Here is a 57,531-nt window from a genome sequence, read left to right as displayed (position 1 = left end):
CCCGCAGTTGAGGAGACCTCCAGGTGAGCGCGTCAACCGACCGTGACCACGACCTGGCCGACATCGCCGAGCAGCTCGACCGGTACGCCCGCACCGCCCCGCCGGCGGGCGCACAACTGCTGCGGTCGCTCGCGCGCGGCCTGGCCGACGGCGGCGCGGGCCTGGCCGGCACCGACCTGGCCGCCGCCTACCCGCCCGACTCCCTGATGCCCGACGCCTCCCCGCCGCGCTGGACGCACCTGCTGCTGTGGCTGCTGCGCGGAGTCCGCGACGTCCTCATCTTCCTCCCCGTGTTCTGGACCTGGTACCAGCTCATGCAGGTGCTGTCCGCCTTCGGCGAGGCCCCCCAGGGCGCCAACTTCCTGTACGGCTGGCAGCAGGGCGGCTTCACCGGAACCGCCCAGTTCGAGCCGCTCAGCACCACCGCGTCCTGGGTCTGCGTCTTCCTGCTCGGCGTCATCGGCGCGACCCTGCTCGTCCACGTCCTGGAGGGAGCGGTCGAGGCGTTCAGCGACCGCAGCCGCCAGCGCGAGGAGATCGTCCAGCTGCTGGCCCTGGCCACCTACCTGATCCCCGACCGCCCCGACTCGGTGCGCGCGGAGGTCCGCGGCGCCAACGAGACCCTCCAGGGGGTCCGCAGGGCGATGGCCGGCATGGAGAACGCCCTGGGCGCCGCCACCGACAGCATGCACCGGGCCGCCGCCGACATGCGCCAGGCCGCCGCCGACATCGCCGAGGCGTTCACCGGCGACCCCCGGCAGCAGCTCGTCGACGCGCTGGACGCCTGGCAGACCCGGATGGGGCAGCTCGCCGACGCCGTCCGGGAGGCCCGCACCCCCGCCGAACTCCTCGACAGCCTCACCGCCCTCACCCGCAGCACCGTCGAGGGCCAGGACCGGCTCAGCGAGCAGACCCGCCACACCCTGGACCTGCTCCGGCAGCAGAACGACCTCGTCGAGCAGCGCACCGCCGAGTCGGCGCGGTTCGCCGTCGACACCATGGACCGCATCGCCGCCGCCCTGGAGAAACTGGAGAAGGTCTCCGAGGAGCTGGCCGCGGCCCAGGACCGGCTCGGCGCCTTCACCGAGCAGTCCAGCAGCACTCTGCGGCAGGCGCTCGACGAGTTCACCGACCTCGCCGACGACCTCGGCTTCCTCGTCAAGGGAGTGCAGCGCGACGTGGCGAACCGCCGGGACGGGGAGGCGGACGGCGGCCGCGAGGAGGACCCGTGGTCCTGACCGGACGCCGCCGCAGGCCCGCCAACGGGCGGGCACCAGCCGTCCACCTGGCGGGATGGCTCTTCGCGGACCTGCTGCTGGTGCTGTTCCTCGTCTCGCTCAGCGCCCAGAACGCCCCAGAAGCGCCCGAACCCCCGCCGCCTCCCCCGCCGAAGCTGCTGAGCCCCGACTCCTGCGAGTTCACCGTCCGCCTGGGCAACGGGTTCGACGTGGACCCCGACAGGGTCGTGGCCGAACTCGGCCGCATCCTGTCCGACCCGGACGACAGCGACTTCAACACCGACGACGGCCACGGCGAACCCAGCGACAAGTGCCGCGAGCACCTGACCGAGCAGCGGGAGATCGGCTTCGTCATCGCCTTCGGCAGCGGCAGCAACCAGCAGATCGGGGCGGCCAAGGAGTTCGCCGCCGAGGTCGTCGAGATCGCTGTCGCGGAGATCCCCCAGTTCGAGGGGGCCAAGTACCGGGAGTTGTGGACCGGCGGCAGTCCCGGAGCCGTCGAGCTGTCGGTGTTCTTCCTGGAGTGAGCGCCGCTCCGCCGCGGCCGTCGACCGCGGCGGAGCCCGGGTCACTCCGCTGCGGCCGCCTCGGCGAACCGCCGCGCCGTGTCCGCGGCGACCGAGGCGATGACCACCCAGGCCAGTCCCCGGTCCGTGTTGGGGTCGGCCCGCAGCACCGCCTCCTGCTGACTGGCCCACCACCGGGTGGGGCACCGCAGCGCCAGCACCTCCTCGCGGTGCCGGTCGAGTTCGCTGCTGCGCCGCCGCACCAGCAGCGCCGTCGCGTGGACCCGGTCGGTCAGCTCCCGGTCCGGGGGCAGCAGGATCCTCGGGTGCCCCAGCGCGTCGTGCTCGGCCCAGATCTGGTGGCGCAGTTCCCGCAGCGGCTCCCGGGTGTGCGCCACGACCGCGGCGACCTCGGAGCGGAGCCGCCGCAGGATCCGGCAGCCCCGGCCGAGGTACTTGCCCACGCACAGGCCGTGCCGGCACAGGTGCCGGGCCGCGTACCGTTCGACGATCAGGCTGCGCTCGCCCAGCAGGCGGCGCAGCAGCGCCTGCTCGGCGGCCCCGCCGCAGGCCAGCGCCACGAGCCCGTCCTCGTCGACGGGGTGGCCCCGGTAGCGGGGGCGTTCGTGCGGGGCGAGCCGGACGGCGAGGACGGCGAGGGCCTCCTCCACCGCGGCGGAGGAGAGCCCCTCCTCCGGCAGGTTGTGCAGCAGGTCGAGCAGCGCCCGGTCCGCGACCCCCAGCCGCCGCGCCTCGCCGACCAGGCGCTCCCGGTTGCGGCGCAGCCAGGGAAGCGGATCGTCGTGGTGCCGCTGCATCTCCAGGACCAGCAGGGTCGCCGTGTCGCCCGCGGACCGTCCGCTCCGGGGCGGCGCGGACCGCGCCGGGGCCTCGGCGGAGCCGAGGGCCTCCACCAGCTGGTGCGCGGTGGGACGCGCCCCGGCGTCCCGGGCCATCGCCCGCACCGCCAGGTCCGCCAGCGGACCGGTGAACCCGTGCAGGTCGGGCTGCCCGTGCAGCACCCGGTGCATGACCTCCTCGGGGGAGGACCCGGAGAAGGGCTGCCGTCCGGTCGCGGCGAACACCACCAGGCAGCCCCAGGCGAAGACGTCCGCCGGCGGGGCGGACACGCCCCGGTACCGTTCCGGACTGATCGTGCCCGCCGTGCCGACCGGCGGCGCGCCGGTCCCGGTGAGCCCCGTGTCGGCCAGCGACCTCGCGATGCCGAAGTCCAGCACCACGGGCACCCCGTCGGGGCGGATCATGACGTTGGAGGGTTTGAGGTCGCGGTGCACGACGCCCGCCCGGTGGATGGCGTGCAGCGCGCGGGCCACCCCCCGGGCCAGCAGGAGCAGGCGCGGGCCGGACAGCCTCCCGCACCGCTGCAGGTTCTGCCCCGGGACGTAGGCGGTGGCCAGCCAGGGACGCCCTCCGGACACGCCGGCGTCCAGCAGCGGGACGATGTGCTCGTCGCGGACCCGCCGCAGCGTCCGCACCTCGGAGTGGAACCGCCGGCGCCGCTGTCCGATGTCCGGGGACATCTCCGCGCGCATGAGCTTCAACGCCACGGGCTGCCTCCGGGCGTCCAGCGCGGCGTAGACGACGCCCATGCCCCCTTCACCCAGACGGCCGACGATCCGGTACCCGGGGATGCGGATCCCGTGGTCGTCGGGGTGAAGGGGGGACAGGTCGGGCGGGAAACCGTGGGGCATCGACGTTCCTGCGGTCGGGGGTTCTCCGTCGATTATCGGCTCCCGGGCCGGGATTGTCCGGTGATTGCCGGGAAGTCCCCCGCGGGAACGCGAGGCCGCGTTTCCCTGCTCAGCCCGCGGGCGGGTACAGCTCCGTGGCCCCCGTGATCACCGGGAGGCCGGTCTCGGGGTCGGGGTCGCCGAAGGTCACCTCGGCGATGACCACGTCTCCCCAGCTCAGGTAGTTGGCCAGGTCGCGTCCGGTGACCGCGTAGGTTCCCCGGCCCTCCGCGTCGACGTACACCTGGTCGGGGTTGAGGCAGAAGTGCGCGCACATCACCTCGGCGTCGGAGGCGATCAGCGCCTCCAGCGGCTGACCCACGCCCTCGACCGGGGCCCACGCCTCGCTCCACTCCTGCGGGGTGAGCGCGGCGCCGTCGAGTCCCGCGAACGCGTCGTCCCCGGAGGCGGGTTCGACCGGGGTGTAGGGCCACGGGCCGGACAGCAGGCTGACCTCGCTGGAGCTGTCGAGACGCACCACGAGGGTCCCGGTGTCCCACTCGGGCACCGGGTCGGCCTGCACGGTCTCCTCGTCCGCGGTGTCGGACGCCGCGGTGTCCTCCCCCGGTTCGGGGGAGTCGCCGCCGAGCAGCGAGACCGCCCCCCAGACGAGGCCGCCCACCAGGAGCAGGGCCGCACCTGCGCCGCCCGCCAGCAGCAGGAGCCGCCGGTTCGGCCCGCCCGTGCCCGCACCGCCGGAAGGCTGCGTGGCCGGGGCCGCGGGAGGCGGCGGGGCGGGAGCGGAGGACGACGGGGGAGGCGGCGGTTCGGCGACCGCGGTGGAAGCCGCGACGGTGGCGGTGGCCGCGGCGGTCTCGGACCCGGCCGCGGCCGGCGCCGCGGCACCGTCCCGCTGCTCGGCCGCACCGTCCGCGGCGGCCTCCTCCCGGGGCGCCGCCGCGCCGTCCTGCTCGGCGGCCGGGGCCGCGGTCGAGGCAGCCGGCGGCGGAGCCGACCGCTGCGGGGACGGGAGCACGGGCACGGGCATGGTCAGGGACAGGCGTCCGCTCTTGCGGCCCTTGGCGCGGCCGTCCACGTGGACGACCCGGGGCAGCAGGGCCGGCTCCACGATCCCCTGCCACTCCCGGTTCAGCACGCGGGTGACCCCGGAGCCGGGACCGGCCTCGCTGCCGACCGACCCCAGGCTGCTCTCCCACAGGTCGATGGCGGAGCGCACCAGGTCGCGGGTGTCCGGCCGCTGTTCGGGGTCGGCGGACAGCGCCGACTCCAGCAGCGGCCGGATCTCGTCGGCGAGGCCGTCGAGGTCGGGCTGCTGCGACTCGATCCGCTCGGCGATCTCCTCGGGGGTCCCGGTGCCGAAGGGAGGACGCCCGGTGCCGGCGAAGGCGAGGACCGCACCCCAGGCGAACACGTCGCAGGCCGGGGTGGGCTCCCCGCCCCGCAGCCGTTCGGGGCTGAGCCAGGACGCCGCCCCGGGCGGTGCCGCGGCCTCACCGGACAGCGCGCAGTCCAGGAGCCGGGGACCGGCGGAACTGAGCAGGACGCTGCCGGGGGTGAGGCCGCCGTGCGCCAGGTCCAGGGAGTGCAGCGCGGACAGCCCCTCGGCCAGACCGGCGGCCAGGGCGGTGAGCCGTCCCAGGCTCATGGGGCCGCGCTGGTCCGTGTACTGCTCCAGCGGGGTGCCGGGGGAGTAGCGCATGGCCAGCCAGGCGGGCGTCCCGTGGACGTCGAACGCCACGGGCGGCACGTAGCAGCGCCCGTCCACGGCGCCCAGCGCGCGCAACCGCTGTTCCAGTCGGGCACGGGCGGCCTCGTCCGCGACCCGGGAGGGCGGTACGACCTTGACCGCCAGCAGTACCTCCGGCTCCACGTCCGGGTGCACCGCGGCGTACACGTGGCCCGCCTCCGTCGCACCGAGCCGACCCACCAGCACGTACGGGCCGATGGAACGGGGGTCCTCCGGAGCGGTGGGAGCCAGGTCGGGCGGGACCAGAACGGAAATCGTCCGTTCGGAACGTCGACTCATTGTGGTCCTGTCTCAAAAAGTCCGAGGTGAAGTGCTGAAACGCGCAGCAGTAGCCAGTCGGTGGTTTCCGTCATTATCGGGAGAACTCGGTCATCTTGTCAGACTGAGACGTTTTTATCCTCCACTCTGGGGACGCCCGAGCAAATACGCCACTCCGTGTGGCGAGTTCTTTACCGAAGGTGCCTGGCCTGCGGCGTCGCCGCCGGGTGCGGGACGCGGGAAGGACGGGGCGGCGGGACGCGGCGCGGGAAGCGCCGCGCCGCGTCCCGTGGTGGACAGGAAATCCGCGATAGTGTCAGACCCAATCCGGTTCTTCCTGAGGCGGCGGCCCGACCTCCCGGGCCGTACGGCCGCCGATCGGAGGCCGTCCTCGCCGACCCCGGGTCGGTCCGCTTCCAACCCCAACGACCTCAAGCGCTAGCGGAGTCCGCATGCTCACCGGAGGAGAACTCGCGGCCCTGGTCGCGGCCGTGGTCTGGGCCGTGGTGGCCGTGTTCCTGTGCGTGGCCCTGATCAGGCTCGCCCGCCTGCTGGCCGAGGCCACCAGGGCCGTGTCCGAGTTCCGGGAACACACCGCCCCACTGCTCGACGACCTCGCGGCCACGGTCGAGCGGGCCAACGGGTCCCTCGACCGGGTCGAGGAGATCACCGCCAACCTCGCCAGCAGCAGCGAGGACGTGTCCACGGTCACCGCCCTCACCCGCTCGGCGGTGACCGGGCCGCTCGTCAAGGTGGCGTCGCTGTCCTACGGGATGCGCCGGGTCCTGGGCCGGCGCAGGACCCTGGCACTGATCCGCACCCGCCGCAGGAGGGAGCGCACGTGATCGGCAGGACCGTCTCCTTCGTGGCCGGCGCCCTGGTCGGCGGCTACGTGGTGTACCGCGCCACCCGCGCGGCCCGCGCCTGGAGCCCCGGCGGCATCGCCGACCGCGTCGAGCGGCGGGTCGCCTCCTACCGGGAGGCGCTGCGCGAACTCAACGAGGACGTCGCCGAGGCCGCGCGCGCCCACGAGGAGGAGCTGCTGCGCCGCTACGCCGCCGACCCGTACCCGGAACTGCCCCGGCGTTGACCTTGACGGGAAGGGGCGCCTCCCCGCGCGAAGCAGCCCTCTCCCGTCAAGATCGTCAAAGGGATCGGAGGCGAGCCCTCAGCCCCGTGGGGGCGCGCCGTTGAGGATGCCGGTGATGGTGGCGGCGAGCCGGACGGCGGGGGTGTTCTCGGGGATCTCGTCGCCCGCGTCCAGGGACCACTCGGCGCTGCGGTCCTCGCGCATGTCGAGCTCCACGGTGTAGCCGGTGCGGGGGTGGCAGACCCGCAGCGAGGCCGGGTCCTCGGCGGAGTGGTGCACGGTCAGACCGGCCGCCTCCCGCAGGGCGGCCACGGTGGCGGTGTAGCGCTCGAACTGCTCCTCGCAGAGCAGCCGCGGGGTCTCGGTGTCGATGGAGGTGTCGACCTCCTGCCACGCCTGGGAGACAATCGGCGTGGGGAGTGCGTGGACATCGGTCATGCGGTGTTCTCCTCCCTGCGGCACCGCCCGGAGTGGTTGAGGGTTCCAAGCTCAAGAATCACTTCGGGCGGTGTTCTATTTGTCTGTTTTGCGGGCCTCTGGCCTGCGCTGAGTAATTCTTCGTGAGCTCTCCTTCACGTACTGCTAGAGTGATCCACGGGCAAGGGTAAGTCAAGTTTTAGGTCAAATTTTCCAAACTTCTCTCAAGGGGTAGCGGATGTCCAAACGGCGGCCGACGCTGCGGGCGCAGTGGCTGGGCAAGATGCTCAAGGAACTTCGGGAACAGAACGGGCTCAAGCTGACCGACAGTGCCGAGTACCTCCAGCGCAGCTTCTCCGCGATCAGCAAGTTCGAGTCCGGGGCACTGCCCATCCGGGAACCGGAGGTGCGCGCCCTGATGGACCTCTACGGAGTGGAGGGGGAGCGCCAGCGCGCCGCGCTGATCCAGTTGTCCCGCGAGGTCAGCAAGACCGGCTGGTGGGAGAAGTACTCCGACGACATCACCGACTGGTTCGTCGACTACGTGTGGTTGGAGAGCCGGGCCAGGCATATCCGCGCCTACGAGGTGACACCGGTCAACGGGCTGTTGCAGACGAGGGAGTACGCGGAAGCATGGATGCGTGCGGTGAATCCCCATGACTCCGCTGCTCAGATCGAGCGGGGCGTCGAGTTGAGAATGGCACGCCAGAAGATTCTGCGTGGTGAGAAGGCGGTCGAGTTGGAGGTTCTCCTGGACGAGGCAGCTTTGCGCAGGATCGTTGGTGGCCGGGACGTGATGAGAGAGCAACTCCAACACCTGCTGGTCTGTGGGAAACAGTCCAACATCGAGATTCGAGTCCTTCCTTATTCGGCTGGAGCCCACGCAAGTCCGGACGGAGGTTTCACCCTGCTCCACTTGGAAGACCCGTTCCCCTTGGTCGCCTACACCGTGGGAGTCGCTGGAGGGGTTTACTTGGAATCACACGAAGCAGAGAGAGTCGACGTCCTGTACAACCGTCTTCGAGAGAGCAGTCTGAGTCCAGAGGAGTCGGCCAAGTTGATCGTGGAACTCCAGAAGGAGATGAGATGAACCAGGACGACACTTTGGTTCTCGACTGGAGAATCAGCAGCTACAGTCCAAGCGGCGGCAAGAGCTGCGTCGAAGTCGGCTGGCACATCAGCAGCTACAGCGCCAACGGCGGTGGCAGGTGCGTCGAAGCGGGTCCTCTCCTCGACACCCCCGCCCGGGTCGCGGTCCGCGACTCCACGCAGCGCGGTCTCGGGTTCCTCACCTTCCCCGCCGCCGAGTGGCACGCCTTCCTCCGCGCGGCCACGAGCGGCGCGCTGTAGGGCACTCGGCGTTCCGACCGAAGCGGGCATGCGCCGCTCCACTCCTCCGGGCGGGACTCTCCCGCACCGCTTTCTCGCCCCAGCAGACGGAGTCAAGGCTCCGGTCAGCGGATCAGCAGGCATGCGTCCCAGTCGGACGCGGGAGGCTCGGGACGTGCGGCGGTGCGGAGCGCGAGAGCGAGCCCCGCGTCCCCGTCCAGGAACCCGGCCTCCCCGCCTCGCCGGGAAGCGCCGCACGTGATGAGGTGTTCGGCGAGGCGCGGCAGGCAGTCCGCGAGCACCGGGGTGTGCGAGTCGCGGGCGGTGCGCCAGACGGTCTGGAACACCCCGGCCCAACCGTGGCACAGGCCGGGGCCGATGATCTGGCCGAGTTGGGCCGGATCGTTCAGACAATCGGCGAGAACCTGCTCGGCCCTGCGCTGCCTGACGAGGTCTCCGGTGGCGAGGGCGGCGAGCTGCTGGGCCCGCGCGATCGCCGGAGTGCCGTAGCACCAGGAGGGGCGCAGCGGCCCCGGCTGTGTGCAGCGGCGGGCGCGGTGCTCGTCCCGGGTGATCCAGCGGGGCCACCAAGCCCCAGCGGGAGCGTCCTGCTGCCAGGAGTCCAGCCAGGCGCAGATGCGGACGATCGCCCCGACCTGCCCCGTGACGATGGCTCCTTGCTGGAGTGCCAGGGAGAGCAGAGCCAGGGGGCCGGTGATGCCGTGTGCCATGCCGAGGTTGGCGTGCCCACCGGCGAAGCCGGTCCGGTCGCCCTGATGAGGAGCGTGGCCCACCCACCACCCCGGCAGCGGGCAGCCGTCGACACGGACCGGTTCGGTCAGTCGGACCAGGTAGGACAGCACCCGTTCCAGAGCAGAGGAAGCCGGGTCCGTGCGCAGCAGTACGGCGCCGATGCCGGTCAGGCCGCTGAGGAGGTCGTACTCGCCGAAGACGGGGAGAGCGCCCCGGTCCATGCGGGCAAATGCCGCATCGAGGCGACGGTGGGCCACGGCACGGACATGGTGCGTCATCGTGCTGCGGGCCGTGGCGTAGCGTCCGCTTTCGTCGTCGGCGCAGACCAGGACAGCCGCCAGCGCGGGAGCACCGTGGAAGAGGCGGGCCCGGTCGGTGGCGTCCACGCCGTCGCGGGCCGCAGCCTGCAACCAGGCATGGGCACTGCGCCATGCTGCCTCGTCGCCGCCGCGGGCGCGTTCGATGTGCACGAGCGCGATTCCGAGCGCTCCCGCCGCCAGGGACTGGGGAGGAGCACCTAGGGGCACGGCGGCGGGCTCGGTCAGGCGCGCGGCCGCGGCGGCCGCGGCGCGTCCGGCACGGATCGGCATCAGGGTTTCCCGGCTGTTCGGGTGTGTCTGCGGGTGAGGGCGACCGCGCGGGCCAAAGCCTGCACTCGCTGTTCGTCATCGCGGTCGGGTCCGCGGACACGGTTGTGGTGCATGTGGAACAGGGAGGGCAGCACTTGGCGCGGACGGGGGAGGCAGGCCAGGTAGGCGGTGAGGGCCTGGTCGCGGTCCGCCCAGGCGGCTGCCAACGGTGGGGAGAAGCTGCCGGGCCGGGTGAGGATGCGCGCGGCCAGGGCACGGGCCGCACGGTCCACAGGATCGGCTGGGCGGGGCAGATGGTCGAGCAGCCAGGTAGTGCCGGTATCAGCAGCGGCGGCCAGGCGTAAAAGGGAGGCCGCGGCCAGGGCACGGGTGCGAGTGGGGTCATGGTCGGCCGAGGCCAGTTGGGTCTGGGCGGCGCGGCTGTCGGCGACGAAGAAAGCCTCGGCGGCGGCCAGCGCGGGACCGTGGCCGTAACGGGCGGTCTCGGGCCGATAGGTGTGCAGGCTCAGAGAGTGCAGCAGGCCGCAGGCGTGCAGAGACCGTGCCCAGGTGCCCACGGCAGCGGTCGGTTCCGCGGGGCTGGTTTCGGTGCGCAGCCGCAGCCGCAGATGCGGGCCGTCATGGTCGCGGTAGCGCACAAACCAGAAATCGACAGGCCCTCCCAGAAGATCCCACAGTTCGGGAAGGCGGTCCAGGATCAGCAAGCACAGGTCAGGGCCGGTATACAGGTGGACGGACAGCCAGGGGCCGGTGCCGGGCGGGTCCGCCACCGGCGGCGACTGCGGACGGGCGGATACGGCGGTAACGGCCGAGAGCTGAGGAGCCGGGACAGGGGCTGCGGTGCGGCGCAGCGGAACCACGAGTTCGTGGGGGCGGCCGCCGCACCAGCCGAACGCCTCCTCATCCGGAGCTTCGGTGAGGACCGCGGTGCCGTACCGTGCCAGGTGGGTCTCCAGCAGGTGACGGTGGGCGGACCGGGACAGGTCAAGGGGCAGACAGCGTTCGCCCTCAACGAGCTGGACCCGCTGCGGCAGCGGCGGGTGGGAGCGGACGGTGGACAGGTCCTCGGCGGTGACGCGCCACTGGGCCGGGGCCGCGACGGTGCGGCCGCTGCGCAGCCGCGGCAGGAAAACGCAGTCACTGGCGGCGGACGGCCAGGTGAACCCCAGAGAGGGCAGGGTACGGGCGCGGGGGAGTTCGGTGACGAACCGGGCCAGGGGGTGGGTGTAGTGGTGCGGTTCCAGCGCCGAGGCCAGGAACGGTTCGATCACGCGTTCGGTGGGCAGGTGCAGCAGCCGCAGGTGGTCGGCGTCGACGCGCACGCCCACCTCCCGCGGGTTGATGACTTCGATTCCGGGAGCCGGCGGCGGGTGTTCGTCGATGACCAGTACGTGAGCAGCCACCACGGGGGAACGGGCCACATGGGCCGCGGTGTCGGCCATCGGCGGAGCCAGGACCTGAACGGTTACAGCCCTCTCGGTGAGTGTGGGCAGAGCCCGGTCCAGATCAGCGGGAACCATGCCGTCCAGGTGGGCGAACCGGCCGGTGAGCGTGCCCACCCCTCGGGAAACTGCGGTGATCCACAGACGGAAATCGCCCGCGTCCACCGCTTCGGGGGTGGCAGCGTGCAGTTGGGCGCGGAGTTCCACGTGTACCGGCGGGTGAACCGTCTGCTCACCGCTCAGGTGCTGCCAGGCCGGGTCTTGCAGGTCGATCTCGAACAGGCCCTGGAGGGCGGCGGTGTGCAGGGCGGCGACCAGAATCCGGGAGCGTTCGAGGTTTCCCCGGTCCGGGGCGGGTTCGGACAGACGTGAGCCCCGGTAGCCGTGTGGGAATCCCAGCCCGGCAGGGCCGGTGAGGTCGAGCAGTCCCACAACCGTCCCCTGGCCGTAGGTCTCCAGGCAACGGGTGTGGTAGTCGATCCAGGCGGGGTGGCCGGTGGGGTGTGGGGCCAGCGTAGCCAGAACCCCGGCTGCGCGGGCTGTCTCATGGGCGACCTGGTGGGGCAGGACGAGGTCCACGTCCAGGCGGGTGTCCACCGCCAGCCGCGGCAGCGTCTCGGTGTCGGTGTCCGGTAGCCGCCGCAGGATCTGGCCGCGCAGGCCGGGGCGTTCCCCGGCGGGAGTACCGGGATCGTTGTGGCACTCCAGGAGTTCACTGGCCGCTTTCAGTCCGGGATCGTGGTCGGCCAGGTGGGCCAGTGGCCGTGGATGCCAGACGGGAGGCCGCTGGGAGCCGATGAGGATGCGGTGCTCCAGGAGGGAGTCCACCAGCGCGGCGGCCTCTCGCGGATCGGCGTCGGGATAGGAGTCGCCGAGCATGCGGAGAAGCTCCGCGAGCGGCACAGGGGTTCGGGCGTTCTCCACCACCAGGGCGACGGCAGGAGTGAGACGTACCGACACCTCGGCCGCCTGGCGCGGATCGTCTGCCCCGGGCTTGTGGGACAGGACCAGCCGATCGCCCCGGACACGAGCGGTGGAGGCCGCCACCACAGTGGTGAAGGAGCCCGGGACTGGGTGGTGACGGGCGCGGACGGCCAGCCAGGCCGAAGCCGGCTGGGCTGTCTCCCGGTGGTGCTCGCCCCACCGGACGCGGGTTCGACCACCCGAAGTCAGCGGAGCAACCCCCGCGAACAGCCCGTAAGGAGTGGGGCGGCCACCGTAGCGGAGCAGATAGCGCATGAGGGGAGACAGCAGCCCGGCGGACCTTCTTCGCCGCGACGGCATCGGCGCCGACGATGGCGTCCAACTGCCGGACTAGGGAAGGGCTGGCCACGGCCGGGGCCTCGATCAGGGCGTGGTCACGGGTGTGGAGGTCGTGAATCCAACCGCGCAGCTCCTCGATGGGGGCGGTGCCCGGATCAGGCCAGGGGGTTTCCGTGTCGGGGGTGCGGGTGGTGGCGCGCAGGGTCAGGCCCACCGATTCCAGGGGGGCGTACACCGGGAATCCTTTCTCCGGACAGGAACTTCCTGGGCGCCCCGAGGAAGGCGCCCAGGAGTCGGTGGAGGAACTCAGCCGTTGTCGGTGCAGCTGGGGGTGCAGGCCGTCTCGCAGGTCTTGCCGCATCCGTCGTTGGTCATCGACCACAGCGGCTCGCCCTGCTGCGGCACGTGGACACGCAGGTCCAGGTCGAACAGGTCGCCGGCGGGGTGGCGGTCCCGGCTCACCGGGACCATGCCGTCGGGGGTGTCGGAGACCGTGAGTGTGCTCACTGGTTGTTCCTTCCTTTCTCTCTCTAAGGGGTGATGGTCCAGGTCAGGACCGTGCGGGTGTGGCGTTTGTCCACCACGCGCCCCCCGGGCAGGCGGTCGTCGGGGGTGGTGGCGGGAAACAGGGTGATGCGGGGGCCGGGGCCGCGGCGGTGGTCGCGGTCCCACTCACCGATCAGATGGGCCAGGTGTTCGGCGGTTGCGCGGGCATGCGGGCCGTGGCCGACCGCGCCGAACTCCCACCGGTCCGCGCGCCCGGGGCAGCGGCGCAGGGTCCGGTAGGCGAAGCCGGTGCCCTCGGCACTGATCAGGGCCGGGGTGCCCAGGCGGGAGATCGGGCTGACGAGTCCGGCTTTGATCGCACCGCGCTCGGCGGTCAACTGCGCCCACCGGTCGGCGACCGAGGCCAGGTACAGGTCCTGGGAGTCGGTGGGCTCTTCCGCGCCCACCTCGACGTTCGACCAGACAGTGACCGGCTCGCAGGCCAGGGCCTCACGCAGGGCCTTCTCCTCCACTTCGGGGCCGTCCTCCAGACGCAGCGCGACCTGGCAGCCGTCCTCGTCGTGGAGGCAGGGCATGGCCTCCCAGTGCTCGTCCCGGCCCCGCATCCGCACGAACCCGCACATGTCCACCGCCACCGCCTCCCAGCACCCCTCTTCGGGAGCGCGGCGCAGGGTCAGGCAGCGGGTCAGGCCCCGAATCCGCATGGGCACCACCAGAACCCCGTCCTCGGCGAGTTGCTGCTCCCAGGCGGGCGGCAGGTCCCAGGCTCCTGCGGTCACAATGATCCGGTCAAAGGGCGCCCGGGCGGCGAACCCGTGGGCGCCGTCGCCGACCGCCAGGTGCACGTCGTCGACGCCGATGCTCTTCAGGCACCGCTCGGCACGGGTCACAACCTCGGGGTCGATGTCGATGGAGACCACCTGGCCGTCCACGCCGACCAGACGGCGAATCAGAGCGGCGTTGTAGCCACCGGAACCGACCTCCAGCACCCGATGCCCGGGACGCAGGTCGGCACGTTCCAACATGGTGGCGACGATGGTGGGCGCCGACACCGAACTGAGCGCCACGCCCCGCTCCTCGTCGCGCCTGGTCACCACCGCCTGGTGCGGGTCGTAGGCCTCGGTCAGCGGCAGTCCGGGCAGGAACGCCTCGCGGGGAACGGCACGCAGGGCTTCCTCCACGGCTCGTGGCAGCGGCTGTGCGCCGAGTCGTGCGCGCTCGGCCGCCATGGCGTCAACCATGGCCATGCGCGCCTGTTCAGGAGTGGGCGGGAGTGGTGAGGACACGGACTCTTCCCAACGTCGGTTGTCGTGGCTGAGTAGGAGTGCGGCGTGTTCGTCCGATCGCGATAGGGGATACGAGCGAGCACGGATTGGCGGAGTGACCGGATACTCCGGTCAGCCACAGAAAGAATGGCTTCGGGTGCCGAGAGTAGTGGCGCGGTGTCTTCCGGAGTACCAGGAAAGTGACAGCCCCTCGCGTCGGAGAGGTGCGTAGGCTGTCCTCGCCATGGCCAGTACGCGAAGGAGAGCTCATGGACGCATCCGCCCCTCGGCCGGAGACGCTGGGGCAGCGTATCGCCCGTGCCGCGGAGCCGTAGCGGGACACCCCGGGCGGTCCCAGGGGCAAGGGGGCAGACCTCCACAGGCACGACCAGAGAGACACCAATGTCCAACACTCCACCGACGATCAGTGATGAGCACTACCGCCTGGCCGAGCGGATCTGGGACTACCACCGGATGGGCCATGAGCTGCGGCCGGTGGACGTGGCGGTCGTGCTGGGCTGCCACGACCTGGGCGTGGCGGCGTGCGCGGCGAAGCTGTACCAGGCCGGATTCTTTGCCCGCATGGTGCTCACCGGCGGCAACAGCCCCTCCACCGCCGAGGTGTTTCCCCGGGGCGAGGCCGTGCACTACCGGGAGCACGTCCTGGACCTGGGGGTGCCCGACGAGGCCGTCCTGGTGGAGCCCCGGGCGGCCAACACCGGGCAGAACATCACCCTGTCCCGACAACTGCTGGCCGAGGCGGGCCTGGCCCCGGCCACGGTGATGCTGGTGACCATGCCCTACATGCAGCGACGCGCCTACGCCACCACCCGCCGGGTCTGGCCCGAGGTCACCGTGGTGTGCGCCTCCGAACCGGTGGGCTTCCGCGACTACCTCGCGGGCATCGGCGACGACCGGCTCGTCATCGACACCATGGTCGGCGACCTGCAACGGGTCATCGAGTACCCCGACCGCGGCTTCGCCGTCGAACAGCACGTGCCCGACGACGTCCACGCCGCCTACCAGGCACTCGTCGACGCCGGATTCACCAGCCGCCTCATCGGAGCCTGACCCGTACCCTCGCGCCGGGGAAGGGCCCTGGGGGCAGAAACGGCGTCGGGTCTGGCCCTGGGGCCAAGATCACGAGTGGGTTACTCCCGGACGAGGGCCGCTAAGATCCTGAACCGCCACGATCCCCCGGTTTCGGGCGTGTCTTATTCTGCTGTGCGTCGCGCACCCGGAGAGTAGCCTTGGACGTGGACGGTGCGTGACCGCATTCTCCCCGTTTCGGAGGGGTTGCCGCGGGACAGTGCACCGACCGGGCGTCAGTAGGGTGTCTCCAGCACGGAGCCGCCGGGACGGCGTGGAACAGGAAACCTCCACAGGCCGTTCCCACCTACCATAGGCGCCTGATATCCGCTCACGCGCCGAGTCTCGACCGGGGCACCTCAGTCCACCCGTACCGGTCGACTGGAGTCCTATTCACCAGGAGGGCATCACATGGAGACGGCAGAGATCGCTCGCCGCTTCCTCGCATTCTTCGAGAAGAACGGACACACCGTGGTGCCCTCGGCAAGCCTCGTCGCTGAGGACCCCACCCTGCTGCTGGTCAACGCCGGCATGGTGCCGTTCAAGCCGTACTTCCTCGGACAGCGCACCCCGCCGTACACGCGCGCCACCAGCGCGCAGAAGTGCGTGCGCACCATCGACATCGACGAGGTCGGCAAGACCTCGCGGCACGCCTCCTTCTTCCAGATGCTGGGCAACTTCTCCTTCGGCGACTACTTCAAGGAGAAGGCCATCCCGTTCGCCTGGGAGCTGCTCACCAGCTCCGTCGCCGACGGCGGGTTCGGCTTCGACCCCGAGCGCCTGTGGGTGACCGTCTACCTCGACGACGACGAGGCCGAGGCCATCTGGCGGGAGAAGGTGGGACTGCCCGCCGAGCGCATCCAGCGGCGCGGCAAGGCCGACAACTTCTGGTCCATGGGCGTGCCCGGCCCGTGCGGACCGTGCTCGGAGATCTACTTCGACCGCGGCCCCGACTACGGCGCCGAGGGCGGCCCCGTCGCCGACGAGAACCGCTACCTCGAAGTGTGGAACCTCGTGTTCATGCAGTTCGAGCGGGGCGAGGGCAGCGGCAAGGAGGACTACCCGATCCTCGGCGAGCTGCCCAGCAAGAACATCGACACCGGCATGGGCCTGGAGCGCATGGCCGCCATCCTCCAGGGCGTCGACAACATCTACGAGACCGACACCCTCGGCCGCATCCTGCGCCGCGCCGCGGAGCTCACCGGAGTCACCTACGGCGAGAACGAGCGGTCCGACGTGAGCCTGCGGGTCGTCGCCGACCACGTGCGCACCGCCACCATGCTGGTCGCCGACGGCGTCAAGCCCGGCAACGAGAAGCGGGGCTACGTGCTGCGCCGCATCCTGCGCCGCTCCATCCGCAACCTGCGCCTGCTCTCCGGCGACGAGTCGTTCCACCTGCACGACCTCACCGGCGTGGCGATCGACGCGATGGGCGACCAGTACCCCGAGCTGCGCGCCGACGCCGACCAGATCCACAGCGTCATCGACGCCGAGGAGAAGAACTTCGCCGACACGCTGCGCGCCGGCACCACGCTGTTCAACCGGGTGGTCGAACGGACCAGGAAGAGCGGCGGCACCGAGTTCTCCGGCGCCGACGCCTTCCAGCTGCACGACACCTACGGCTTCCCCATCGACCTGACCCTGGAGATGGCCTCCGAACAGGGCCTCAAGGTCGACGAGGACACCTTCCACCGGCTCATGCAGCGCCAGCGGGAGGCCGCCAAGCGCGACGCCAAGGCCAAGAAGCTCGGCAACGCCGACGTCAGCGTCTACGCCCGCCTGCTGGAGGCCGGCGGTCCCACCGACTTCCTCGGCTACACCGACACCGAGGGCGAGGCCCGCGTGCTCGGCGTCATCGTCGACGGCGAGGCCACGGGCGCGGCCCGCAAGGGCGACCGGGTGGAGCTGGTCCTCGACCGCACCCCGTTCTACGCCGAGAGCGGCGGCCAGCTCGCCGACAAGGGCACCATCGCCGTGGACGGCCGCGGCGTGGTCGACGTCGAGGACGTGCAGAAGCCCATCAAGGGCCTGTTCGTGCACCGCGGCACCGTGCGCGACGGCGAGGTCGTCGTCGACGACACCGTGCACGCCGCCATCGACACCGACCGGCGCGCCTCGGTGTCCCGGTCGCACTCGGCCACCCACCTCATCCACTCCGCGCTGCGCAACGCGCTCGGCCCCTCCGCGGGCCAGGCGGGCTCGGAGAACCAGCCGGGACGGCTGCGGTTCGACTTCACCGCCAACAAGCCGCTCGACGCGGCCGAGATCGCCCACGTCGAGGAGGAGGTCAACGAGGTCCTCGCCCGCAACATCGAGGTCCAGTACATGGAGACCACCCTCGACAAGGCGCTGCAGATGGGCGCGCTGGCCATGTTCGGCGAGAAGTACGGCGACCGGGTGCGCGTGGTCGACATGACCGACTACTCCCGCGAACTGTGCGGCGGCACCCACGTCGGCGCGACCGGGCAGCTCGGCCTGGTCAAGGTGCTGGGCGAGTCCTCGGTCGGCTCCGGCGTGCGCCGGGTCGAGGCGCTGGTCGGCCTCGACGCGCTGCGCCGGGTCTCCACCGAGTCCGCGCTCGTGGGACAGCTCTCCGAACAGCTCAAGGCGCCGCGCGAGGAACTCCCGCAGCGCATCGACGCCGTGATCAGCCGGCTGCGCGCCGCGGAGAAGGAGATCGAGCGGCTGCGCGCCGCCCAGGTGCTCCAGGCCGCCGGGGAACTGGCCGCCGGCGCCCGCGACCTCGGCGGCACCCGCGTGGTCACCCACCGCGTCGCCGACGGCACCACCGCCGACGACATGCGCAAGCTCGCGCTGGACGTGCGCGGACGGCTCGGTGAGGACGCGCCCGCGGTCGTGGTGGTCGCCGGCGTCCCCGGCGACCGGCCCGTCGTGGTGGTGGCGGCCAACAAGGAGGCCCAGGGCCGGGGCCTGAAGGCCGGGGAACTGGTGGGCGTGGCGGCCCGCGCGCTCGGCGGTGGCGGCGGCGGACGGCCGGACATCGCCCAGGGCGGCGGAAGCGACGCCGGCGCGGTCGAGACGGCGCTGCGCGCCGTGGAACAGAGAGTGGCGGGGTCGTGAGCGCGGGGCGGCGTCCGTCGCCCCGGTTCCCGACGGTGGCGGGAGCGGCGGACGCCGGTGTCCGCCCGGTCCGGGGGGCGCCCCGGTGAGAACGGGCGTGCGGCTCGCGGTGGACCCTGGTACGGCCCGTATCGGGGTGGCCCGCAGTGATCCCAGCGGCATCCTGGCCACCCCGGTGGAGACGATCCGCCGGGGGCCGGGGGATCTCGACAGAATTGCCGCTCTTGTGCTTGAGTACGAGGCCCGGGAGGTCATCGTCGGCTATCCGGCGTCGCTGTCCGGAGCCGAGGGGCGTGCCGCGCGTGCGGCACGCGCCTTCGCCCGGACGCTGGCCCGCAAGCTCGCCCCGGTTCCGGTGCGGCTGGTGGACGAACGGCTGACCACGGTGACCGCGCAGCAGCAGTTGCAGACAGGTGCCAGCTACGGCAGGCGGGGGGCCCGCGGCGGCAGGGCCCGCCGGTCGGTCATCGACCAGGCCGCCGCCACCGTCCTGCTGCAGAACGCCCTCGACACCGAGCGGCGTACCCAACTGCCTCCCGGTGAACTCGTCGAGGGGACGCCATGAACGGCAACGACCGGTATGACGACTATCCGCGCCGAGCGCGTCGGCCCGACCCGCTGACCGATCCCTGGCCGCTCCACCGGGAGGCCGAGGCGCCCCGCACCGGGGCCTCGGCCGTCGACTACGGCGGGCGCGGCTACCGGGACGAGCGCGGCGTGGGGCGCCGGCGGCGCGTGGACACCCCCCGGGCGGACAGCACCGCGTGGCCGTCCCCCCGAGCGGCGCAGACCGCAGCCCCCGTCTCCGGCACGGAGACGGACCGGCCCGCGGAGGCCGAGCGTCCCCGGGGGCGCCGCAGACGGCCGGGTCCCGCTGACACCGGCTCTTTCACTCTTCCCCCCACGGAGGCCGAGGCGCTGCTCGAACGGCCCCGCGGCCGGCGGCGCAAACCCGACAGCGAGGAGTGGCCGTCCACCCCCCGCCCGACCCCGGACCGGGCGGCGTCCGGTCCGGGAGCGGAGACGGTCGAGGCGTGGGGGACGGCGGGACACGGCCGTCCCACGGTCGCCCCGGACACCTCCGTCAGCCGGGGACGCCGTGCCGGTCCCGAGGACGGCGCAGCGCATCCGGCGGACCGGGGCGCCCCCCGCCTCCGGGACGGCCTCCGCCACCAGGAGGCGTGGTCGGATGATCCGCTCCGTGTCCCCCGGGAACACCGCCCCCCGGCGGACGCGGAGGACGGGGCCGGCAGAGCCGGCTCCCGCAGGCGCGTCCTCGACGAGGGGGACTGGGACGCACCCCCCAGAGGCCGCCGGGCGCGTCCTCCCGCCCCCGACGACGAGGACGCGGCGCCCCGGTCGAGACGCCGGGCGCACGCCGCCGCCCCCCCGGCGGTGGACGAGGAACCCCCCAGGAGAGAACGGCGGACGCGCGCCACCACCCCCGACGAGGAGGACCCCGACTCCTTCGCGCTGCCGTTCGACGAGGACGACGACGAGGAACCCCCCCAGCGTTCCCGCAGCGGCCGGCGCGGCGGCAGACGAGCCTCCGGCCGCCGGGCCAGCAGCAGACGCAAACGCAAGAAGAGCAAGGCCGCCCTGGTCAGCGCCGTGCTCGTGCTGACGCTGTTCGTGGTGTCCGTCGGCGCCGGCGGTTACCTGCTGCTGCGCACCTACGTCATCCCCCCGGACTACTCCGGCGAGGGCACCGGCGAGGTCAGCATCGTCATCGAGGAGGGCGACACCGGGACCGCCATCGCCGAGAAGCTCCACGAGGCCGGGGTGATCGCCAGCGTGCGCGCGTTCACCAACGAGATCCGGTTCTCCGAGGCCAACTTCGTTCCCGGCACCTACCAGCTGCGGATGCAGATGAGCGCGGAGGCGGCCATCGCGCTGCTGCTCGACCCCGGCAGCCGCATCGCGCTCAACGTGACGATCCCCGAGGGGCTGCGGTCCGGGCAGATCCTGGAGAGGCTCGCCGAGCAGACCGGCATCCCGCTGGAGGAGTTCCAGGCCGCCTACGAGGACCACGGCGCCCTGGGGCTGCCCGAGTACGCCACGCAGGGACCGGAGGGGTACCTCTTCCCGGAGACCTACGAGTTCGACAGCAACGCCTCGGCAGCCGAGATCCTCCGCAAGATGGTGGCCCAGTACCGGAAGGTGGCCACCGAGGTGGAACTGGAGCGCCGGGCCGAGGAGGCCGGGTTCGACCCGAACGAGATCATGGCGATCGCCGCGATCGTGCAGGCCGAGTCCGGAAAGGTGGAGGACATGGGCAAGATCGCCCGGGTCGTCTACAACCGCCTGGCCGACGGCATGTACCTCAAGATGGACAGCACCTGCTTCTACGCCCTCGGCGAGTACGGCATCGCGATCAACCTGGAGCAGCAGGACCGGTGCCGCGGCGACGAGACCGGCTACGACACCTACTTCCACGAGGGTCTCCCGGTCGGTCCCATCGTCAGCCCCGGCAAGGACGCCATCGAGGCCGCGCTCGCCCCGGAGGAGGGGCCGTGGCTGTTCTTCGTGGCCACCGACCCCGAGAACGGCGTCACCAAGTTCACCGACAGCGAGGCCGAGTTCTGGGAACTGGTCGAGGAGTTCAACCAGAGCCAGGCCAACTGAGCGACCACCCCGTGGCCGGGCCGCGGCCACGGCAGGCGACCCCGCAGGAGGAACCCGTGAAACGTGCGGCCGTGCTCGGCTCGCCGATCGCCCACTCCCTCTCGCCGGTGCTGCACACGGCGGGCTACACCGCGCTCGGCATCGCGGACCGGTGGCACTACGGCCGCCACGAGTGCGACGAACGGGGCCTGGCCGCGTTCCTCGACGGGTGCGACGACTCCTGGGCCGGCCTGTCGCTGACCATGCCGCTCAAGAAGGTCGCGTTGACGCTGGCGGACGAGGTCGAGGAGACCGCGGTCGAGGTCGGCGGGGCGAACACCATCGTCTTCCGGGACGGGCGGCGGCACGCCTACAACACCGACGTGGCCGGGATCACCGAGGCGCTGCGCGAGGCGGGGGTGCGGCGGCTGGACACCGTGACCATCCTGGGCGCGGGCGCGACCGCCGCGTCCGCGCTCGCGGCCGTGCGCCGGCTGGGCGCCACCGAACCCGGTGCGGTCACCGTGCTGGCCCGGGACCTCGCCCGCACCGGCGACCTCGCCGCGGCGGCCGAACGCATGTCGGCCGAGGTGGCGCTGGCCCCGCTCGCCGACATCGACGAGCACCTGCGGGTGGACCTGGTGGTCTCCACGGTTCCCGCCGGAGCGGCCGACCGGTGGGCCCCGGCGGTGGCCGCCTCCTCGGCGGCGGTCTTCGACGTCGTCTACGCGCCGTGGCCCACCGTGCTGGGGGCCGCGGCGGCCGGGGCGGGGTCCACCGTGATCGGAGGGTTCCCCATGCTGCTGCACCAGGCGGCGGCCCAGCTGACCCTGATGACCGGCCGGCCCGCCCCGGTCGAGGCGATGCGTGTCGCCGGTGAGGCCGAGTTGGCGCGCCGGGCGGCCGGGAATAACGTGGAGCCGTGAGCGTTGTCTCCCTAGTGAGGGGAATCCGGTGGCGGTACGTCCGGGGCGACAGGGCGTTCCCGGCAGTCCGGTTTTCTTGGTAGAGTGAGCAACGACCTGATCCGGTGCATGTACGCGCGCCGGACCGCAAGCGGAGGAACGAGCCTCCCACCTGTAGTGCCCACGGGTACTGCGGGTCCCGGATAGAAACCGTATGAGGGAAACCGTTGCGGCGTCCCGTCCGTACGGTGGTTCGACCCCGCTTGCACCAGCTGGCGGGGTTTCGTTGTTCCGGCGCACAGCCACTCAGGAGACCCCCGCACCGAACGAGAACCCGACGAATTTTAGGGAGGGGTCCCATCAGCGCTGAGCCCCGCATCAACGACCGTATCCGGGTGCCCGAGGTCCGTCTTGTCGGCCCCAACGGGGAACAGGTCGGAATAGTTCCCGTGGCCGACGCTCTGCGCCTGGCCCAGGAGGCCGATCTCGACCTCGTGGAAGTCGCGCCGACCGCCCGCCCGCCGGTCGCCAAGCTGATGGACTACGGCAAGTTCAAGTACGAGTCCGCGGTCAAGGCCCGTGAGGCGCGCAAGAACCAGACGAACACGATCATCAAGGAGATCAAGCTCCGCCCGAAGATCGACCAGCACGACTACGAGACCAAGAAGGGTCACGTCGAGCGGTTCCTCCGGAGCGGGGACAAGGTCAAGGTGACGATCATGTTCCGCGGTCGCGAGCAGTCCCGACCGGAGCTGGGGTTCCGCCTCCTGCGGAAGCTGGCCGAAGACGTCCAGGAGCTGGGTCAGGTCGAGTCCCAGGCCAAGCAGGACGGCCGCAACATGGTCATGGTGCTCGGCCCGCACAAGCGCCGCGCCGAGCACAAGGCCGAGGCGCGCGCCGCCGCGCAGGCCTCCAGAAGCCGCGGCGGGCACGGGCAGGGTCCCGAAGGCTCGGCCTGACAGGGCCGAAGGCATCCGCCTGACGTATTGAGACGAGCGCGGTCGCGCGACCCCGCACGGGTCGCGCACCCCGCTCTCTTCGTGCGCGGCGGGAGTGGTCACGCCGCCCAGTGGCGGCGGCACACCGACTGAGAAGCGAAAAGGAGCGACGGCGGCATGCCGAAGAACAAATCCCACAGTGGGGCCAGCAAGCGTTTCCGCGTCACCGGCACCGGCAAGATCATGCGTCGCCGCACCAACAAGAACCACCTGCTGGAGCACAAGCCGAGCAAGCGCACCCGGCGCCTCAGCGCGGACGCGCAGCTGCCCCCGGCCGACGCCAAGAGGATCAAGAAGCTGCTCGGCTAGACCGGGCCCCCGGCATCCGGGGAGGCGGTCGTCGGCTGTCGGGCCCCGCCGCGCACGGGCGCGCGGTGGAGACCGCACCGGTCCAGGAGTCTTCACCGAACCTCCTGGCGGTCATCGCCGGACGGTGTGTCCGGAACGTCAGTCTCAATCGAGGAGTTGCAAGTGGCACGCGTGAAGCGGTCTCTCAACGCAAAGAAGAAGCGCCGGGTCGTTCTCGAACGCGCCAGCGGCTACCGCGGCCAGCGGTCGCGCCTCTACCGCAAGGCCAAGGAGCAGATGCTCCACTCGATGACGTACGCCTACCGCGACCGCAAGGACCGCAAGGGCCAGTTCCGTCGTCTGTGGATCCAGCGCATCAACGCGGCCGCCCGCGCCAACGGTCTGACCTACAACCGTTTCATGCAGGGACTCAAAGCCGCCGGCATCGAGGTGGACCGCCGCATGCTCGCCGAACTGGCGGTCAACGACGCGCCCACCTTCGCCGCGCTGGTCGAGACCGCCAAGAAGGCCATTCCGGCGCCCACCAGCTCCGCGGCCTGAACGACGGTGTGATCGACGATGGCGAGCCACGAGTTCACGAGTATTCGGTCCCCCAGGATCAAGGGGGCTCGTCGGCTCGCCAAACGCGCTTTCCGGCAGCGTGAGCGGCGCTTCCTCGCGGAGGGGCCGCAGGCCGTGCGCGAGGCGCTCGCCCTCCCCGAGGTGGCGCGCGAACTGTACGCCACCGCCGAGGCGATGCAGCGGCACGGCTCCCTGGTCCGCACCGCGGAACAGGCGGGGATCCCGGTCCACCGGGTCACCCTGGACGTGATGGGCGAACTGGCGCAGACGGTCACCCCGCAGGGCCTGCTCGCGGTCTGCTCCTTCGTCGACGTCCCGCTGTCCGCGCTGGACAGGCCCCGGCTCGTCGTGGTCCTGTCGCACGTCCGCGACCCCGGCAACGCGGGGACCGTGCTGCGCACCGCGGACGCGGCCGGAGCCGACGCCGTCGTCTTCACCGACGCCTCGGTCGACCCGTACAACGGCAAGTGCGTCCGGGCCTCCGCCGGAAGCCTCTTCCACCTCCCGGTCGTCGTGGGCGTGCGGATCGACGAGGTCGCCCGCTTCCTGCGGCAGGCCGGGCTCACGCTCCTGGCCGCGGACGGCCGGGGAGAGCGCAGCCTGGACGACGCCTCCGACTCCGGAATGCTCGCCGGCCCCGTGGCCTGGGTCTTCGGCAACGAGGCGTGGGGCCTGCCGGAGGAGACCATCGCCCTCACCGACGGGGCGGTCAGCGTCCCCATCTACGGCAGCGCCGAGAGCCTCAACCTCGCCACCGCCGCCGCGGTCTGCCTCTACGCCACCGCCAGGGAGCAGCGCCGCAGCTCGACCCTCCCGGTCTGAAGCCCCGCAGCGGCACCCCCTCGGCCCCCCGTTATGCGCCGTACGCGTCACGATCCCGGATACGGGTAGCACGCGCCCTCGACCACCTCCTCCCCGGTGAACCGCTCCGCCGCCGCGGATGCTCCCCCCGTCCCACCGCCTCCGGAAGGCGCACGGCGAGGTCGTCGGCTTGCCCGCGCACCGGGGGGTGCCGCTACGCTCGTCATCTCGGAGCCCCACGGTGCAGGCCGGGGACTCCGCCGCGTCCTCCGCGGCTCGCGCACGGCCGTCACGACCGGCGGGTGACGACCTTTCCGGGGCGGCGTCCGGCAGCAGGCCCCCGGACGCTGGAGGATGCACAACACGGGCTGTGCCGTTTCCGGGGAACGGCGAGAAGGTTCGCATATGGCTTGGGAGGCGGTCGTGGGTGGCGACCAGTCGGCAGTCGGTGACCACGGGTGTGACGCCCTGCTGTCAGCCGAGGACCTTCCCGACGGGGTACTGGTCGCGGACCGCCACGGCAGAGTGGTCACGTTCAACCGGATGGCCGCCCGCCTCACCGGCGTGCCGGCGGACACCGCCGTCGGCCGGGACTTCCGCGACGTGCTCCCGCTCCACGACCCCGAGGGCCGCGACTGGTGGAAGTGCACCGACCCCTACGGGGGGCTGCGCACCCGCACCCGCCAGCCGGAGCGGCGACTGCTGCTGGCCGACGGGCGCGAGGTCATGATGGCCGCCCGCTACGTACGGGAGGAACCCTGCGGCGACGTGGTCCGCCTCGTGGTGACCCTGCGCGACGCGGCCCGCCGGGCCTGCCTGGAACGCTCCAGCGCCGACCTGGTCTCGACCGTCGCCCACGAACTGCGCTCCCCGCTGACCAGCGTCAAGGGCTTCACCGCGACGATGCTGGCCAAGTGGGGCAGGCTCACCGACACGCAGAAGATCTTCATGCTGGAGACCGTCAACGCCGACGCGGACCGGGTCACCCGGCTCATCACCGAACTCCTCGACGTCTCCCGCATCCAGTCGGGCCGGCTCGAAGTGCGGCGACAGCTCGTCGACCTGGGAGACCGCGCCCGCCGGGTCATCGCCGGATGGGTCGCCTCCGGCGAGTCGGAGGACCGGTTCCGCCTGGACGTGCGCGGTCCGCTGCCCGAAATGTGGCTCGACATCGACAAGATCGACCAGATCATCGCCAACTTGGTGGAAAATGGACTGCGGCACGGCGCTGGTACTGTCACGATAGTGATCGAGCCGTGCGAGGGAGGAGCAGCCGTGTCGGTGCGCGACGAGGGCGAGGGCGTCAGGCCCGAGGCCGCCACGCGCGTCTTCCGCCAGTTCTGGCGCGGCAAGCGCCACGGAGGCACCGGTCTGGGGCTGTTCATCGTCAAGGGCCTGGTCGAGGCCCACGGTGGCACGATCACGGTCGGCCGCGCGCCCAGCGGCGGCGCCGAGTTCCGATTTATCCTGCCCGCCGGCACGCCCGAGTTCGTCTGACGGGCTCGGCGGCGGCGGGCTTCGCGGAGACTTCCCAGTCGGTTTGTGCCCACCCGCCGCACGGCGGTGGGCCGTGACATTCCGTCCCGTGGACCGCGCGGGACGGCGAGGCAACCACCATATGTCTGCACCCAACAACTCCTACGACCCGGTCGAGGTGAACGCGCTTCACCCGGACGAGGTCGCACGCATGCGCAACGAGGCGCTCGACGCCATCGCCAAGGCCTCCAGCCTGGAAGAACTCAAAGAGGTCCGGATCGCGCACGCCGGGGACCGCTCGCCGCTGGCACTGGCCAACCGGGAGATCGGCGCGCTGCCGCCCGCGGCGCGGGCCGACGCGGGCAAGCGCGTGGGCGGCGCCCGCCGAGAGGTCGCCGAGGCGCTCAAGGCCCGCCAGGCCCAGCTGGAGGAGGAGCGCGACGCCCGGGTCCTCGTCGAGGAGGCCGTCGACGTCACCCTGCCCTACGACCGGGTCCCCCGCGGGGCCCGGCACCCGCTGACCGTCATCGCCGACCGGATGGCCGACATCTTCGTCGGCATGGGCTTCGAGGTGGCCGAGGGGCCGGAGGTCGAGGCCGAGTGGTACAACTTCGACGCCCTCAACTTCCTGCCCGACCATCCGGCCCGCACCATGCAGGACACCTTCTTCGTCGCCGGACCCGACGGCGGGGAGTCCGGCATGGTGCTGCGCACGCACACCTCGCCGGTGCAGGTGCGCGCGCTGCTGGACCGCGAACTGCCCGTCTACGTGGTCGTGCCCGGCCGCACCTTCCGCACCGACGAGCTGGACGCCACGCACAGCCCGGTCTTCCACCAGTTGGAGGGGCTGGTCGTGGACGAGGGGATCACGCTGGCGCACCTGCGCGGCGCGATCCAGGTGTTCGTCGAGCGGATGTTCGGCGAAGGGCTGCGCACCCGCATGCGCCCGTCGTACTTCCCGTTCACCGAACCGTCCGCCGAGGTGGACATGGAGTGCTTCGTGTGCCGGGGCGCCTCCGTGGGCAACCCCGAGGCCCCCTGCCGGACCTGCTCCTCGGAGGGCTGGATCGAGATCGGCGGCTGCGGCGTGGTCAACCCGCGGGTGCTGACCGCCGCCGGGGTGGACACCGAACGCTACAGCGGCTGGGCCTTCGGCCTGGGCATCGAGCGGACGCTGATGTTCGCCCACGGGGTCAAGGACATGCACGACATGGTCGAGGGTGACGTCCGGTTCACCGCGGCCTTCGGGATGGAGATGTGATGCGGGTTCCGCTTTCCTGGCTGCGCGAGTACGTCGCACTGCCCGCCGAGGCCACCGCGCGCGAGGTGGCCGAGAAGCTGATCGGTCTGGGCCTGGAGGTCGAGACCGTCGAGGAGGTGGGCGCCGACATCACCGGCCCGATCGTGGTGGGCCGGGTGCTGACCATCGAGGAGCTCACCGGGTTCAAGAAGCCCATCCGGTTCTGCACCGTGGACGTGGGCGACGCCAACGGCACCGGCGAGCCGCAGGAGATCGTGTGCGGGGCCCGCAACTTCACCGAGGGCGACCTGGTCGTGGTGTCGCTGCCCGGAGCGGTGCTGCCGGGCGGCTTCGCGATCTCCGCGCGCAAGACCTACGGCAGGATCTCGGCGGGCATGATCTGCTCGGCGAGCGAACTGGGGCTGTGGGAGGACCACGAGGGCATCATCGTGCTGCCCGAGGGCTTCGCCGAGCCCGGCACCAACGCCCACGACCTGCTGGGGCTGCGCGACTCCGTGCTGGACATCGCGGTCACCCCCGACCGGGGCTACGCGCTGTCGATGCGCGGGGTGGCCCGCGAGGCCGCCGCCGCCTACGGCGTCGACTTCACCGACCCCGCGCAGCGGCCCCTGCCGGAGACGACCGGGGGCGGCTACCCGGCGACCGTCGCCGACCCGACGATCTGCTCCCGCTACGTGCTGCGCGGCGTGACCGGGTTCGACCCGCACGCGCCGAGCCCGCTGTGGATGCGCCGCCGGCTGCACCTGTGCGGGGTGCGCTCCATCTCGCTGGCGGTCGACGTCACCAACTACGTGATGCTGGAACTGGGGCAGCCGCTGCACGCCTGGGACCGCGCCACCCTGCGCGGCCCGATCGAGGTCCGGCTGGCCCGGCAGGGCGAGAAGCTGGAGACCCTCGACCACGTGGTGCGCGACCTGGACCCCGACGACATCCTGATCACCGACGAGTCGGGGCCGATCAACATCGCGGGCGTCATGGGCGGTGTGCACACCGAGATCAGCGAGACCTCCACCGACATCCTCGTCGAGGCCGCGCACTTCGCCGACACGCACATCGCGCGCACCTCGCGCCGCCACCAGCTGTCCTCGGAGTCCTCGCGCCGGTTCGAACGCGGTGTGGACACCGCCGTCCAGCTCGCCGCGGCGACCCGCGCGGTCGACCTGCTCGCCGAGCTGGGCGGGGCGACCATCGAGGACGGCGTCACCCACATCGACCTGACCGTCCCGCGTGAGCCCATCGTGGTGCGGGCGGGGCACGCGGGCCGGGTCGCGGGGGTGGACTACCCGGTGGAGACCGAGATCGCCCGGCTCCGCCAGGTCGGCTGCGAGGTCGTCCAGGACGGTGACACGCTCTCGGTCACCCCGCCGAGCTGGCGGCCCGACCTCACCGACCCCAACGACCTGGCCGAGGAGGTCATCCGCAACGAGGGCTACGAGAACATCCCGGCCGTCCCGCCGCAGGCCCCGGCCGGCCGCGGGCTGACCCGCGGCCAGCGGCTGCGCCGCGCGGTGGGGCGGACCCTCGCCGACCGGGGGTTCTTCGAGGTGCTCAACTACCCCTTCGTCGGGACGCGCGACCTCGACGGACTCCAGTTGGCCGACGACGACCCCAGGCGCACCGCGGTACGCCTGGCCAACCCGCTCCACGACGACGAGCCGCTGCTGCGCACCACCCTGCTGCCGGGGCTGTTCCGGGCCCTGGCCCGCAACGTCGGACGCGGCTTCGGCGACGTCGCGCTGTTCGAGATGGGGCTGGTCTACCACCCCAGGCCCGGGGCTCCCGCCAGGGCCCCGGTCCCGGCGGTGGACCGGGCCCCCACCGCCGAGGAGCGCGCCGCGCTGGAGGCGGCCCTGCCCGCCCAGCCGCGCCACGTCGCGGCGGTGCTGGCCGGCCAGCGGCTGCAGTCCGGCTGGTGGGGCGAGGGCGAGAACGCCACCTGGGCCGACGCCGTCCAGGCCGCGCGTGAGACGGCGAGCGTGGCCGGGGTGGAACTCATGGTCCGCGCCGCCCAGTACGCGCCCTGGCACCCGGGGCGCTGCGCGGCGCTGTACGTGGCGGACGGCGACGGCGACGTGCTCGTGGGCCACGCGGGGGAACTGCACCCCCGGGTGACCAAGGCCTACGGGCTGCCGCCGCGGACCGCGGCGCTGGAGATCGACTGGGACCGGGTCGAGGCGGCGGCGACGGTCGCGACCGCCCCGCGCGTCTCCACCTACCCGGTGGCCACCCAGGACGTCGCGCTCGTGGTGGACGAGTCCGTGCCGGCGGCCGAGGTCGAGGCGGCCCTGCGCCAGGGGGCCGGGGAACTGCTGGAGAGCGTCCGGCTGTTCGACGTCTACACCGGGGACCAGGTGGGGGAGGGGCGCAAGTCGCTGGCCTACGCGCTGCGGCTGCGCGCCGACGACCGCACGCTGACCGCGGAGGAGACCAACAGGGTCAGGGACGCGGCGGTGGCGGCGGCCGCGGAGCGCACCGGCGCGGTGCAGCGCGGCTAGCGGGACCGTCCGGCCGCAGGTGAACGTGGGGGCCGCCCGCTCGGGCGGCCCCCACCGCTACTCGGCCTCGCCCCAGTCCAGGGAGCCCGCGCCGTCGCAGTCGTCCGGCACCAGGCCCGCGGGGCTCCGGTACGTCCGTCCGCCCCCGACACGACCACCGACTCCACACCCCGGACGCGCAGGCCGGTGCAGATCACCTGGAGGACGCCGTCGAGGTCCGGGGGCGCGGCCGATCCCTGTGCCGCCGGACCGCCGGGCAGGCCCGGTTGAGAAGTGGAGGAGAAGGGGGCCGCCTCCTCCGCGGACCGGGGGAGGGAGGCCGCGGAGGCGTGGACGTGCAGCTCCCCCTCCGCCGACTCCGCGACCGCCACCCGGTGCAGCACGGACGGGGAGGTGAGCGCACTCCACAGGCCGCGTTCCCGCTCCTCGGAGTTGGGGCCCCGCCACAGCAGCTCCATCACCCTCCGGGGGTCGGCGGGGTCGGTGTCCCGCCACACCGGGGTGAGGCGGGCATCGGAGCCGAACAGGTAGATCAGTGTCCCCGCGTCGGTGCTTCCCCGGGCCACGGGCGCGGGACCCGCGTCGATGATCCCGCTCTCCCGCACCCCGCAGCCGCCGGCCGCCAGCGCGCAGCACAGCGCCAGCGCTCCCCCCGCCAGGGCGGCGCGCCCGGAGGGGCGGGGACGGTCGTCGGGACTCATCGGTCCTCCTTCGCGGGCTGCGGCAGCACGAGGGTGAACACCGCGCCGCCGTCGTTGTGGACGGTCAGCCTCCCCCCGTGGAGGACGGCGTTGGCGTGGGCGATGGACAGGCCGAGCCCGCTGCCTCCGCCGCCGGAGCGGGAGCTGTCGGCCTTGACGAAGCGTTCGAAGATGTCCGGGAGCTTCTCCGGGGGATGCCCGGACCACGGTCGCGCACCTGCACCTCCAGGACCGCGGGGGCGCAGAGCCCGTCCAACCGGGCGGTCACCGTCACCGGAGGGGCGCCGTGCCGCAGGGCGTTGCCGACCAGGTTGGACAGGATGACGTCGAACCGGCGCGGGTCCACCGAGGCGCGCAGCCCCGGGGCCGCGCGCACCTCCACCCTGCCGGCCCACCCCCGGCTGTGCACGCACTCCAGCAGCGCCTCGCCCACCGCGATCTCGTCGAGGTGGAGGACGCTCACCCCCGCGTCCAGGCGGCTGATCTCCAACAGGTCCTCCACCAGGCGGCGCAGCCGGCGGACCTCCGCGACGACGACGCGCGCCGCGGTCCCCGCGTCCGGCCGCATCTGCCGTGCCTCGTCCTCCAGCACGTCGGACAGGGCCGTCAACGAGGTCAGCGGGGTGCGCAGCTCGTGGGAGACGTCGGCGGCGAAGCGCCGCGCCTGGCTCTCCAGGCGGCGCAGCTCCTCCACACTGCCCTGCAGGGCCGTGGCGCTGCGGTTGAAGGTGCGGGCCAGGTCGGCCAGTTCGTCCCCGCCGCGTTCCTCGATGCGGGCGGTCAGGTCGCCCTCGCCGAGGCGGTGCGCGGCGTCGCGCAGGGCGCGCACCGGCCGCAGCACGCTGCCGGCCAGCAGGATGCCGACGACCACGGCGGCCACGAGCGCGCAGCCGCCCGCCTGCGCCAGCGAGGTCTGCAACCGGGAGATCTGCTCCTCCTGGGAGGAGAGGCTGACGAACACGAAGACACGCAGCGGACTCTGCCGGGTGCCGCCGTCGGGGCCGGCGACGTGCACCCGGGCTCCCACGACGAGCCAGGGCTGGCCGGAGAGGATCACCCGCTGGCAGCCGATGCCCGTCTCGGACAGTTCCCGCAGCTCCTCCGGGACGTCTTCGAGGCGCAGGCCGCTGGACACGCGCACCGTGTCCTCCACGAGGACCAGCGCCTGCCCCTGGGTGCGGCGGCGCAGCTCCAGGGCGAGTTCCTCCAGCGGCTGCTGCGGCACCGACCCGGGGTCCAGCGCCGGGTTGACCAGGACCGGGGGAACCTGGTGCGTCAGCACCTGGCGGACCTGTTCGAGCGCGGTGTCCTGGGCCTGCTGCAGCAGTGCCCGGTGGAACAGGACGTAGCCGATGCCCGAGGCGAGCAGGGTGGAGACCAGTGCCATCACGGTCAACGCGCTGACGAGCCGGAGCCGCAGGGAGAACAGGCCGCGCCGGCGGCGGGGGCGGATTCGGTCACGGCGGGGAGAAGCGGTAGCCGAACCCCCGGACGGTCTGGATGAGGACGGGGGCGGCCGGGTCGGGTTCGATCTTGGCCCGGACGCGTTGGATGCAGGCGTCGACGAGGCGGGAGTCGCCCAGGTAGTCGTGCTCCCACACGTCGCGCAGCAGCTGCTGGCGGCTCAGTGCCCTGCCGGGGTGGCGGGTCAGCTCCAGCAGCAGCCGCAGCTCGGTCGGGGTCAGGTGGACGTCGGTGCCGCCGCGGGTGACCCTGAGCGCGGCCCGGTCCACGACCAGGTCGCCGTAGACGGACCGCTCCAGCGGCTGGTTCTCCGCCCGGCGCAGCACCGCGCGGATCCGGGCGTCCAGCACGCGCGGCTCGACGGGTTTGACGACGTAGTCGTCGGCGCCCGCCTCCAGGCCCATGATGACGTCGATGTCGTCGCCGCGGGCGGTGAGCAGGATGATGGGCAGCTCGTCGGACTGCCGGACGCGGCGGCACACCTCCAGGCCGTCCATCCGGGGCAGCATGATGTCCAGCACGACCAGTTCGGGGCGCCGGGAGCGGATCGTCTGCAGCGCCTCCTCCCCGGTGGCCCGGGCCGTCACCGAGTGGCCGAGCCTGGTCAGGGCCAGCTCCAGGCCCACCCTCGCGGAGGGGGCGTCCTCTACCAACAGGACCGCGGTCACCGGGCCATTATCGCGACGCGCCGGCACAGCAGCCGACGAAGCAGGCGACTGTTGCAGAATCCGGACATTGTGCGGGATCTGGTGCCTTCCGCTGACGCGTTGGGGGGCAGAGGCGGTCCACCGTGGGCGGTGCACCCCGGGCGGAGTCGAAAGTCCGGGACCGCCCGACGACACCGGAGACGAGGAGCGCGATGACCGTCAACACCGCGACGCGTTGGCCCAACGCGATCACCCAGCAGCAGCGCGAGCAGTTCGAGAGCCAGGGCTTCCTGGTGGTCCGCAACGCCCTGGACCAGGCGGAGGTCGCACGGCTCACCGAGGCGGTGGACCGCCTCTACGCGGAGGAGGAGCGGGCCGGACGCCTGGACGCGGACGGCAACATGCACCTGCTGGGCTGCCTGCTGCGGGGCGAGGCCTTCCTGGACCTGCTCGACCACCCGGCGACCTTCCCGGTGGTGTGGGGGATCCTCGGCTGGAACATCTTCGGATTCCACTCGCACGCCGACGTGCACCCGCCGCTGCCGGGACCGCGGCCCCGCCGGTGGCGCTGGCACCAGGACGGCACCCGGATCAACCTGGAGGTGGAGACGCCGGTGACCCGGCCGCGGCTGTCGGTGAAGTGCTCCTACTGGCTGTCCGGCGCCTCACAGCCGGGCCGCGGCAACTTCTCGGTCATCCCCGGCAGCCACCGGAGCAACACGCTGCAGCGTCCGCAGAACCTGGAGGACTACGACGAGGAGCCGCCCGGCGCGGTCGAGCTGACGGCCGAGCCGGGCGACGCCATCGTCTTCGACCGCAGGATCTGGCACGCCCGCACCGACAACCACTCCCGGGTGACCCGCAAGGCGGTCTTCGTCGCCTACACCTACCGGTGGATGCGCCCCTACGACTACTCCGAGGTCCCGGCGGAGCTGGTGGAGCGGCTCTCGCCGGTCCGCAGGCAACTGCTGGGGGAGGGGGCCGACCCGCTGAACTACTGGGGGCGCGGCGACGCCGGGCACCCCCCGCTGTTCCACGAGCTGAACGGGGCCGGGATGCTCGACCCCTCCGTCCCCAACCAGCGGCCCTGACCCCCGCCCCGCGTCCGGGAGGGCTTCCCCTTCCCGGACGCGGGCCCCGTCCCCCGGGAAGAATTTAGTTAGCTGAGAAGATGTTTATTGCATATGATGAAACCGGCCGTGTCGGCACGGCCGTGAGGGGGACCGCATGGGGACGAGAGCCGACGCCGAGAGGATCACCGACGAGGATCTGATCACCTGTTGGGGGCTGTTTCACGAGGCGCTCTCGGCGACCTCCCCGCTCCTGCTCCGGGGCATCGACCCCCGCGGGGAGGACATGTCCGGCCCCTGGTTCGAGGTGCTGATCCGGTTGCAGCGCTCCCCGCAGCACCGCCTGCCGATGAGCCAGCTGGCCCGGGAGGTCTCCCTGAGCAGCGGCGGGTTCACCAAACTGGCCGACCGGCTGGAACGCAACGGCTACCTGGAGCGCCAGGCCTGTCCCTCGGACCGCCGGGTCACCTACGCCGCGCTCACCGAGAAGGGGCTGGCCCTGGCCGAACAGGCCCGGACCAGGCACGTGGCGCTGCTGCGGGAGCACGTGCTGGCGCCCCTGGGCGCCGACGGGGTGCGGGCGCTGGCCGAGCAGGCGCGCAAACTGCGGGACAGCTCCCGCCGGGCCCACCGGTCCGCGGAGCACAAGAGGTGACCGCCGCCGTGCGGGACGCGTCCGAATCGGCACCGGCTGCGGACCCGAGCCGGGCCTTCCACTACAATTCCCCTTCTTCGGGACAACCGCCCTCCGCTACCCGGGGCGACGTCCACGACACGAGGAGCGCCTGAACCCGGGGGCAGGCGCCACGCGGAGTGTTCGGGGAGGCAGACACCCATGAGACTGATCGCCAGCGCAGCCGAGATGCGCGCCATTCCCCGTTCCAAGGAGTTCCGCAACGGAGCAGTGTCCTTCTGGTACCGCGAACTGGGCCTGCCGGAACGCCGTGCCGCCCTGCCCGGCGACGCCGACTACGACGTGTGCGTCGTGGGCGCCGGGTACACCGGCCTGTGGACCGCCTACTACCTCAAGAAGGAGCAGCCCGACCTGCGCGTCGCGGTCCTGGAGCGGGAGTTCGCCGGCTTCGGTGCGTCGGGGCGCAACGGCGGCTGGCTGTCGGCGGAGTTCGCCGGTTCGCGGGAGCGCTACGCCAAGTCGCACGGCAAGGGGGCGATGATCGCCCTGCAGCGGGTCATGATGGCCGCGGTCGACGAGGTCATCGCGGTGGCCGAAGCCGAGGGCATCGACGCCGACATCGTCAAGGGCGGCATGCGCATCGTGGCCACCAACCAGGCGCAGAAGGCCCGCCTGCTGGAGGAGATCGCCTACCTCCAGGAGTGGGGCTACTGGCCGGAGGACTACTACCTGCTGGAACCCGACCACGAGCCGCGGCTGCGCGTGGACGGGGCGGTGGCCGAGGCGTTCTGCCCGCACGCCGCGCGCATCCAGCCGGCCAAGCTCGCCAGGGGGCTGGCCGCGGCGGTGGAGGCGCTCGGCGTGGACATCTTCGAGGACACCGCGGTCACCGAGCTGCGGCCGCGCGAGGGGGAGCAGGGGCCCAGCGCGGTGACCGAGCACGGCACGGTGCGGGCCGAGTACGTCATCCGCGCCACGGAGGGGTTCACCGCCGAACTGAACGGCTACCGCCGCCAGTGGCTGCCCATGAACTCCTCGATGATCGTGACCGAGCCGCTGAGCGCCGAGGTGTGGAAGCGGATCGGCTGGGAGGGCCGGGAGGTCCTCGGCGACGCCGCGCACGCCTACGTCTACGCCCAGCGCACCGCGGACGACCGCATCGCCATCGGCGGACGCGGCGTGCCCTACCGGTTCGCCTCGGGACGCGACACCAACGGCGCCACCCAGCCACAGGCGATCGCGGAGCTGTGGCGGGCGCTGACCCGGCTGTTCCCCGCCGCCGGCGAGACGCCCGTGGCCCACGCCTGGTCCGGTGTCCTGGGCGTGTCCCGGGACTGGTGCCCCACCGTGCACCTGGACCGGTCCAGTGGTCTGGGCTGGGCCGGAGGCTACGTCGGCAGCGGGGTCGCCACCTCCAACCTGGCCGGACGCACCCTGCGCGACCTGGTCCTGGGGCGCAGCACCGCGCTGACCCGGCTGCCCTGGGTGGGCCACCGGGCGCGTGCCTGGGAGCCCGAGCCGCTGCGCTGGGTCGGCACCCACCTCGTCCACGGGCTCTACCGCGGCGCCGACCGGCGCGAGGCGTCCCGGGCCGTCGAGACGTCGACGCTGGCCAGCCTGGCCTCCCGGCTCGCCGGCCGCTGACCGCGGCACCGCCGGGCGGCCGCGGCCCCCGGCGGCAGCACCCCGCCCCGCGACCCCGGAGTGAGGTCTTATACACTGACTTGCATAACTTTTCAGCAGGGTGCATGATGGTGCACACCGCACACGGTCCAAGGGGGAGTCGAGCATGGGTTACACGGCGGCGGTCGCCGGCGCCAGCGGATACGTGGGGGGTGAACTGCTGCGCCTCCTGCTCGCCCACCCCGACATCGAGATCGGGACACTCACCGCGGGCGGCAACGCCGGAACCCGGCTGGGCGAGCACCACCCCCACCTGACGCCGCTGGCCGACCGGGTCCTCGCGGACACCACCACCGAAACACTCGCCGGGCACGACGTCGTCTTCCTCGCGCTGCCGCACGGCCACTCCGCCGCCCTCGCCGCCCAACTCGACGCGGACACGCTGGTCGTGGACTGCGGCGCGGACTTCCGCCTCCGCGACGCCGCGGCCTGGCAGCGGTTCTACGGCTCCGAGCACGCCGGGGCCTGGCCCTACGGCCTGCCCGAACTGCCCGGCGCCCGGGACGAGCTGGCGCGCAGCAGGCGCATCGCGGTTCCCGGCTGCTACCCGACCTGCGGCACCCTGGCCCTGCTCCCGGCCCTGGCCGAGGGACTGGTCGAGCCCGAGGCCGTGGTGGTCGCCGCCTCCGGCACCTCCGGCGCGGGCAAGGCCGCCAAGCCCCACCTCATCGCCAGCGAGGTCATGGGGTCGGCGAGCGTCTACGGCGTCGGCGGCGCCCACCGGCACAACCCCGAGTTCGTCCAGAACCTGTCCGCGGTCGCCGGCGTCCCGGTCCGGGTCTCCTTCACCCCGGTCCTGGTACCGATGCCGCGCGGAATCCTGGCCACCTGCTCGGCGCCGCTGCGGCCGGGCACCGACCCCGACCGGGTGCGCGCCGCCTACCGGCGCCACTACGACCCCGAGCCCTTCGTGCACCTGCTGCCCGAGGGAAGCTGGCCCACCACCGCGATGACCCTGGGCGCCAACACCGCGGCCGTCCAGGTCACCGTGGACGAGGCGGCGGGCCGCCTGGTCGCCGTCGCCGCCATCGACAACCTCACCAAGGGAACCGCGGGCGGCGCCGTCCAGAGCGCCAACCTCGCCCTCGGACTCCCCGAAACCACCGGACTCCCCATGACTGGAGTGGCACCGTGAGCGTTACCGCGCCCCTCGGCTTCCGGGCGGCGGGTGTGGCCGCCGGCATCAAGAGCGGCGGCCACCGCGACGTCGCCGTCGTCATCAACGACGGCCCCCAGCGTTCCGCGGCGGCCGTCTTCACCCGCAACCGCGTCAAGGCCGCGCCGGTGCTGTGGTCGCAGCAGGTCGTCGCGGGCGGCCGGGTCCGCGCCGCGGTCCTCAACTCCGGCGGAGCCAACGCCTGCACCGGAACCGGCGGCTTCCAGGACACCCACGCCACCGCCGAACACCTGGCCGCGGCCCTGGACGACTCCGCCGGCGAGATCGTGGTCTGCTCCACCGGACTCATCGGCGAGCGCCTGCCCATGCCGAAACTCCTGGCCGGGGTGGACGCCGCGGTGGCCGAGGCCGCCCGCGACGGCGGCCTGAACGCGGCCGACGCCATCCGCACCACCGACACCGTCGCCAAGATCGCCTTCCGGCGCGGCGACGGCTACACCATCGGCGGCATGGCCAAGGGCGCGGGCATGCTCGCCCCGTCCCTGGCCACCATGCTCTCGGTGCTCACCACCGACGCCGTGCTCACCTCCGAGCAGTGCGACACCCTGCTGCGCGCCGCCACCGAGGTCACCTTCGACCGGCTCGACACCGACGGCTGCACCTCCACCAACGACACCGTGCTGCTCATGGCCAGCGGAGCCGCCGGCACCACCCCCGACGAGGCGGAGTTCGCCCGCCTGCTCACCGAGGTCTGCCAGGACCTGTGCCGCCAGCTGCTGGCCGACGCCGAGGGCGCCACCAAGAGCATCGCCATCGAGGTCGTGGGCGCGGCCAGCACCGACGACGCGGTCGCCGTCGGACGCGCCATCGCCCGCAACGCGCTGTTCAAGTGCGCGATCTACGGCGAGGACCCCAACTGGGGGCGGGTGCTCGCCGCCGTGGGCACCACCGACGCCGCCTTCGAGCCGGACCAGATCAACGTCGCCATCAACGGCGTGTGGGTGTGCCGCGGCGGATCCGTCGGCGACGACCGCTCCAAGGTCAACCTCAAACCCCGCGACGTCACCGTCACCGTGGACCTCTCCGCGGGCTCCGCGGCCGCCACGGTGTGGACCACCGACCTGACCGTCGAATACGTGCACGAGAACTCGGCCTACTCCACATGATCTCCAGAACCCACCAGGCCGCCCTGGACAAGGCGAACATCCTCATCGAGGCGCTCCCGTGGCTGAGCGCCCTCCACGGCAAGACCGTCGTCGTCAAGTACGGCGGCAACGCGATGACCGACCCCGAACTGCGGACACGCTTCGCCGAGAACATCGTGTTCCTGCGCTACGCCGGGCTGCGCCCGGTCGTCGTGCACGGCGGCGGCCCGCAGATCAACGCGCACCTGCAACGGCTCGGCGTGGAGAGCACCTTCACCGCCGGACTGCGGGTCACCACACCCGAGACCATGGAGATCGTCCGCATGGTCCTGGTCGGCCAGGTCAACCGCGAGATCGTCGGACTCGTCAACGAGCACGGCCCCTTCGCCGTGGGCATGTCGGGCGAGGACGCCCACCTGTTCACCGCCGAACGCAAACCCGCCATCATCGACGGGGAACCCGTCGACATCGGACTGGTCGGCGAGGTCGTCGAGGTGCAGCCCGGCGCGGTGCGCAGCCTGCTGGACGACGGGCGCATCCCCGTCATCTCCAGCATCGCCCGGTCCGCGCAGGGCGGCGTGTACAACGTCAACGCCGACACCGCGGCCGCGGCCCTGGCCGTCGCCCTGGGCGCCGCCAAGCTCATCGTGCTCACCGACGTCGAGGGCCTCTACGCCGACTACCCGGTCAACTCCGAGCTGATCAGCCGCCTGAGCGCCGACGAACTGGAGAAACTGCTGCCTCAGCTGTCCTCGGGCATGGCGCCCAAGATGGAGGCGTGCCTGCGCGCGGTCCGCGGCGGCGTGCCCCAGGCGCACGTGCTCGACGGGCGGGTGCCCAACGCGATGCTGCTGGAGATCTTCACCGACGAGGGGGTCGGCACCATGGTCGTGCCGGACGAGAACGCCGCGGGAGGCGCCGCGTGAGCACCACCGAACAGCTGCAGAAGCGCTTCGACGCGGTCCTCATGCCCAACTACGGCACCCCGCCCGTCGCCCTGGTGCGCGGCGAGGGCTGCCGCGTCGTCGACGCCGACGGCAGGAGCTACCTCGACCTCATCGCCGGGATCGCGGTGTCGTCGCTGGGCCACGGGCACCCGGCCCTGGTCAGGGCGGTCACCGAGCAGGTCGCCGCGATCGCCCACACCAGCAACCTGTTCCTGCACGAGCGGGAGGTCGAACTCGCCGAGAAGCTCGTCGCCCTGCTCGGCGGACCCGCCCGGGTCTTCTTCGCCAACTCCGGCACCGAGGCCAACGAGGCGGCGCTGAAACTCGTCCGCCGCGCGGCGGGCCCGGAACGCACCTACTACGTCTCCACCGTCGCCGGGTTCCACGGACGCACCTCCGGCGCGCTCGCCCTCACCGGCAAACCCGCGATCCGCGACCCGTTCGGCCCCTTCGGGATGGACGTGCGGTTCGTCCCGCACGGCGACGTCGAGGCCCTGCGGGAGGCCGTCACCGACGAGTGCGTCGCGGTCTTCGTGGAACCCGTGCAGGGCGAGGCCGGCGTCGTGCCGGCCTCCGAGGGCTACCTGGCCGCGGTCCGCGAGATCTGCGACGCCGCCGGCGCAGCCCTCGTCCTGGACGAGATCCAGAGCGGCATCGGCCGCACCGGCCGGTGGTTCGCCCACCAGGCCGAGGGGGTGCGCCCCGACGTCCTCACCCTGGCCAAGGGCCTGGGCGGCGGGCTGCCCATCGGCGCGTGCGTCGGGTTCGGCCGGTACGGCACGGCCTTCGCCAAGGGCGACCACGGCTCCACGTTCGGCGGCAACCCGGTCGCGGCCGCCGCCGCCCTCGCCGTCCTCGACACCATCGAGCGGGACAACCTGCTCGACTCGGTCACCGAGCTGGGCGACCTGCTCGCCGCGGAGATCGGCGCCGTCGACCACCCCCTGCTCGCGGGGGTGCGCGGCGTCGGCCTGTGGCGCGGCATCCAGCTGACCGCCCCGGCGGCCGGCCACGTCCAGACCCGCGCCGCCGAAGCCGGGTTCCTGGTCAACGCGGTCACCCCCGACGTGGTCCGCCTGGCACCGCCGCTGACCATCACCCGCGCCGAGGTCCTCGAATTCACCGGGGCGCTGCCGGGCATCCTGGCCGCCGCCGCCCGCGACGCCGAGGAGGACGGACGACGATGACCGTCGACGGCGCGAAGCCCGTACCGCCCACCAAGACAGCCCGGCACGCCAAGATCTCCGAACTGCTGACCAGGTACGACGTCCGCTCACAGAGCGAACTGGCGCGCCTGCTGGCCGAGGAGGGCGTGCAGGTCACACAGGCCACGCTCTCGCGGGACCTGGACGAACTGGGCGCGGTCAAACTCCGCACCGTCGACGGAAGCCTCATCTACGTCCTGCCCGGGGAGGGCGGGGAGCGCCTGCAACGGGCCCGCCCCGACCACCTGGGCCTGGAGCAGGTGTCCAACTCACGCATGAGCCGACTGGCCGAGGACCTGCTGGTCTCGGCCGAGGCCTCGGCCAACATGGTCGTCGTCCGCACACCGCCGGGAGCAGCCCAGTACCTGGCCTCGGCGATCGACCACACCGACATCCCCGCCATCCTGGGCACCATCGCGGGCGACGACACGATCCTGGTGATCGCCCGGGACCCCCAGGGCGGCGAGGAGCTCGCCGCGGCACTGCTGCGGCTCGCCAACCGGCGGCCCTAGCCGAGGCCCACCGACCACACCGAACCGGGTGCGCACGCACCCGTCCTGCTGCACGAGGAGAAACACTCATGACCGAGCGGGTCGTACTCGCATACTCCGGAGGGCTCGACACCTCCGTGGCCATCGGCTGGATCGCCGAAGAGACCGGCGCCGAGGTCATCGCGGTCGCCATCGACTGCGGACAGGGCGGCGAGGACCTGGAGGTCATCCGCCAGCGCGCCCTGGCCTGCGGCGCGGTCGAGGCCGTCGTCGCCGACGCCAAGGAGGAGTTCGCCAGCGACTACTGCGTTCCCGCCATCCAGGCCAACGCGCTCTACATGGACCGCTACCCGCTGGTCTCGGCGCTGTCGCGGCCGCTGATCGTCAAGCACCTCGCCGAGGCCGCCCGCTACCACGGCGCCACCATGGTCGCCCACGGCTGCACCGGCAAGGGCAACGACCAGGTGCGCTTCGAGGCGGGACTGGCCGCGCTCTTCCCCGAGCTGAAGGTGCTCGCCCCGGTCCGCGACTCGGGCATGACCCGCGACAAGGCGATCGCGTTCGCCGAGGAGAAGGGCCTGCCCATCGACGTCACCAAGAAGTCGCCGTACTCCATCGACCAGAACCTGTTCGGCCGCGCCGTGGAGACCGGCTTCCTGGAGGACATCTGGAACGGCCCCATCGAGGACGTCTACTCCTACACCCAGAACCCCGCCGACCCGCGTGAGCCCGACGAGCTGGTCATCTCCTTCACCTCCGGCGTGCCCACCGCCATCGACGGCAAGGAGCTCAGCCCGCTGCAGATCATCGAGGAGCTGAACCGGCGCGCCGGCGCCCAGGGCGTGGGCCGCATCGACATGGTCGAGGACCGCCTGGTCGGCATCAAGAGCCGCGAGGTCTACGAGGCCCCCGGCGCGATCGCGCTGATCACCGCGCACCAGGAGCTGGAGAACGTCACCGTCGAACGCGAACTGGCCCGCTTCAAGCGCGGCGTGGACCAGCGGTGGGGCGAACTGGTCTACGACGGCCTGTGGTTCTCCCCGCTCAAGGACGCCCTGGAGAAGTTCATCGTCGAAGCCAACAAGCACGTCACCGGCGACATCCGGATGGTGCTGCACGGCGGCCGGGCCGTGGTCACCGGCCGGCGCAGCGAGGCCTCCCTCTACGACTACAGCCTGGCCACCTACGACACCGGCGACACCTTCGACCAGAGCCTGGCCCGCGGCTTCATCGACATCTGGAGCATGCCCGCCAAGATCGCCAGCATGCGCGACCAGCGGCTCGCCTGACCGCGCCCACGACGCGGCGCCGCGCACCCTCCGGCCCCGGAGCGTGCGCGGCGCCCGTCCCCGTCCGACCACCGACCCACCCACTGTTTAAGGACCCATCGTGGCCAACGAGCCCGACGACCAGGCCGTGCGGCTGTGGGGCGGCCGCTTCAGCGGAGGCCCCTCCGAGGCGCTGGCCCGCCTCTCCCAGAGCACCCACTTCGACTGGCGCCTCGCCCGCCACGACATCGCGGGATCCCGCGCGCACGCCCGCGTCCTGCACGCGGCCGGCCTGCTCGAACCCGACGAGCTCGCCCGGATGCTGGAGGGACTGGACCGCCTGGAGGCCGACGTCGTCTCCGGCGCCTTCACCCCCGGCCCCGCCGACGAGGACGTGCACACCGCGCTGGAGCGGGGCTTCATCGAACGGGTCGGCCCCGAACTGGGCGGACGGCTGCGCGCCGGACGGTCCCGCAACGACCAGATCGCCACGCTGGTGCGCATGTACCTGCGGGAGGAGGCGCGCACCGTCGCCGCACTGCTGCTGGACCTCGCCGCGGCCCTGGCGGAGCAGGCCGAGGCCAACATCGACGTGGCCATGCCGGGCCGCACCCACCTGCAGCACGCCCAACCGGTGCTGCTCGCCCACCACCTGCTGGCGCACGCCTGGCCGCTGGTGCGCGACGTCGAACGGCTGCGCGACTGGGACCGCCGGGCCGACGCGTCGGCCTACGGCTCCGGCGCGCTGGCCGGCTCCTCCCTGGGCCTGGACCCCGAGGCGGTCGCCGCGGACCTGGGCTTCTCCCGGTCGGTGCCCAACTCCATCGACGGCACCGCCGCGCGCGACGTGGTGGCCGAGTTCGCCTTCGTCGCGGCGATGATCGGGGTGGACCTGTCCCGGCTCGCCGAGGAGATCATCCTCTGGGCCACCAAGGAGTTCTCGTTCGTCACCCTCGACGACGCGTTCTCCACCGGCTCCTCGATCATGCCGCAGAAGAAGAACCCGGACATCGCCGAACTCGCCCGCGGCAAGGCCGGGAGGCTCATCGGTGACCTCGCGGGCCTGCTGAGCACGCTCAAGGGGCTGCCGCTCGCCTACAACCGGGACCTGCAGGAGGACAAGGAGCCGGTCTTCGACGCCGTCGACACCCTCCAGGTCCTGCTGCCCGCCTTCACCGGGATGGTCGCCACCCTCACCGTCAACGGGGAGCGGATGGCCGAACTGGCCCCGCAGGGCTTCTCCCTGGCCACCGACATCGCCGAGTGGCTGGTCCGGCACCGGGTGCCGTTCCGCGAGGCCCACGAGATCGCGGGGGCGTGCGTGCGGGTCTGCGAGGAGCGCGGTATCGACCTGCCCGACCTGAGCGACGCGGACCTGGCGGCCATCTCACCGCACCTGACGCCGCAGGTGCGTGAGGTCCTCACCGTCCAGGGCTCGCTGGAGTCGCGGGCGGCCCGGGGCGGAACCGCTCCGGCCCGGGTCCGCGAGCAGCTCGCCGAACTGCAGGCGGCTCTCGCCGAGCACCGCGCCTTCGCCGAGGCCCGGCCCTGACCCCGCGGGGCGGGCGCTCCGCCCGCCCCGCGCCCCGGCGGCGGCCCTCCCACCGGGACGGGTTTGGCCAAAGCCCCCACACCCGGACTCCGTTTCCGGTAGCGTCCATTCTCGACACCGTCGGTACGAACGCCATAACGACTGGTAGTTGGCGTGTCGCGGTGTGGGGGAGGACGTCATGAGCGGGCCGGACGGCACCGGGCGCGGAATCAGAACACAGCTCAACAAGATCGTGCTGATCCCCGCGATCACCTTTCTCGTCCTGTTCGCCGTGTTGAGCGCGGCCACGGTGACCCAGGCGCTGGCGCTGCGCGCGGCCGCGGCCCAGAGCGAGGAGGGCATCCGCCTCTACGCCGCGCTGGTGGAACTGCAGCGGGAGCGCGAACTCGCCGTGCGGTACCTGGGGGACCCCTCCCCCGAGGCCCTGGGACTGCTGCGCGCCCAGCAGACGGCGGCCGACGAGGCGCTGACCGCGGTCGGCCTCACCGAGGACGACCTCGCCGAGGCCGACCTCCGCTCCGCGCTGAACGAACGGGAGACGCTGCGGGAGGACGTCGCCGCGCGGCGGACCGACCGCACCGACAGCCACCGGCGCTACAGCGCCGTCATCGCCGCGGGCATCGACCACTACGCGACGCACAGCCGGCAGTTCGACGACGGAGCCGCCGTGGCCGCGGGCGGCGTCCTCGTGCAGACCATGCGCACCCAGGAGACCTTCGCGCAGGCCGACGCGCTGATCGCCGGGGCGCGGGCCGCCGGTGAGCTCACCGAGGCCGACCGGATCGCGTTCTCCGGGCTGGTCAACGAACTGGAGCGGCGGCTCAACGAACTCCGGTGGGCCCTGGCCGAACCCGCCGCCCGGGACTACACGGCCCTGGCCCACTCCACCGAGTGGGACAGCATGGTCGACCGTGCGGGCCAGGTCGCCGGCTGGCGGCCGGCCGCGGAGTCCGAGGCCGCCGCGCTGCCGCCGGCCGTGGTCGGCTGGGAGGACGGCGCCGACAGCGTCAACGCCGGCCTCGTCGCGATGACCGAGACCCAGGCGCGGGCGACCGTCGACACGACCCGGGAGGCCAGCGTCCAAGTGCTCTCCACCGCGATCGGCGGGTCGATCCTGGCCCTGTTCGCGGGCGCGCTCGCCTACGGCATCGCCTCCAAGACCGCGGCCCGACTCACCGGCCGACTCTCCCGGCTGCGCCGCGACACCCTGGACCTGGCCGGGACCGAACTGCCGGAGATCGTCCGACGCCTCGAACGGGGGGAGGACGTCGACCTGGGGACGCAGCCGCGCCGACTCGACTACGGCGGCGACGAGATCGGCCAGGTCGCGGACGCGTTCAACACCGCCCAGCGCACGGCGGTGGCCGCGGCCGTCCGACAGGCCGAGATCCGCTCCGGAGCCAACCGGGTGTTCCTGGCCCTGGCCCACCGCGACCAGTCGCTGCTCCAGCGCCAACTGCGCTTGCTGGACCGGATCGAGCGCGAGGAGGAGGACCCGGACCTCCTGGAGCGCCTCTTCCAGCTGGACCATCTGGCGACCCGCGGCCGACGCAACGCGGAGAACCTGATCATCCTGGCCGGGGGGCAGCCGGGGCGGCGGTGGCGCGCCCCCGTCCCCCTGGTCGACGTGCTGCGCAGCGCCGTCTCCGAGGTCGAGGACTACGCCAGGGTCACCGTGCTCCCGACGCCGGACCTGGCGCTGCGCGGGGAGGGCGTCGCCGACGTCATCCACCTCTTCGCCGAACTCGTGGAGAACGCCGCCCGGTACTCGCCGCCGCACACCCGGGTCGAGGTGCACAGCGAGCGGGTGTCCAGGGGGGTGGCCGTCGAGATCAGGGACCAGGGCCTGGGCATGGGGGCGGAGGGCCTGGCCGAGGCCAACGAACGGCTCGCCGCCGTCCCCGAGTTCGACGTGGTGGCCCTGGACGAGAACGCCCGGCTGGGACTGTTCGTGGTGGCCCGCTTGGCGGCCAGGCACGACATCCAGGTGCGGCTGCGCGCCGGGGCGGACGGGGGGACCCAGGCGATCGTCCTGCTCCCGAACACTCTGGTGGCCGAGACCGTCCCGGAGGCCCCCGCCACCGGCCGGCGGGAGGCCGAGGGGGCCGCTGCACCGCCGCACGACCGTTCCCCCGCCACGCAGCGCACGGACGCCGAGGAGGCCCCCGCGGCCCGCAACGGCACGGACTCCCGTCCCCCGCTGCCCCGGCGTCGTCGGCAGACGCATCTCACCGTCCACCTGCGGGACGGGGACGGACCGCCGGACAGCCCGCCCGCCCCGGCGGGCGAACGCCGCTCGCCGGAGGAGGCGCGCCGGATGATGGAGGCCTTCCACCGCGGCACCCGCAGGGGACGCGACAGCGATCCGACGCGGTTCTCCGAGACCGTGACCGAGTAAGCGCTCCGGTGAGACGGCACGTGTTCGAGACCTCGTCGGCCCGCACCCGGCTCCGCGGACACGGGCCCGGGCCCGCGGCCCGGCCACCCGCCCGCGTGTACCGGGCCGGGAAGGGACCCCGGCCCGGTGAAGTACCGATCCGGAACCGCAGGAACTCACACGAAGAAGGAATGGGAAGCGGATGAGCAACGCCTCGGAAAACCTGAACTGGCTCCTCGACGACATGGTCGACCGGGTCGTGGGGGTGGACCACGCCATCGTGCTGTCCTCCGACGGTCTGCTCATCGGCAGGTCCCGGGACCTCACCGACGAGGACGGCGAACACCTGTCCGCGGTCGCGTCGGCCTTCCAGAGCCTGGCCCGCGGAACCAGTCGGCAGTTCAGGGGCGGCCGGGTGCTGCAGACCGTGGTGGAGATGGAGCACGCCTACCTGTTCGTCACGGCGGCGGGCGAGGGCGCGTGCCTGGCCGTCCTCGCGGACGAACAGGCCGACGTGGGGATGATCGCCTACGAGATGAACACCCGCATCAAGCAGGTCGGACAGTTCCTGACCAGTGCCCCGCGCTTTCCCGAGGCCGCCGACCGGGTACCGACCGGGTCATGAACGGCCGCCACCGCGCAGACCGAAGACCGGTGTGGGACGAGGCCGCGGGACCGCTGGTGCGTCCCTACACGGTGACCGGCGGCCGCACCCGTTCGGCGGAGAGCCGGCTGGACATGATCAGCGTCGTCGTCGCCTCGCGCCGCGAGGCCGACACCTCCCGGTTGCAGCCCGAGCACCTGTCGATCCTGCGGCTGTGCCGTTCTCCGCTGTCGGTGGCCGAGATCGCCGCCCACCTGGACCTGCCCATCACCGTGGTCAAGGTGCTGCTGGGGGACCTCGTCGCCCAGGGGTTCGTCCTGGCCCGAGCCCCGATGCCCCGGGCCGACGCGCCCGAGATGACCCTACTCCAGGCGGTTCTCGATGGCATTCGCAGACTCTGACGCGCCCACGGGCGCCTCGACGCTTCCGACCACGCTCAAGATCCTCGTCGCGGGTGGGTTCGGCGCGGGCAAGACCACGATGGTCGGCTCGGTCAGCGAGATCACCCCGCTCAGCACCGAGGAGGTGATGACCGAGGCCAGTCTGGGCGTGGACGACCTGTCCGGGGTGGAGAACAAGACCACGACCACGGTCGCGCTGGACTTCGGGCGGATCACCATCAGCTCCGAGCTGGTGCTGTACCTGTTCGGCACCCCGGGCCAGGAGCGGTTCTGGTTCATGTGGAACGAGCTGGCCGCGGGGGCGCTGGGCGCGGTGGTCATCGCCGACACCCGGCGGCTGGAGACCTGCTTCCCCTCGGTGGACTTCTTCGAACGGCGCGGCATCCCGTTCGTGGTGGCGGTGAACCACTTCGAGGACACCCCGGACCACACCGACGCGGAGATCCGCGAGGCGGTCGACCTCCCCGCGGACGTGCCCGTCGTGCTGGGCGACGCCCGTGACCGCGAGTCGTGCAAGGAGATGCTGACCACCCTGCTGCGGCACATCATGCGCCGCCGTGCGCTGGCCCGGACCGGTCCGGGCGCCGCGCAACGTGCCACAAGCATGGGATGATCCGTTACCACGGCGCGATCTTCACCACTGAGAATCGACCGTGACAGGCCCAGTACCTCCAGTCGTTACTATCACTCGCGTGAGTTCAGAGGGTATGCACAGTTCTGACAGGCTTCCTCCCCGCGTCACCCCTAGACGGCGTTCGGGACGGCACCGCGATCCGTTGTCCTTCGACAAGTGGGTGGGCACGCCACCCCTCGTCCTGGTCGCCTTCGGATCGTCCCGGGGCGAGACCGACGGCGCCGACTTCGCCACGGAGATGGTGGATCTCGTCCGCCCCTACCGGCCGGAGACCTCCCTGCACCTCGCCTACACCCAGGGAGAGGCGGACCACGTGTCCGAAGTCCTGGGTGACCTGGTGGCACAGCGGGACGGCGAGCAGAAGGCCGGCGCCGATCCGTGCGACGCGGTCATCGTCCCCCTGGTCGCGGGACCGCACCAGCCCACCCTGGCCGCGATCGACGAGGCGGTCCGGGCCACCGGCGTGCACGCCCGGGTCACCGACCCGCTGGGCCCGCACCCGATGCTCGCCGAGGCCCTGCACCTGCGCCTGGCCGAGGCCTCCTACGTGCGCGCCGACCGGATGCGGCTGATCAGCGTCGTCGCGCCCAGCGACACGATGGCCGACGGAGTGCTGGTCGGTTCGGTCGGCGGCCCCGACGCGCTCAACGCCGCGGGAATCACCGCCGTGCTGCTGGCCGCACGCCTGGGCGTGACGGTGCTCCCCGCGTCGCTGGACGACCCCGCACAGCTGGAGCAGGCGTTCGCCCAACTCGCCGCCGCCGGATGCCGCCGCCCGGTGATCGCGCCCAGCATCGTGGGACAGGAGTTCTCCGCCGCCGAGATCACCGCGCTGGCGAGCAAGCACGGGGCCCGGGCCAGCGCCCCGCTGGGAGCGAACACCATCACGGCCAAGATCGTGGCCCTGCGCTACGCCGAGATGCTCAACACCCTGGGAGTGGAGCAGCAGCCCACCCTGGAGGACCTGCCCGCACCGGTGGGATCGCGGCACCGCAAGGACAGCTGACCGCGTCGGACGCCGGTTTCCCACACAAAGCAATAACCGGTTGTCACAAAGTGGCCACCTAGAGCTACGGGTTTCGGTACGGTCGTCCCCTGAGGGGGAAGACCATGACCACGTGTAAGCACAACCCAGTCGGCAGAGGCGCCATCCGCAGCCAGCTCACCCGGATGGTGCTCATCCCCAGCCTCAGCTTCCTGCTGCTGTGGGCGCTGCTGACCGCCGCGGGCACCACCGGGGCGTTCCGCCTGGCCTCCTCGGTCCAGCGGGGCGAGGCCGCGATGGCGGCGTTCGACCTGATCGCCGCGGAACTGCGCGCCGAACGGAAGTCGACGCAGGTGTTCCTGGGCGACGGTTCCGCGGCGGCCCGCGACGCTCTGACGGAGGCCAGGCAGAACACCGACACGACCTTCGCCCGGCAGCGCGAACAGGCCGCCCTCCTGCTCGACTCCGACGACACCGAACTCGCGGACCGGGTCCGCGACTTCTTCGACGCCTGGAGGGGCCTGGCCGCGCTGCGGGAGGAGGTCGACCGTGGGGAGACCGACCGGGAGACGGCGCTCCAGGACTACACCGCGCTGGTCTCGGCGGTCCTGATGGTCGACGACGCCATCGTGGCCCGGCTGCACGGTGACGGCCCGCGCACCGACGGAGCCACCGCACTGCAGCTGATGTGGGCGCAGGACCGCTACGCCCAGGCCGACGCCCTGCTGGCCGGGGCGTTGGCCGCGGGCGCGATGGGGTACTCCGAGACCGCTCACTTCACCTTCCTCACCGCCTCCTACCGGGACACGCTCAACCGGACCGAACCGGAACTGAGCGAGCGGGCGCGCACCGCCCACCAGGCGCTGCACCAGTCCCCCTCGTGGATCCGGCTGCAGGAACTCAGCCTGCAGGTGCTGTCCCGCCCCCCGGTGGTCGACGCCTCCGGGGAGGCCGGGTTCAACACCGAGATCCCCGTGGACGCCGCGGAGTGGCAGCACGTCATGGAGGCCACCGAACCGGTGTTCCAGCACCTGGTCACCGCCCAGGCCACGACGGCGCTCGACGCGGCCGCGAGCGCGGCGGTGCGGGTCATCGTCGTAGACGTCGCGGGCTGCCTGGTCGTCCTCGTGGCGGGGGCCGCCGCCATCGTCTACGCGCTGCGTCTGGCCCGGCGGCTCACCGGCCGACTGCACCGGCTGTACACCGAGACGCTGGAGGTCGCCGACTCCCGGCTGCCCGAGATCGTCTCCAGGGCCGGGACCGGTTCCCGGGTGGACGTCACCGCCGAGCTGCCCGCGCTGCACCACGGGCAGGACGAGATCGGCAGGGTCGCCGACGCGTTCAACACCGCCCAGCGCACCGCGGTGGCCGCGGCCGTCCGGCAGGCGGAGATCCGTGAGGGGGCCAACCGGGTCTTCCTGGGGATCGCCCACCGCAACCAGACCCTCGTCCAGCGCCAGTTGCGCCTGCTCGACGAGATCGAGTCGGCCGAGGACGACCCCGTCGCCCTGCGTCGGCTGCTGCGCCTGGACCACCTGGTCACCCAGGGCCGCCGCTATGCCGACAACCTGCTCATCCTCGCCGGAGCCGACACGGCCCGCCGGTGGAAGGACCCGATGCCCCTGGTGGACGTGGTGCGTGCGGCGACCTCCGAGATCGAGGACTACGAGCGGGTGCGGCTGCGGTCCGTGGCCCGGGCCGGGGTCCGCGGGCACGCGGTGGCGGACGTCACCCACCTGCTCGCCGAACTGGTGGAGAACGCCGTCCACTTCTCCCCGGAGCCGGCACAGGTGGACGTCGACGCCAGGAACACGGACGACGGCGTGGTCGTGGAGGTGACGGACCGGGGGCTGGGGATGAGCGCCGAGCAGTACGCCGAGGCCAACGGCAGACTGGCCGAGCCGCCCGAGTTCGACGTGATGACCCTGCCCACCGAGCCCCGGCTCGGGCTGTTCGTGGTGGCCCGCCTGGCCGCCCGGCACGGTGTCGCCGTCCGGCTGGAGCCCTCGCCCTACGGGGGAGTCCTGGCCCGGGTGACGCTTCCCCCCGACCTGCTGACCGAGACGCCCGCCGCCTCCGCGGAGGAGGACGGAAGCGGGACGCCCCCGGAGGAGGAAGACGCCGCGGTCCAGCACGGAGCCCCGTCATGACCGCCGCCCCCGAATCCGACCCCGGACGGCTGCTGCGGCCGTTCGTGCTGACCTCCGGCGGCGTGGACGACACGGTGCCGGTGCTCGACCTGGCCAGCATGGTGGTGGCCGTCCGAAGCCCCGGCGACGGGGCGGAGGTCGACCCCGAGCGGGCCGCGGTGCTCCGGTTGTGTACGACCCCGCACTCCGTCGCCGAGGTCGCCGCGATGCTGGAGATCCCGCCCAGCCTGGCCCGGCTGCTGGTGAGCGGCATGGTCGCGGAGGGAGCCCTGGGCGTGGGCGCCCCGCCCGACTCCCATCCCACCGACGCCATGCTCCACGCGGTGCTGGAGGGACTGCGCGCGCTGTGAGAGGTCCGCCGCCCCTGTGCGGGCGGCGGACCGACGCGGGACGGGCGGCCGTCGGGGACGGCTCAGCCCAGGAGGTCCCAGAGGAACGAGCCCACGAGCAGCAGCGCCACGCCGAGCGAGTAGAGCACCGCACGGGTGCGGTGGGGGTGGTCGCGCAGTGTCCGCCACGCGTACAGCACCGTCCCCGCCACGACCAGCGTCCCCTCGACCAGGGCCGCCAGCAGCGGGGACTCCCACAGCCCCAGCCCCAGGTACGGGAGGCCGCCCGCGCCTCCCGGCAGGACCGCGATGTCCGGCCGGTGCACCAGCAGGTCCAGCAGCCAGTGACTGAAGACCACGGCTCCCACGATCCACCCGGCGTCCGGCCCCCACCGGTTCCGCGCCGCCAGGTGGACCAGCAGCCCCAGGAGCGTGCAGAGGAGCGCGGCGGACAGCAGTGCGTGCGAGTAGGGCGCGTTGATCAGCAGCGACCCGTAGCCCGAGTGCCCCGCGACCGGTTCCAGGCCCTCGACCCCGGCGGCGGCCAGGGGAAGGAACAGGAGGTCGGGCGCCTGGGAGGCGACCAGGAGCACCCCCAGGGGCAGTTCGGGCCGCCACGCCTTCACCATCCCCGAGACCCCGAAGTGTCCCGCCAGCATCACCGCACCGTCCTCTCCGCGGTCGTGTCCCAGGTCAGCAGGGAGCGCAGGAGCATCTCGACCAGGACGTCGAAGCTGTGGCCGACGTCCTGGGGAAGCCCGAAGCCGCCGTCGGCCTCCAGCGCGACGAAGCCGTGCAGGGCGCTGCGGATCGCTCGGATCGCGTCGACCATCGCCTCCTGCGGCAGGTCGAAGCCGCGCAGTACGGCGATGATGACCTCCAGCACCGACTGCGCCGCGGCCTGCCCCCGCGGGTCGTCGGGGTCCGGGGCCCGTTGCAGGGCCGCGTACCGGCCGGGGTGCCGTCGCGCGTAGTCGCGGTAGGCGCGGGCCAGGGAGCGCAGCGCCTCCGGTCCGGACCGTCCCAGGACCGCCCGGCCGATCACCTCGGCGAACTCGTGGGAGCAGCGGACGTGCAGTGCACCGCGGAGGCCGTCCAGCCCGGACACGTGCTTGTACAGGCTGGGCACGGTCACGCCCAGCCGCTTGGCCACCGCGGAGAGGGTCAGGCGTGCGTACCCCTCCTCGTCGCTGACCCGGGCCGCCTCCTCCACCACGACGGTGGTGCTCAGCCCTGCCCTAGCCACGGCTCACCCGTTCGGCGAAGGCCAGCACCGCCGGGGTGACCAGGTCGGGGCGCTGCTCGTGCGGGTAGTGGCCCGCGTCGGGGACCATGAGCACCTCGGCTCCGATCCGGTCGCGGATCCACGCCGCCTCGGCCGCGGGGTCCTTCCAGTCCGGGTCGGCCTCTCCCATCACGACCAGCGCGGGGGCGGCGATCTCGGAGAGCCGTGCGGTCACCGGCGCGTGGGTGGTCTCGGTCATGGTCCGCCTGATCGCCCGGTAGCGGTCGCGGGAGCGCAGCGCGGCCAGGACGGCGGCTTCGTGCTCGGCGTGCCCCTCGGGGGTGCGTCCCGGGTACAGCTTGGCCAGGTAGCTCCTGAGCAGGGCCGGGCCCCAGGGGCGCAGCAGCATCGGCCGCAGGAGGAGGCGCAGGGCCGCCCCGCCCCGCGCGTCCCGCAGGAAGGGGCCCACGAGCACCAGGCCGGACACCAGGTCCGGCCGCTGCGCGGCGGCCCACGCGGCGGCGGCCGCCCCCATCGAGTTGCCCACCAGCAGGGCGGGAGCGCCGTCCAGTTCGGCGATGAGGGCGATGAGGTCGGATCCCGTGGCCTCGTCGCCGTAGACGTCGAAGGAGGTGTCGCTGTCGCCGTGACCGCGGAGGTCCGTGACGGCGACCCGGTGGCCCCGGGCGGCGAGTGCCGGGGCGAGGAAACGGAAACTCGTGCGTGTCGATCCCATGCCGGGGACGCACACGGCGAGCGGTCCGGCGTGGTCGGCGCCGTGGAGGTCGTAGGCGATGCGTCCGCGCTGGCGGCGGAGGAACCTCGGGGCGGCGACTCCGTGGTTAAAGGCCATAGCTTCGAGGTTAATGTCATTAACCAGCGGTGGCAAGGGCGCGGCCGGAAAACCGCCGCGCCGGTTTCCGCGGCGAGCCGATACCGTAGAGGAGCGGCCGGCAGACTCCCAGACGGCCCGGCCGCGCGAACCGGAGAGCCCTACGGAAAGACCCCATGACCGACATCATCGACGACCTGCAGTGGCGCGGACTCATCGCACAGACCACCGACCTTGACGACCTGCGCAAGGCGCTCGCCGATGGTCCGGTCACCCTCTATTGCGGCTTCGACCCCACAGCGGGGAGCCTGCACGTCGGGCACCTGACCCAGGCCCTCACCCTGGCCCGCTTCCAGCGGGCGGGGCACCGGCCGATCGCCCTCGTCGGGGGAGGCACCGGGTTGATCGGCGACCCCAAGCCCACCGCGGAGCGCACCCTCAACTCGGCGGAGACCGTTCGGGAGTGGGTCGGCACCCTGGGGCGGCAGCTCTCGGCGTTCCTGGAGTTCACCCCCGAGGGCGCGACGCCGCGCCCCACCGACGCCGTCCTCGTGGACAACGCCGAGTGGCTCGGGAAGCTGAGCGCGATCAGCCTGCTGCGCGACGTCGGCAAGCACTTCAGCATCAACCAGATGCTGGCCCGGGAGACCGTCCGCAGCCGCCTCGACGGCGCGGGGATGAGCTACACCGAGTTCAGCTACGTGCTGCTGCAGTCCTACGACTACGTGGAGCTGTACCGCAGGTACGGCTGCACGCTCCAGATCGGCGGCAGCGACCAGTGGGGCAACATCACCGCCGGCCTGGACCTGATCCGCCGGATGGACGGCAACGAGCCGCACGGTCCCGCGCACGCGCTCACCACCAACCTGCTCACCAAGGCCGACGGCACCAAGTTCGGCAAGACCGAGAGCGGCGCGGTGTGGCTGGACCCCGAGCTGACCAGCCCGTACGCCTTCTACCAGTTCTGGTTCAACTCCGACGACCGGGACGTCTCCCGCTACCTGCGCATCTTCAGCTTCCGTTCCCGCGAGGAGATCGAGGAGCTGGAACGGCAGACCGCCGAGCGGCCCGCCGCACGCGCGGCCCAGCGGGCCCTGGCCGAGGAGCTGACCACTCTGGTCCACGGGGAGCAGGAGTGCCGCAACGTCGTCGAGGCCAGCCGGGCGCTGTTCGGGCAGGGAGCGTTGGCTGACCTGAACCCGGCCACCCTCGGGGCCGCCCTGGCCGAGGTGCCCCACGTCGAACTCGCGGGGCCGGTGGACGAACTCCCGCCCGTGGTGGACCTGCTGGCGGCCACCGGGCTGGTGCCCAGCAAGTCGGCGGCCCGCCGCGCGGTCCAGGAGGGCGGTGCCTACCTGAACAACGCCAAGGTCACCGACATCGAGGCACGGGTCGGTGAGGAGGACCTCCTGCACGGGCGCTACCTGGTACTCCGCCGGGGCAAGCGCAACGTCGGCGGGGTCGTGGTGCGGTAGGAGACGACAACGCACGGGGAGCGCCCCCACCGGCCGGCCGAGAATTTTCCGCGAGGGAGGTTTGCCGGCTCGGGGGTGGGGGCAGGGAATCTCGTGCGAACAGAACAAGCCTGACATGTCGTACGGACTCCTCGTCTGTGCGATCCCCAAGGCGACGAGACCTGTACCAAGGTCCCCGGCCTCGCTGACCTGGGGTGATACCGGGTTGCGGAGGATCGTTTGACATGCCTTGGATGACAAACTAAGCTTGCGCAGGCGTTACGGGCGATGCATCGGCCACCGTGGTGGCACAGACGCCCGTGAGCGCCTGAGAGGCCGCGGCCGAGGCACTCGCCGAGGCTGGTAACCTCTCTCAGCGATCCCCTCCGGTCAGGAGGGGGGAATGCCAGAAGCTGAATCCGGAGCCGGTCAGGCTCGGTGAAAGAGACTGGTATTCTGAAAAGGAATTCGAGGAAAGGCCGCAGGGCCTGGAATCGGATTCAGGCCCTTCTCGGTGGTTTTCTGGTTCGGCGTGGATTTGCGTCGGGGCGGGGGGCTGCTAGGGTCGGGGCCGGATCAAGCGGAGATGCCGTGGCTGGGGAAGAGCTCCCGGGTGGGGGTTTGTAGACGGTCGGCGGTTGTTTCTTGAGAACTCAACAGCGCGTGTTTGTTTCTTTACAGCCGAGTTTGTGTTGTTTTGGCTCCTTCCATCCCTCGTGTGGGGGTGGGGGTTCCTTTGATCGGCACCCTTGGGGTGTCGGGCTTGGGTTGAGCCTCTCTTGATAGGTGTGCCGCTTCCGCACCCCCGGTGGGGTGTGGGGGTTGGTGTTTAGGCCTTTGATGGAGAGTTTGATCCTGGCTCAGGACGAACGCTGGCGGCGTGCTTAACACATGCAAGTCGAGCGGTAAGGCCCCTTCGGGGGTACACGAGCGGCGAACGGGTGAGTAACACGTGAGTAACCTGCCCCTGACTCTGGGATAAGCCCGGGAAACCGGGTCTAATACCGGATACGACTTCTCACTGCATGGTGGGGGGTGGAAAGGTTTGTTCCGGTTGGGGATGGGCTCGCGGCCTATCAGCTTGTTGGTGGGGTGATGGCCTACCAAGGCGATGACGGGTAGCCGGCCTGAGAGGGCGACCGGCCACACTGGGACTGAGACACGGCCCAGACTCCTGCGGGAGGCAGCAGTGGGGAATATTGCGCAATGGGCGGAAGCCTGACGCAGCGACGCCGCGTGGGGGATGACGGCCTTCGGGTTGTAAACCTCTTTTACCACTCACGAAGGCTCCCAGTGTTCTGGGGGTTGACGGTAGGTGGTGAATAAGGACCGGCTAACTACGTGCCAGCAGCCGCGGTAATACGTAGGGTCCGAGCGTTGTCCGGAATTATTGGGCGTAAAGAGCTCGTAGGCGGCCTGTCGCGTCTGCTGTGAAAGTCCGGGGCTTAACTTCGGGTGTGCAGTGGATACGGGCAGGCTTGAGGTAGGTAGGGGAGACTGGAATTCCTGGTGTAGCGGTGAAATGCGCAGATATCAGGAGGAACACCGGTGGCGAAGGCGGGTCTCTGGGCCTTACCTGACGCTGAGGAGCGAAAGCGTGGGGAGCGAACAGGATTAGATACCCTGGTAGTCCACGCCGTAAACGTTGGGCGCTAGGTGTGGGGACTTTCCACGGTTTCCGTGCCGTAGCTAACGCATTAAGCGCCCCGCCTGGGGAGTACGGCCGCAAGGCTAAAACTCAAAGGAATTGACGGGGGCCCGCACAAGCGGCGGAGCATGTTGCTTAATTCGACGCAACGCGAAGAACCTTACCAAGGTTTGACATCACCGGTAATCCTCCAGAGATGGGGGGTCCTTCGGGGATCGGTGACAGGTGGTGCATGGCTGTCGTCAGCTCGTGTCGTGAGATGTTGGGTTAAGTCCCGCAACGAGCGCAACCCCTGTTCCATGTTGCCAGCACGTGATGGTGGGGACTCATGGGAGACTGCCGGGGTCAACTCGGAGGAAGGTGGGGACGACGTCAAGTCATCATGCCCCTTATGTCTTGGGCTGCAAACATGCTACAATGGCCGGTACAGAGGGCGTGCGATGTCGTGAGGCGGAGCGAATCTCTTAAAGCCGGTCTCAGTTCGGATTGGGGTCTGCAACTCGACCCCATGAAGGTGGAGTCGCTAGTAATCGCGGATCAGCAACGCCGCGGTGAATACGTTCCCGGGCCTTGTACACACCGCCCGTCACGTCACGAAAGTCGGCAACACCCGAAACGCGTGGCCTAACCCCTTGGGGAGGGAGCGTGTGAAGGTGGGGCTGGTGATTGGGACGAAGTCGTAACAAGGTAGCCGTACCGGAAGGTGCGGCTGGATCACCTCCTTTCTAAGGAGCTTGTGGTGCCGACCGGATTGTCGTGGGTCGGCGAGCTCGACAGTGGAACCCGCTTCCGTGCCTCGTCTGGGGTGTGGGGGTGTGGTACTCGGGTGTGAAGAGATGAACTTTTCCCTGCTTGGTGCTGGTTTCTTGGTGGAGCCGGTGTTGGGTGGGGGCGCGCTGTTGGGTGTCTGAGGGAGCAACCGTTCCTCTGCGCCGGTGTCCTGTGGTGGGGTGTTGCCTCGTGTGTGGGGTGGGGCCTTGCTGGTGGGGCTGGGTGTGGGGGGTGGGTGTTTCCGCGGGTGCCATCCCGGCGAACTCCGGATGGGTTCGGTTGGACTGGGTTCTGGTGGGCCTGTCTGGTGGTGGTCGGGTGTGTGGCTGGTTGTTTGATTTGTGGATAGTGTGCGCGAGCATCTTGTTTCTGTGGTGGCCAAGCGAGTGTGGCATACGGTGGATGCCTTGGCACCAGGCGCCGATGAAGGACGTGGGAGGCCGCGATAGTCCACGGGGAGTTGTCAACCGAGCGGTGATCCGTGGGTGTCCGAATGGGGA

Annotated in this window: 49 protein-coding genes, 2 rRNA genes and 1 pseudogene (2 of these 52 only partly in view); 39 read left to right on the top strand and 13 right to left on the bottom strand. The window is 71.9% G+C overall.

Annotated features, from left to right (window positions below):
* The 3 genes in view from FOF52_RS21915 to FOF52_RS10345 are tightly spaced (each overlapping or abutting the next) and all read left to right on the top strand, a layout consistent with a single transcriptional unit that may run on beyond the window.
* On the top strand, window positions 1–27 hold the 3' portion of the coding sequence (locus tag FOF52_RS21915; RefSeq protein ID WP_282574023.1) for a hypothetical protein. Its footprint begins 2,907 nt before the window's first position; the window shows 27 of its 2,934 coding nt (coding positions 2,908–2,934); its start codon lies beyond the left edge, outside the window; its stop codon occupies window positions 25–27.
* A complete protein-coding gene (locus FOF52_RS10350) occupies window positions 24–1,238 on the top strand; it encodes a hypothetical protein (protein ID WP_248593606.1) in 1,215 nt (404 codons plus the stop codon). Before FOF52_RS21915 ends, FOF52_RS10350 begins: the two co-directional genes overlap by 4 nt.
* Window positions 1,229–1,765 carry a hypothetical protein gene (locus FOF52_RS10345; protein ID WP_248593605.1) on the top strand — a complete coding sequence of 179 codons (537 nt, stop codon included), beginning with the start codon at window positions 1,229–1,231 and terminating at the stop codon, window positions 1,763–1,765. The genes FOF52_RS10350 and FOF52_RS10345 overlap by 10 nt, the downstream gene beginning before the upstream one ends.
* Window positions 1,766–1,806: 41 nt before the next feature.
* On the opposite strand, the gene FOF52_RS10340 is transcribed toward FOF52_RS10345, so the two are convergent.
* Both FOF52_RS10340 and FOF52_RS10335 read right to left on the bottom strand, forming a co-directional pair.
* Window positions 1,807–3,456: a serine/threonine-protein kinase gene (locus FOF52_RS10340; protein WP_248593604.1), complete on the bottom strand. Its 1,650-nt coding sequence runs from the start codon at window positions 3,454–3,456 to the stop codon at window positions 1,807–1,809.
* 109 nt (window positions 3,457–3,565) lie between these two features.
* Complete coding sequence (locus FOF52_RS10335; protein WP_248593603.1) at window positions 3,566–5,482, bottom strand: serine/threonine-protein kinase; 1,917 nt, start codon at window positions 5,480–5,482, stop codon at window positions 3,566–3,568.
* Between the two features lie 431 nt (window positions 5,483–5,913).
* Between FOF52_RS10335 and FOF52_RS10330 the strand changes: the two genes are divergently transcribed.
* Entirely contained in the window at window positions 5,914–6,306 is a 393-nt protein-coding gene (locus FOF52_RS10330; protein ID WP_248593602.1) for a DUF948 domain-containing protein, read from the top strand.
* Entirely contained in the window at window positions 6,303–6,551 is a 249-nt protein-coding gene (locus FOF52_RS10325) for a DUF6167 family protein (RefSeq protein ID WP_248593601.1), read from the top strand. Before FOF52_RS10330 ends, FOF52_RS10325 begins: the two co-directional genes overlap by 4 nt.
* Window positions 6,552–6,629: 78 nt before the next feature.
* Here the strand turns inward: FOF52_RS10325 and FOF52_RS10320 are convergent, their stop codons facing one another.
* Entirely contained in the window at window positions 6,630–6,989 is a 360-nt protein-coding gene (locus tag FOF52_RS10320; RefSeq protein WP_248593600.1) for a hypothetical protein, read from the bottom strand.
* A 217-nt stretch (window positions 6,990–7,206) separates the two neighbouring features.
* On the opposite strand from FOF52_RS10320, the gene FOF52_RS10315 reads away from it, so the two are divergent.
* Both FOF52_RS10315 and FOF52_RS10310 read left to right on the top strand, forming a co-directional pair.
* A complete protein-coding gene (locus FOF52_RS10315) occupies window positions 7,207–8,058 on the top strand; it encodes a helix-turn-helix domain-containing protein (RefSeq protein WP_068757964.1) in 852 nt (283 codons plus the stop codon).
* Window positions 8,055–8,318 (top strand): DUF397 domain-containing protein, encoded by a 264-nt coding sequence (locus FOF52_RS10310; protein ID WP_083948316.1) that lies wholly within the window; start codon window positions 8,055–8,057, stop codon window positions 8,316–8,318. The genes FOF52_RS10315 and FOF52_RS10310 overlap by 4 nt, the downstream gene beginning before the upstream one ends.
* A 104-nt stretch (window positions 8,319–8,422) precedes the next feature.
* Here FOF52_RS10310 and FOF52_RS10305 read toward each other — a convergent pair whose 3' ends face one another.
* From FOF52_RS10305 to fxlM, 4 genes are all read right to left on the bottom strand, one after another.
* Complete coding sequence (locus tag FOF52_RS10305; RefSeq protein ID WP_248593599.1) at window positions 8,423–9,640, bottom strand: lanthionine synthetase C family protein; 1,218 nt, start codon at window positions 9,638–9,640, stop codon at window positions 8,423–8,425.
* The gene (locus FOF52_RS10300) at window positions 9,640–12,366 is read right to left on the bottom strand and encodes a lantibiotic dehydratase (RefSeq protein WP_282574021.1); all 2,727 of its coding nucleotides are present in this window, start codon (window positions 12,364–12,366) and stop codon (window positions 9,640–9,642) included. Before FOF52_RS10300 ends, FOF52_RS10305 begins: the two co-directional genes overlap by 1 nt.
* Window positions 12,367–12,651: 285 nt before the next feature.
* Entirely contained in the window at window positions 12,652–12,852 is a 201-nt protein-coding gene (gene fxlA / locus FOF52_RS10295) for an FxLD family lanthipeptide (protein ID WP_068757968.1), read from the bottom strand.
* A 23-nt stretch (window positions 12,853–12,875) separates the two neighbouring features.
* On the bottom strand, window positions 12,876–14,138 hold the full coding sequence (gene fxlM, locus FOF52_RS10290) for a methyltransferase, FxLD system (RefSeq protein ID WP_248593597.1): 1,263 nt from the start codon (window positions 14,136–14,138) through the stop codon (window positions 12,876–12,878).
* Between the two features lie 381 nt (window positions 14,139–14,519).
* Here fxlM and FOF52_RS10285 point away from each other — a divergent pair, with 381 nt between their 5' ends.
* From FOF52_RS10285 to pheT, 12 genes are all read left to right on the top strand, one after another.
* On the top strand, window positions 14,520–15,188 hold the full coding sequence (locus FOF52_RS10285) for a YdcF family protein (RefSeq protein ID WP_248593596.1): 669 nt from the start codon (window positions 14,520–14,522) through the stop codon (window positions 15,186–15,188).
* 429 nt (window positions 15,189–15,617) lie between these two features.
* Complete coding sequence (alaS, locus tag FOF52_RS10280) at window positions 15,618–18,287, top strand: alanine--tRNA ligase (protein ID WP_248593595.1); 2,670 nt, start codon at window positions 15,618–15,620, stop codon at window positions 18,285–18,287.
* Window positions 18,288–18,372: 85 nt separating this feature from the next.
* Complete coding sequence (ruvX, locus tag FOF52_RS10275; RefSeq protein WP_248593594.1) at window positions 18,373–18,852, top strand: Holliday junction resolvase RuvX; 480 nt, start codon at window positions 18,373–18,375, stop codon at window positions 18,850–18,852.
* Entirely contained in the window at window positions 18,849–20,912 is a 2,064-nt protein-coding gene (gene mltG, locus FOF52_RS10270; RefSeq protein WP_248593593.1) for an endolytic transglycosylase MltG, read from the top strand. The genes ruvX and mltG overlap by 4 nt, the downstream gene beginning before the upstream one ends.
* A gap of 56 nt (window positions 20,913–20,968) precedes the next feature.
* The gene (locus FOF52_RS10265) at window positions 20,969–21,817 is read left to right on the top strand and encodes a shikimate dehydrogenase (protein WP_248593592.1); all 849 of its coding nucleotides are present in this window, start codon (window positions 20,969–20,971) and stop codon (window positions 21,815–21,817) included.
* 242 nt (window positions 21,818–22,059) lie between these two features.
* Window positions 22,060–22,755 (top strand): translation initiation factor IF-3, encoded by a 696-nt coding sequence (gene infC / locus FOF52_RS10260; protein ID WP_425265538.1) that lies wholly within the window; start codon window positions 22,060–22,062, stop codon window positions 22,753–22,755.
* 156 nt (window positions 22,756–22,911) lie between these two features.
* Window positions 22,912–23,103: a 50S ribosomal protein L35 gene (gene rpmI / locus FOF52_RS10255; RefSeq protein ID WP_248593590.1), complete on the top strand. Its 192-nt coding sequence runs from the start codon at window positions 22,912–22,914 to the stop codon at window positions 23,101–23,103.
* Window positions 23,104–23,265: 162 nt separating this feature from the next.
* The gene (rplT, locus tag FOF52_RS10250; protein WP_248593589.1) at window positions 23,266–23,643 is read left to right on the top strand and encodes a 50S ribosomal protein L20; all 378 of its coding nucleotides are present in this window, start codon (window positions 23,266–23,268) and stop codon (window positions 23,641–23,643) included.
* Between the two features lie 18 nt (window positions 23,644–23,661).
* On the top strand, window positions 23,662–24,486 hold the full coding sequence (locus FOF52_RS10245) for a TrmH family RNA methyltransferase (RefSeq protein WP_248593588.1): 825 nt from the start codon (window positions 23,662–23,664) through the stop codon (window positions 24,484–24,486).
* A gap of 384 nt (window positions 24,487–24,870) precedes the next feature.
* Window positions 24,871–25,962 (top strand): sensor histidine kinase, encoded by a 1,092-nt coding sequence (locus FOF52_RS10240; RefSeq protein WP_248593587.1) that lies wholly within the window; start codon window positions 24,871–24,873, stop codon window positions 25,960–25,962.
* A 121-nt stretch (window positions 25,963–26,083) separates the two neighbouring features.
* Window positions 26,084–27,202, top strand: a complete 1,119-nt coding sequence (gene pheS, locus FOF52_RS10235) for a phenylalanine--tRNA ligase subunit alpha (RefSeq protein WP_248593586.1) — start codon at window positions 26,084–26,086, stop codon at window positions 27,200–27,202.
* On the top strand, window positions 27,202–29,697 hold the full coding sequence (gene pheT, locus FOF52_RS10230) for a phenylalanine--tRNA ligase subunit beta (protein ID WP_248593585.1): 2,496 nt from the start codon (window positions 27,202–27,204) through the stop codon (window positions 29,695–29,697). The genes pheS and pheT overlap by 1 nt, the downstream gene beginning before the upstream one ends.
* Here the strand turns inward: pheT and FOF52_RS10225 are convergent.
* From FOF52_RS10225 to FOF52_RS10215, 3 genes and pseudogenes are all read right to left on the bottom strand, one after another.
* Window positions 29,694–30,398, bottom strand: a complete 705-nt coding sequence (locus tag FOF52_RS10225; RefSeq protein WP_248593584.1) for a hypothetical protein — start codon at window positions 30,396–30,398, stop codon at window positions 29,694–29,696. The genes pheT and FOF52_RS10225 overlap by 4 nt on opposite strands.
* Window positions 30,395–31,785, bottom strand: a pseudogene (locus FOF52_RS10220) (ATP-binding protein). The gene FOF52_RS10225 and the pseudogene FOF52_RS10220 overlap by 4 nt, the downstream one beginning before the upstream one ends.
* A gap of 70 nt (window positions 31,786–31,855) precedes the next feature.
* A complete protein-coding gene (locus tag FOF52_RS10215; protein WP_248593583.1) occupies window positions 31,856–32,530 on the bottom strand; it encodes a response regulator transcription factor in 675 nt (224 codons plus the stop codon).
* Window positions 32,531–32,721: 191 nt separating this feature from the next.
* On the opposite strand from FOF52_RS10215, the gene FOF52_RS10210 reads away from it, so the two are divergent.
* The 17 genes from FOF52_RS10210 to FOF52_RS10130 all read left to right on the top strand — a co-directional run bounded on the left by FOF52_RS10210 (window position 32,722) and on the right by FOF52_RS10130 (window position 51,122).
* The gene (locus FOF52_RS10210; RefSeq protein ID WP_248593582.1) at window positions 32,722–33,600 is read left to right on the top strand and encodes a phytanoyl-CoA dioxygenase family protein; all 879 of its coding nucleotides are present in this window, start codon (window positions 32,722–32,724) and stop codon (window positions 33,598–33,600) included.
* Between the two features lie 136 nt (window positions 33,601–33,736).
* Window positions 33,737–34,234 carry a MarR family winged helix-turn-helix transcriptional regulator gene (locus FOF52_RS10205; RefSeq protein WP_248593581.1) on the top strand — a complete coding sequence of 166 codons (498 nt, stop codon included), beginning with the start codon at window positions 33,737–33,739 and terminating at the stop codon, window positions 34,232–34,234.
* Window positions 34,235–34,414: 180 nt separating this feature from the next.
* Window positions 34,415–35,857 (top strand): NAD(P)/FAD-dependent oxidoreductase, encoded by a 1,443-nt coding sequence (locus FOF52_RS10200; protein WP_248593580.1) that lies wholly within the window; start codon window positions 34,415–34,417, stop codon window positions 35,855–35,857.
* 145 nt (window positions 35,858–36,002) lie between these two features.
* Window positions 36,003–37,031 (top strand): N-acetyl-gamma-glutamyl-phosphate reductase, encoded by a 1,029-nt coding sequence (argC, locus tag FOF52_RS10195; RefSeq protein WP_248593579.1) that lies wholly within the window; start codon window positions 36,003–36,005, stop codon window positions 37,029–37,031.
* A complete protein-coding gene (argJ, locus tag FOF52_RS10190) occupies window positions 37,028–38,179 on the top strand; it encodes a bifunctional glutamate N-acetyltransferase/amino-acid acetyltransferase ArgJ (protein ID WP_248593578.1) in 1,152 nt (383 codons plus the stop codon). The genes argC and argJ overlap by 4 nt, the downstream gene beginning before the upstream one ends.
* Window positions 38,176–39,084, top strand: coding sequence for an acetylglutamate kinase (gene argB, locus FOF52_RS10185; RefSeq protein ID WP_248593577.1), 909 nt, complete (start codon window positions 38,176–38,178; stop codon window positions 39,082–39,084). Before argJ ends, argB begins: the two co-directional genes overlap by 4 nt.
* On the top strand, window positions 39,081–40,292 hold the full coding sequence (locus tag FOF52_RS10180) for an acetylornithine transaminase (RefSeq protein WP_248593576.1): 1,212 nt from the start codon (window positions 39,081–39,083) through the stop codon (window positions 40,290–40,292). Before argB ends, FOF52_RS10180 begins: the two co-directional genes overlap by 4 nt.
* Entirely contained in the window at window positions 40,289–40,822 is a 534-nt protein-coding gene (locus FOF52_RS10175) for an arginine repressor (protein ID WP_248593575.1), read from the top strand. The genes FOF52_RS10180 and FOF52_RS10175 overlap by 4 nt, the downstream gene beginning before the upstream one ends.
* A gap of 68 nt (window positions 40,823–40,890) precedes the next feature.
* Window positions 40,891–42,090, top strand: a complete 1,200-nt coding sequence (locus FOF52_RS10170; RefSeq protein WP_248593574.1) for an argininosuccinate synthase — start codon at window positions 40,891–40,893, stop codon at window positions 42,088–42,090.
* Between the two features lie 100 nt (window positions 42,091–42,190).
* Window positions 42,191–43,621: an argininosuccinate lyase gene (gene argH / locus FOF52_RS10165; protein ID WP_248593573.1), complete on the top strand. Its 1,431-nt coding sequence runs from the start codon at window positions 42,191–42,193 to the stop codon at window positions 43,619–43,621.
* A gap of 178 nt (window positions 43,622–43,799) precedes the next feature.
* Complete coding sequence (locus FOF52_RS10160; RefSeq protein WP_248593572.1) at window positions 43,800–46,019, top strand: sensor histidine kinase; 2,220 nt, start codon at window positions 43,800–43,802, stop codon at window positions 46,017–46,019.
* A 181-nt stretch (window positions 46,020–46,200) separates the two neighbouring features.
* The gene (locus tag FOF52_RS10155) at window positions 46,201–46,623 is read left to right on the top strand and encodes a roadblock/LC7 domain-containing protein (RefSeq protein WP_248593571.1); all 423 of its coding nucleotides are present in this window, start codon (window positions 46,201–46,203) and stop codon (window positions 46,621–46,623) included.
* Window positions 46,620–47,003 carry a DUF742 domain-containing protein gene (locus tag FOF52_RS10150; protein ID WP_248593570.1) on the top strand — a complete coding sequence of 128 codons (384 nt, stop codon included), beginning with the start codon at window positions 46,620–46,622 and terminating at the stop codon, window positions 47,001–47,003. Before FOF52_RS10155 ends, FOF52_RS10150 begins: the two co-directional genes overlap by 4 nt.
* Window positions 46,984–47,616, top strand: coding sequence for a GTP-binding protein (locus FOF52_RS10145; RefSeq protein WP_248593569.1), 633 nt, complete (start codon window positions 46,984–46,986; stop codon window positions 47,614–47,616). Before FOF52_RS10150 ends, FOF52_RS10145 begins: the two co-directional genes overlap by 20 nt.
* Window positions 47,617–47,710: 94 nt before the next feature.
* Window positions 47,711–48,643, top strand: coding sequence for a sirohydrochlorin chelatase (locus FOF52_RS10140; protein ID WP_248593819.1), 933 nt, complete (start codon window positions 47,711–47,713; stop codon window positions 48,641–48,643).
* A 104-nt stretch (window positions 48,644–48,747) separates the two neighbouring features.
* A complete protein-coding gene (locus tag FOF52_RS10135; RefSeq protein WP_248593568.1) occupies window positions 48,748–50,772 on the top strand; it encodes a sensor histidine kinase in 2,025 nt (674 codons plus the stop codon).
* A complete protein-coding gene (locus tag FOF52_RS10130; RefSeq protein ID WP_248593567.1) occupies window positions 50,769–51,122 on the top strand; it encodes a DUF742 domain-containing protein in 354 nt (117 codons plus the stop codon). Before FOF52_RS10135 ends, FOF52_RS10130 begins: the two co-directional genes overlap by 4 nt.
* Window positions 51,123–51,184: 62 nt before the next feature.
* Here the strand turns inward: FOF52_RS10130 and FOF52_RS10125 are convergent, their stop codons facing one another.
* From FOF52_RS10125 to FOF52_RS10115, 3 genes are read right to left on the bottom strand one after another with little or no spacing between them, the layout of a single operon-like run.
* Entirely contained in the window at window positions 51,185–51,760 is a 576-nt protein-coding gene (locus FOF52_RS10125) for a permease (RefSeq protein WP_248593818.1), read from the bottom strand.
* Window positions 51,760–52,347: a TetR/AcrR family transcriptional regulator gene (locus FOF52_RS10120; protein ID WP_248593566.1), complete on the bottom strand. Its 588-nt coding sequence runs from the start codon at window positions 52,345–52,347 to the stop codon at window positions 51,760–51,762. Before FOF52_RS10120 ends, FOF52_RS10125 begins: the two co-directional genes overlap by 1 nt.
* Window positions 52,340–53,179 (bottom strand): alpha/beta fold hydrolase, encoded by an 840-nt coding sequence (locus FOF52_RS10115; RefSeq protein WP_248593565.1) that lies wholly within the window; start codon window positions 53,177–53,179, stop codon window positions 52,340–52,342. The genes FOF52_RS10120 and FOF52_RS10115 overlap by 8 nt, the downstream gene beginning before the upstream one ends.
* A 155-nt stretch (window positions 53,180–53,334) precedes the next feature.
* On the opposite strand from FOF52_RS10115, the gene tyrS reads away from it, so the two are divergent.
* From tyrS to FOF52_RS10100, 3 genes are all read left to right on the top strand, one after another.
* Window positions 53,335–54,633, top strand: a complete 1,299-nt coding sequence (tyrS, locus tag FOF52_RS10110; RefSeq protein ID WP_248593564.1) for a tyrosine--tRNA ligase — start codon at window positions 53,335–53,337, stop codon at window positions 54,631–54,633.
* Window positions 54,634–55,449: 816 nt separating this feature from the next.
* Window positions 55,450–56,985, top strand: a 16S ribosomal RNA gene (locus tag FOF52_RS10105).
* A gap of 422 nt (window positions 56,986–57,407) precedes the next feature.
* Window positions 57,408–57,531, top strand: a 23S ribosomal RNA gene (locus FOF52_RS10100); it runs 2,974 nt beyond the window's last position.
* Together the 16S and 23S rRNA genes form the textbook arrangement of a ribosomal RNA operon.

The organism is Thermobifida alba (genome assembly GCF_023208015.1).
Classification (GTDB): Bacteria; Actinomycetota; Actinomycetes; order Streptosporangiales; family Streptosporangiaceae; genus Thermobifida; species Thermobifida alba.
This window is presented reverse-complemented; position numbering and strand designations above follow the sequence as displayed.

Coding starts and splice junctions, on each gene's coding strand:
- rpmI (WP_248593590.1), top strand. CDS start 22,912: ATGCCGAAGAACAAATCCCACAGTGGGGCCAGCAAGCGTTTCCGCGTC.
- FOF52_RS10175 (WP_248593575.1), top strand. CDS start 40,289: ATGACCGTCGACGGCGCGAAGCCCGTACCGCCCACCAAGACAGCCCGG.
- pheT (WP_248593585.1), top strand. CDS start 27,202: ATGCGGGTTCCGCTTTCCTGGCTGCGCGAGTACGTCGCACTGCCCGCC.
- FOF52_RS10310 (WP_083948316.1), top strand. CDS start 8,055: ATGAACCAGGACGACACTTTGGTTCTCGACTGGAGAATCAGCAGCTAC.
- FOF52_RS10335 (WP_248593603.1), bottom strand. CDS start 5,482: ATGAGTCGACGTTCCGAACGGACGATTTCCGTTCTGGTCCCGCCCGAC.
- FOF52_RS10200 (WP_248593580.1), top strand. CDS start 34,415: ATGAGACTGATCGCCAGCGCAGCCGAGATGCGCGCCATTCCCCGTTCC.
- argC (WP_248593579.1), top strand. CDS start 36,003: ATGGGTTACACGGCGGCGGTCGCCGGCGCCAGCGGATACGTGGGGGGT.
- FOF52_RS10210 (WP_248593582.1), top strand. CDS start 32,722: ATGACCGTCAACACCGCGACGCGTTGGCCCAACGCGATCACCCAGCAG.
- FOF52_RS10225 (WP_248593584.1), bottom strand. CDS start 30,398: ATGAGTCCCGACGACCGTCCCCGCCCCTCCGGGCGCGCCGCCCTGGCG.
- FOF52_RS10170 (WP_248593574.1), top strand. CDS start 40,891: ATGACCGAGCGGGTCGTACTCGCATACTCCGGAGGGCTCGACACCTCC.
- mltG (WP_248593593.1), top strand. CDS start 18,849: ATGAACGGCAACGACCGGTATGACGACTATCCGCGCCGAGCGCGTCGG.
- FOF52_RS10145 (WP_248593569.1), top strand. CDS start 46,984: ATGGCATTCGCAGACTCTGACGCGCCCACGGGCGCCTCGACGCTTCCG.
- argB (WP_248593577.1), top strand. CDS start 38,176: ATGATCTCCAGAACCCACCAGGCCGCCCTGGACAAGGCGAACATCCTC.
- FOF52_RS10140 (WP_248593819.1), top strand. CDS start 47,711: ATGCACAGTTCTGACAGGCTTCCTCCCCGCGTCACCCCTAGACGGCGT.
- FOF52_RS10315 (WP_068757964.1), top strand. CDS start 7,207: ATGTCCAAACGGCGGCCGACGCTGCGGGCGCAGTGGCTGGGCAAGATG.
- FOF52_RS10285 (WP_248593596.1), top strand. CDS start 14,520: ATGTCCAACACTCCACCGACGATCAGTGATGAGCACTACCGCCTGGCC.
- FOF52_RS10160 (WP_248593572.1), top strand. CDS start 43,800: ATGAGCGGGCCGGACGGCACCGGGCGCGGAATCAGAACACAGCTCAAC.
- FOF52_RS10125 (WP_248593818.1), bottom strand. CDS start 51,760: ATGCTGGCGGGACACTTCGGGGTCTCGGGGATGGTGAAGGCGTGGCGG.
- FOF52_RS10155 (WP_248593571.1), top strand. CDS start 46,201: ATGAGCAACGCCTCGGAAAACCTGAACTGGCTCCTCGACGACATGGTC.
- FOF52_RS10150 (WP_248593570.1), top strand. CDS start 46,620: ATGAACGGCCGCCACCGCGCAGACCGAAGACCGGTGTGGGACGAGGCC.
- FOF52_RS10320 (WP_248593600.1), bottom strand. CDS start 6,989: ATGACCGATGTCCACGCACTCCCCACGCCGATTGTCTCCCAGGCGTGG.
- FOF52_RS10135 (WP_248593568.1), top strand. CDS start 48,748: ATGACCACGTGTAAGCACAACCCAGTCGGCAGAGGCGCCATCCGCAGC.
- FOF52_RS10245 (WP_248593588.1), top strand. CDS start 23,662: ATGGCGAGCCACGAGTTCACGAGTATTCGGTCCCCCAGGATCAAGGGG.
- FOF52_RS10340 (WP_248593604.1), bottom strand. CDS start 3,456: ATGCCCCACGGTTTCCCGCCCGACCTGTCCCCCCTTCACCCCGACGAC.
- FOF52_RS10240 (WP_248593587.1), top strand. CDS start 24,871: ATGGCTTGGGAGGCGGTCGTGGGTGGCGACCAGTCGGCAGTCGGTGAC.
- tyrS (WP_248593564.1), top strand. CDS start 53,335: ATGACCGACATCATCGACGACCTGCAGTGGCGCGGACTCATCGCACAG.
- pheS (WP_248593586.1), top strand. CDS start 26,084: ATGTCTGCACCCAACAACTCCTACGACCCGGTCGAGGTGAACGCGCTT.
- FOF52_RS10300 (WP_282574021.1), bottom strand. CDS start 12,366: ATGCCGTCGCGGCGAAGAAGGTCCGCCGGGCTGCTGTCTCCCCTCATG.
- FOF52_RS10130 (WP_248593567.1), top strand. CDS start 50,769: ATGACCGCCGCCCCCGAATCCGACCCCGGACGGCTGCTGCGGCCGTTC.
- FOF52_RS10115 (WP_248593565.1), bottom strand. CDS start 53,179: ATGGCCTTTAACCACGGAGTCGCCGCCCCGAGGTTCCTCCGCCGCCAG.
- FOF52_RS10205 (WP_248593581.1), top strand. CDS start 33,737: ATGGGGACGAGAGCCGACGCCGAGAGGATCACCGACGAGGATCTGATC.
- alaS (WP_248593595.1), top strand. CDS start 15,618: ATGGAGACGGCAGAGATCGCTCGCCGCTTCCTCGCATTCTTCGAGAAG.
- FOF52_RS10305 (WP_248593599.1), bottom strand. CDS start 9,640: ATGCCGATCCGTGCCGGACGCGCCGCGGCCGCCGCGGCCGCGCGCCTG.
- FOF52_RS10330 (WP_248593602.1), top strand. CDS start 5,914: ATGCTCACCGGAGGAGAACTCGCGGCCCTGGTCGCGGCCGTGGTCTGG.